The sequence below is a fragment of the Streptomyces hyaluromycini genome (assembly GCF_002217755.1).
Classification (GTDB): Bacteria; Actinomycetota; Actinomycetes; order Streptomycetales; family Streptomycetaceae; genus Streptomyces; species Streptomyces hyaluromycini.
Map to the genome: position 1 here is coordinate 199,928 of NZ_BCFL01000027.1, position 55,641 is coordinate 255,568.

Below are 55,641 nucleotides of genomic sequence, written 5' to 3' on the forward strand. Positions count from 1 at the left end.
CGCGGGCCCGCGGCAGCCCCCTGGGCTCATCACGGTGAGCCCGTCCCTGAATTCACGCGGCGAGCGCGGTCTTCGCCGACGCCGTCGCATAGGGGCGGTGGATTCGCGTACCTGACGGCCGTGCAACCATCCGACATACGTCGGGCGTCCGTACATCAGTACGGTCATGGCTGGTGCACAGCTGCGGTACGGGAGGGGACGACTGTGGACAGTGGTGCGATACGGCGGCGGCTGGCGCTCGGTGTGGCCGTGCTGGCCGCCTCCGGGGCGCTCGCCCTCGTGGCACCGGCCGAGGCCCAGGCCGTGACGGCCGCGAACTGCGCCGGACGCGAGGTGCGGACCCTGTCCTTCGACACCGGCACCGTGCACGTCTACCGGCAGGGCGGCTACGTCTGCGCGATCACCCTCCCCAAGGAGTCCGGCGGCAGACGGATGATGTCCGTCAGCGTCCAGGCCCGCGGCAACCGCCCGGTCGTCGACAAGGGCAAGTACAGCCACCGCGCGGGCCCGGTCACGGTCCACGCGGGTCACCGGTGCGTGTGGGTGAAGGGCGCGGTGGGGCGGAGCTCGGTGAGCTCGGGCTGGATCCTCTGCTGAGGGGGGATGAACCGCCTGTGCGCATACGACGAGAGGTCCGCTGGGTCCTGTGGGGGCTGTGGGGTGCGTGTCTGGTGTTCTGTGTCTGGTTCTTCGCCGAGGCGATCATGCTGTTCCGGCAGGCCGAGTCATGGTGACGCGGGCATGGTGCGGGTGATGTCCGCCGGATGACCGCGACGCCTGCGGATTTGTTGACGCGTGCCCTGGACGCGCCGGGCGAGCCCCCGCTGCGGCCGCTGCCGCCCGTGGTGGCGGAACTGCTGCGTTCGCTGAGCGCCCCGCCTCGGCTGGCGGCGCACCTGCGGGCGGTTCACGACGTCGCGGTCGACCTGGTCGACTGGGTGCGGGACCGGTACCCGGACCTGGCCGTGGACCGCGACGCCGTCCTCTTCGGCGCGGCCACCCACGACGTGGGCAAGGTCCGCCATCCCGAGGAACTCGCCGGGCCCGGCTCGGCCCACGAGGCCGCCGGTCGTGACCTGTTGCTGAGCCGCGGCTTCCGGCCCGCACTGGCCCGGTTCGCCGCCACCCACGCGGACTGGGACAACCCCGCGGTGACGATCGAGGACCTCCTGGTCAGCACGGCCGACAAGGTGTGGAAGGACAAGCGCGTCGCCGGCCTTGAGGACAGGGTCGTCAGGGCACTGGCGGACGCGACGCGACGGGAGCCCTGGGAGGAGTACCTCGCGCTCGACGACCTGCTCACCCGGATCGGGGCGGCCGCCGCCCCTCGCCTGGCCTTCCAGGCGGCCTTCCCCGTGCACATCTGATCCTGCATCAGAATTCGCCGGACGTCGGGGACTTGTGCACCCTCGTCCCACCCTGCGAGACCCCCGTCCGTCTACCTCGGCAACCCGCGCACGGCGGTCTTCTGGCCGGCGCTGACCCAGGTGTGGTTGCAGCCGGCCAGATGATGGTCGTCTTCATCGCCGGACTCCAGTCGATACCAAGGGAGTTGTACGAGGCGGCCGAACTGGACGGCGCGGGCCCGCTGCGGGCCTTCCGCTCGATCGCCGTCCCGCTGACCCGCCCGGCGCTGGCGACGACGGCCATCTTCCTCTTCGTCATGGACTGGAACGGCCTGCTGTATCCGCTGCTGTTCATCCGCTCCCAGGAGCACCGCACGCTGCCCCTGGCGCTGCTGAACTTCCAGGGGGAGTTCCTGACGCAGTACCCGCTGCTGTTCGCGGGCGTGGTGATCGCGTCGGCGCCGGTGGTGATCGTGTACGTGCTGCTGCAGAAGCATTTCGTCTCGGGCCTGACGGCGGGGGCGGTCCGGGGCTGAGGGGTCCGGACCGCGGCACCCGGGCCCTGGTCCCCGGCGCTGCGCTTGAGGTTCCCGCGGGGCAAGGATCTAGGTTCGGAGCATGGCGGACGGACCTGAGCTGATCACGGTCGGTCAGCTGGCACGCCGTGCCGGCCTGACCGCGAAGGCGCTGCGGCACTACGACCGGATCGGGCTGCTGGTGCCCGCCGCGGTCGATCCCGGCACCGGTTACCGGCGCTACGGCACCGAGCAGGTCGCGGCCGCACGGCTGGTGCGGGTGCTGCGCTCGGTCGACGTACCGCTGGAGCAGATCCGCGCCTGCCTCGCCGCGCCGGACGACACGGCCGCGATCCGGCAGGTCCTGATCCGGCACCGGGGACGGCTCCAGGCCCGCCTGGACCGGGTCCGCGGGGACCTGCACCGCACCGGACATCTCATCGAGGAAGGAGTCATCCCGGCGATGACCGACGAGGACGCGCAGCAGCGCACCGAAGGTGCCGTGGCCGACGAGCGGCGGCTGGCCGTCGACCTGTTCAACGGGGTCTGGCGGCTGCTGGAGAAGGAGGACCGCGGCGTCGAGGACGACGACCGGATGCTGCACATGGCGCACGCCTCGCGCCACCACTGGGGCCAGGTCGGCGCCCCGGTGAACCTCAGCCGCGGCGAGTGGCAGTGCTCGCGCGTCTACTCGGTGCTGGGACGCGCCGAACCCGCTCTCCACCACGCCCGGCGCGGCCTGGAGCTGTGCCGGGCGCACGGCATCGGGGACTGGGACCTCGCCTACGCCTACGAGTCCCTGGCCCGCGCCCACGCGGTGGCCGGCGACCGGGAGCAGGCCCGCGGCTGGACCGAGCAGGCGCTGGCCGCCGCGGAGGACATCGCCGAGGACGAGGACCGCGAACTGCTCCTCAGCGACCTGGAGACCATCCCCGCCCAGCCGCGCTTCTGGTGAACCGCGCGTGGGCCGTGCCCGGTCCCGCCGGTCCCCGGGCCGTCAGCCGCTGTCCCGTACGACCAGCCGGTGCCCCACCGTGAGCACCGTCGGCTCCCGGTCCGCCGCGCCCTCTATCCGCCGCAGCAACGCCCGCACCGCCACCCGCGCCAGCTCCCGTTTGTCCGGCGCCACCGTGGTCAGCGGGGGCGCGGTGTACCGGGTCGCCTCGACGTCGTCGAACCCGACGCGCGCAGCACCCGGGCGCGGGTGGCCTCCGAGAAGCGCCCGGTGTCCCGGACCACGTTGGACACGGTCCGCATGGACACCCCGGCCCGCTCGGCCACCTCCTTGAGCCCGATCTCCGCACGCATCGGCCCACCTTAGGGCCGGAAACCCGGCTCCGGCCGCCGCCGACATGGAGCGTTCACACGCGGCGGGCGCAGCCCACCGGGTGCTCCCCGCCGAGCTGGACGTACAGGGCGGTGGCCGCCGGGCACGCGTCCCGCGAGGTCACCGCCCGCACCACCCGGTACTGCGGCTGCTGCTTCCCCGAGCCGTCGCAGGCGGTCTCCCGGACCTGGCCGCGGCCCGAGCCGTAGACGCAGTCGCCGACGATCGTGCGCGGCCCGCCGCCCCCGCCGGGGTCACCGGGGTGCGGCGGCTCCAGGTTGCGCATGCAGGCGTAGCCCTGCGGGATCGTTCCGTCGCCGTCCTCGTCGCCGGTGGTGCGCTGGGCGCCTATGTGCAGCACGAAGTCGGTGGTGGCCGGGCACAGCGGACCGTCGGCCACGGCACCGTCGTACCGGGCGATCACCCGGGCCGCCGCCCGTTCGCCGGTGCAGGGCACCTCGGTGAAGCTGGCGGTCCCGAACGAGCTGCACTCACCGACCGCGAGGAACTGCGTGCCGTACCCGGACGGCGTCGGGCTCGCCGTCGACCGGGCGCTGCCCGCCGGCGCCCCGGACGAGGACGTCCGGCAGCCGGCCGGCAGCAGCACGACGGCCAGCGTCACCAGAACCCCCGCAAAACGCCTGCTGCGCATACCGACCCCCCTGCCAGCGTGGCCCGCGATCACGGTCCATGCCAGCTGTCCGGGAGGCTTTCCGCCTGATGTGGGTGTTACGCCCCGTTCCGTGACGTACGTCTAGTACGTCAGCCCGTGGCCGATCGGATACAGCACCTGTGCCGGATCGTCCGCCCGCTGCACCGGCACCGGGAGCCTGCCGTGCGGTGCCGCCGTGCCCGCGATCACCCGCGCCGCGGCCCGCAGTTCGACGTCGGTCCACGAGTAGGTCGCCAAGCAGGCTTTCACGGTGGGGAGTTGGGCGACATCGTACGGATTGCGCACCGCCACCGCCACCACCGGGCGGCCGGTCGCGACCAGCCGTTCCACCAGTTGCTGCTGTCCGCCGCCCGCCGTCACGTTGTACGTCCCGACCACCACCGCGTCCGCCCCCTGCGCCGCCGCGACCGCCTTGCCGACGTCGGCGGCGGAGGGGTCCGTACCCGTGGACAACGCGGTCGCGGTGAAGCCGAGTTCGGTGAGGGCGGTGGCGAGCACGCCGGTCGGCGGTCCCGTCGTACCGGACGGGGAGGCCGGGTCGGCGCCGACGACCAGCACCTTGCCGTGCGTACGGCGGGACAGCGGGAGCAGTCCGCCCTCGTTGACCAGCAGGGTGGTGGTGCGCTCGGCGATCCGGTCGGCGGCGGCGAGGTGCTGCGCCGTGCCGACCACCCGGCCGACGTCCTTCGTCTGCACGTACGGCCGGTCGAGCAGCCCCAGCCGGGACTTCAGCCGCAGGATCCGGAGGATCGACTCGTCCAGCCGGGACTCGGTCAGCTCGCCGCCCTGCACGGCCTTCAGAACGGCGTTCCAGGCGACGTCCGGGGCGGGCGGGTCGAGGAGCTGGTCGGCGCCGGCCTTCAGCGCGAGCACGGGGACCCGGTCGTCGCCGTACTTCGTGCGGACCCCCGCCATGCCCAGGGAGTCGGTCACCACGACCCCGTCGTAGCCGAGTTCGCCGCGCAGGATGCCGGTGAGGACGGGGTGCGAGAGGGTGGCCGGGTCGCCGGCGCCGTCCAGGGCCGGGAACTGGATGTGCGCGGTCATGACCGAGTCGACGCCGGCCGCGATCGCCGCCCGGAACGGGACCGCGTCCAGCTTCTCCCACAGCTCCCGGCTGTGCGTGATCACCGGGAAGCCGGTGTGGCTGTCGACCGCGGTGTCGCCGTGTCCCGGGAAGTGCTTGACGGTGGCCGCCACGCCCGCGTCCCGGTACCCCTGCACCTCGGCGGCGACCAGGGCCCCGACCGCGTCCGGACCGGCCCCGAAGGACCGTACGCCGATGATCGGGTTGGCCGGGTTCACGTTGACGTCGGCGTCGGGGGAGTAGTCCTGCCGGACGCCCATCGCGCGCAGCTCCGCGCCGGAGATCCGGCCGAGGGTGCGGGCGTCGGTCCGGGAGCCGCCCGCCCCCATGGCCATGGCGCCCGGGAAGAGGGCGGCGGGCCTGCCGATCCGGCAGACGGCGCCGTGCTCCTGGTCGGTGGCGATCAGGACGGGCAGACCGCGCGGCTGCGCCAGCGAGGCGCGCTGGATCCCGTTCGACAGCTCGGCGATCTGCCGCGGGTCCCGGGTGTTGTGCGTCCAGGTGAAGTAGATGATCCCGCCGACGCGGTACTTCGCGATCAGCTCGGCGGCGGTGCGGACGCCGATCTCCTTGAGGTTGGCGTCGATGTCGGCCTGGTCGGGGTCGGTGGCCGAGTGCCCGTAGACCCGCATCACGAACAGCTGACCGACCTTCTCCGCGAGCGTCATGCGCGCGATGAGCGCCCGGAGCTTCTTGTCGTCGGCGTTCTTGTCCTCGGAGTTCGTGTCGTCGGAGCCGAGGGCGTGCGCGCCGGTGCCGACAGCGAGTCCCGCGGTGACGCCCGCGGTCGCGGTGAGAACGGTGCGTCTGGAGGGCATGTGCACTCCTTTTGGTGGGGAATGCACAGTAACCAGAAAGGGGCCGCCATCGGCGCATTGGAGGGGGGCACGTCGATGGCGGCGGGCCGACGGCCGTGGTGCGGCGGAGAGGGTAGGTCAGCGATCGCAGCCAGCAGCGAGGGCCGACACCACACCACGGAGACTCTTCCGGCAGCCTGCGTGTTGGACGGGCGGGGGAGAGAGCGGGTTCCCGTACGGACGGGAATTCCCGGAAGTCGAGAGAAGACGGACTGACGGGACGAATGTGACGCGCCCCGTCAGGAGGAGCGCCCCGTCAGGAGCGCCCTGTAAGGGGCGCGGGGAACTGCGCGAGCAACCCCCACCGGCCCGCACACACCGATCCACCTGTTCCACCCATTGGAAACACGCCCCACCCGAAACCCCCGACCGGCGATCATGGCGGCATGCCCCTCGTCGACATCCCCGGTTCCAAGTCCGTCACCGCCCGCGCCCTCTTCCTCGCGGCCGCCGCCGACGGAGTCACCACCCTCGTCCGCCCCCTCCGCTCCGACGACACCGAGGGCTTCGCCGAGGGCCTGGCCCGGCTCGGCTACCGCGTCGGCCGTACCCCCGACACCTGGCAGGTGGACGGCCGCCCGCAGGGCCCCGCGCTGCCCGAGGCCGAGGTCTACTGCCGGGACGGCGCCACCACCGCCCGCTTCCTGCCCACCCTCGCCGCGGCCGGCCACGGCAGCTACCGCTTCGACGCCTCCGAGCAGATGCGCCGCCGCCCCCTCGCCCCGCTCACCCGCGCCCTGCGCGACCTCGGTGTCGACCTGCGCCACGAGGCGGCGGAGGGCCACCACCCGCTGCGCATCGAGGCGGCCGGGGTCGAGGGCGGCGAGGTGACGCTCGACGCCGGGCAGTCCTCGCAGTACCTCACCGCCCTGCTGCTGCTCGGCCCGCTCACCCGCAAGGGCCTGCGGATCCGGGTGACGGACCTGGTGTCCGCGCCGTACGTGGAGATCACGATCGCGATGATGCGGTCGTTCGGGGTGGAGGTGGCCAGGGAGGGCGAGGTCTTCGTGGTCCCCGCCGGCGGCTACCGGGCCACCACCTACGCCGTCGAGCCCGACGCCTCCACGGCCAGTTACTTCTTCGCCGCGGCGGCCGTGACGGGCCGTGAGGTCACCGTGCCGGGGCTCGGGCGGGGCGCGCTCCAGGGCGACCTGGGGTTCGTGGACGTGCTGCGGCGGATGGGCGCGGAGGTGGAGATCGCCGAAGCCGGTACGACCGTGCGCGGCACCGGCTCACTGCGCGGTCTGACCGTCGCCATGCGGGACATCTCCGACACCATGCCGACCCTCGCGGCCATCGCCCCCTTCGCGAACGGTCCCGTCCGCATCGAGGACGTGGCCAACACCCGCGTGAAGGAGTGCGACCGGCTCGACGCCTGCGCGGAGAACCTGCGCCGGCTGGGCATCGAGGTCGCCACGGGCGAGGACTGGATCGAGATCCGGCCCGGCACCCCCGCCCCGGCCGAGATCAAGACCTTCGGCGATCACCGCGTCGTGATGTCGTTCGCGGTGACCGGCCTGCGCACACCGGGGATCTCCTTCGACGACCCGGGATGCGTGAAGAAGACGTTCCCGGGCTTCCACGAGGCGTTCGGGGAGCTGGCCGCTGGGTGGGGAATCCCGCTCACGCCGAGTCGTTGAGCAGCCGGGCCAGGTGTTCCCGCCCCGCCGCCAGCAGTCCGGGCAGCGGGGCCGCCGCCTCGTACCAGCGTTTCTCGTACTCCCAGCACAGCCAGCCGTCCCAGCCGTGCCGGGAGAGCACCTCCACGCACTCGGACAGGGGCAGGATCCCGGCGCCCAGCGCCAGCGGGGTGGTGTCGTCGGCCGACGCGATGTCCTTGACCTGGACATAGCCGAGGTACGGGGCGAGCGCCGCGTAGCTCTCGGCGGGCTGCTCGCCGCCCAGCCAGGTGTGCATGACGTCCCAGAGCGAGCCGACCATGCGGTGACCGACCGGGCCGAGGACCCGGATCGCGGCGGCGCCGGTGCGGTGCGAGTCATGGGTCTCCAGCAGGACCCGCACGCCGAGCGCGGAGGCGTCCTCGGCGACCGTGCCGAGCCGCCGGGCGGCGATCGCGTCGGACTCGGCGGCCGGCAGGTCAGGGTCGGCGCCCGGGAAGACCCGCACGTAGGAGGCGCCCAAGTCATGGGCGAGCTGGAGGAGTCGGCGCGTCTCGTCGAGGACCGGGGCGTCCTCGCCGGGCGCCGCGACCCGCGCGTACCCGGCGACGCCCAGCACCTCCACCCCGGCCGCCTTGAACTCGGCGGCCACATCGGCCCGCGCGGCCGGGCCGAGGCCGGGGTGCACGGGCTCCTCGGGATGGGCGCGCAGCTCCACGCCGTGGTAGCCGTGGTCCGTGGCGAGCGCCAGCACGTCCGGCACCGGCAGACCGGGAACTCCGAGGGTGGAGAAGGCGAACCTCATACCCACCAACCTACTTCTCACTCACCGGTTCCGTGCAGGTCCAGTCGCCAGTCCTGGCCGACCAGGTCCTTGCCGAAGGAGCGGTGCGGTTTCTCGGCGGTGAGGACGAAGCCGTGCCGCTGGTAGATGCGGCGGGCGGCGGACAGGACGTCGTTGGTCCACAGCACCAGCTCCCGGTAGCCGACCCCGCGCGCGAAGTCGGTCACGGCGGTGACCAGCCGGTCGCCGACGCCGAGCCCGCGGGCCTCCGGTTCGACGAGCAGCAGCCGCAGCCGTGCGGTGCCCGGGGCGTCGTCCCGTACGCACATCACGCAGCCCACCGGCCGCCCGGCCCACTCGGCGATCCAGGTCCGCTCCAGGTGCGGGTCGTGGTCCCCGGCGTAGTCGGCGACGATCCGGGCGACGAGGCCCTCGTAGTCGGCGTTCCAGCCGTACTCGGCGGCGTACAGGGCGGCGTTGCGCTGCACGATCCAGCCCAGGTCGCCGGGGTGCGGCTCGCGCAGCACGACCTCGCCGGAGCCCTCGGGGGCGTGCCCGTCGCCGAGGATCGTGCGGATGGTGCGCATGGCCTCGGCGAGGCGCGGCCGCTCGCCGGGGTCCACGGCGCTCAGCAGCGAGCCGACCGATTCCCGGGCCCGCTCGTCCAGCAGCCCGGCGGCGGCCCGGCCGCCCGGGGTGAGCGAGACGCGCCGCCGCCGCGGGTCCTTCTCCGAGGGGGCGCGCTCGATCAGCCCGGCCTCCTCGAACTTGTTGAGGATCCGGCTCAAGTACCCGGCGTCCAGTGCGAGATCGGACCGCAGGTCGGCCGCGTCGGTGTCGGCGGAGTGCGCGAGCTCGTACAGCACGCGGGCCTCGGTGAGGGTGTACGGGGCGTAGAGGTGGCGGCCGTAGTCGAGGGCGCCGATGAGGTTGGTGTAGAAGCGGTTGAAGGCGCGGATGTCCTGGACGGTCATGGCTGGCCCCTGATGGTTGACTGAGTCAGAGATACCGCGCCTCCGAGGCTATCCCGCCACCCCGCCCGGTCGGAAGGCGTCGGCCTGAACGGCGGCTTCACAGGCTTTACTTGTTCTTTTTGCCTGGGCCAGGTCCTGCTTTTGACTTCGTCGCGCCAGCGCCGTAGGTTTATACACGAACGTCACTTATGTCCGTTTCAACGAGGACGTGACGTGGTCCGCCGGAGAGCCCGGACGGGTGCGGAGAAGCGGCATCGCGGGCGGCGGACGCGCTCAGGGCTGCGCGCAGGCTCTGGAGCGCACGCAGGGCGGCCCCCTTGAGGCGGCGGCCGTCGGTAAGACAACCACACCCTCGGAGAGGGGCGAAACCATGCGCGCGCACACCACACGTATGAAGAGGGTCGCCATCGCTGCGATTTCGGCACCCATTCTGGCGCTCGCCGCCGGAGCCGGAGTTGCCAGCGCGGCCACCCACGCGGCGCCTGGCCACGTCGTCTCCTACCAGGACAACGGCGGTGGCGGCGGCGGTCACGGCGGCGGTGGCGGTGGCCACGGCGGCGGCGGTGGCGGCCATGGCGGCGGAGGCTACGGCGGCGGCGGTCACGGTGGCGGCGGCTACGGCGGCGGTCACGGTGGCGGCGGCTACGGCGGCGGTCACGGGGGCGGCGGCTACGGCGGCTGGGGCGACGACGGCTACGGCCATGGCGGCTGGGGCGGCTGGGGCGGCTGGGGCGACAACGGCTACGGCGGCGGCTACGGCGGTCACGGTGGCGGCGGTGACGGTGGCGGCGGCTATGGCGGCGGCGGTCACGGTGGCGGCGGTGACGGTGGTCACGGTGGCGGCGGTGACGGTGGCGGCGGCTATGGCGGCGGCGGTCACGGCGGCGGCGGTGGCGGTGGCCACGGCGGCGGTGGCGGCGGCCGGTGAGTGACACTCCCTGACAGCAAAGGACGGATCCGGGTGCCCGACTCTCGGGCACCCGGATCCGTGCGTCGAAAACCCCCGTATCGAAACCTCTGCATCAACTGCGTCCAGACCCTGGCGGGGCCCGGCCGGACTGCACTTATGGCGGTCCGTCGGGGCGGCCACCAGCCCTCCTGGCGCTACCAGACACGCCTCGTGATCCAGCTGAGCCGCTGCTGGGGCGAAGAGGCACAGGGGCCTGACGGTGGTCGGTCGGCTGCGGGCCGGTGGGGGCTTGTCGCGCAGTTCCTCCCCCAGCCTTCGGCCGGGGGTACCCCCAGCGCCCCTAAGGGGCGCGGGGAACTGCGCGAGCACCCCCCGAACACCCGCAGCCGAAACACGACAGTCGGGACGAGGGCGAGGACTGGTCGGGGGCACCTGAGCCGCGCCCCCCGCTGTCGGGGTTCTCGTCGCCGGTGGGTGGTCAGGTGCGCGGCACTCCCGAGGACCCCCGCACCATCAGCTCCCCCCGAACCGTCGCGATCCCGCCCGGCGGCGGCTCCTCGCGGCCCATGGCGATGCGGCCGGCCCGTGCCCCCGCCTCCGCCAGCGGCAGCCGCACCGTCGTCAGCGACGGCACCGCGTCGATGCTGAACGGCAGGTCGTCGAAGCCGGCCACCGACACGTCCGCCGGGATCCGCAGCCCCGACTCCCGCAGCGCCGCGCACGCGCCCAGCGCGACCGAGTCGTTCGCCGCCACCACCGCGGTGAGCGTCGGGTCCCGGCGCAGCAGCTCCAGCGTCGCCTCGTACCCCGCCCTGCGGTCGTACCGCCCGTGCACGGTCCAGCGCGGGTCCTCCTCGATGCCGGCCTCGGCCAGCGCGGCCCGGTGGCCCTCCAGGCGGTGCCGGGTGGTCGTGCGCTCCTCGGGTCCCGCGATGTAGCCGAGCCGCCGGTGGCCGAGCCCGATGAGATGCTCGGTCAGCTGCTTGCCGCCCCCGCGGTTGTCGAAGGTCAGCGCCACCGCGTCGGTGTCCGGCGCCGGCGGCCGCCCGCACAGCACCACCCGGGTCCCGGCATCTGCCAGCTTGCGCAGCTTCGCCGCCACCGCCGCCGCGTGCGGCGCGTTCTCCATCGCGCCGCCGGTCAGGATCACCGCCGCCGCCCGCTGCCGCTGCAGCAGGGTCAGGTACGTCAGCTCCCGCTCCGGCGACCCCCCGGTGTTGCAGGTCACCGCCAGCCGCTCGCCGCCCGCGCGCCCGCCCGGACCGCCGATCTCGGCCTGGATCGCGCTCGCCATGATCCCGAAGAACGGGTCGGCGATGTCGTTGACGAGGATGCCGACCAGGTCGGAGGTGGCCGCCGCGAGCGCGCTCGCCGGCCCGTTGAGGACGTAGTCCAGCTCGTCCACCGCCCGCAGCACCCGTTCCCGGGTGGTCGCCGCCACGGGGTAGTTGCCGTTCAGTACGCGCGACACCGTCGCGGGCGAGACCTGGGCGCGGGCCGCCACGTCCGCCAGGGTCACCGTCATCTCGTCGTCCTCCGGTCGCGCATCTCGTCGTACGCCGTTGTACACAGGCCGATCAACAGCCAGCTCACAGGAAGCCCCCTTGCCGTGCAGACCATAAGGCCATTCACTCCTGTCGTTCGCCCCCTCGAACAACTCGACCCCATCACGGTCTTGTACAGACCTGGGTTCAAAGGCTAGCTTCTGACCGTATAGAAAGCGCTTGCTGCGTTGCTGAGACGCACGCGGACGAAGGGAAACACGTGAACCGCAAGACGGTGCGTATCGCCATGAACGGCGTCACCGGGCGCATGGGCTACCGCCAGCACCTCGTCCGCTCGATCCTCGCCCTGCGCGAGCAGGGCGGACTCGACCTCGGCGACGGCACGGTGCTGTGGCCGGAACCGGTCCTCGTCGGCCGCCGCGAGCACGCGCTCCGCGAGATCGCCGACCGCCACGGTCTGTCCGCCGAGCACATCTCGACGGACCTGTCGGCCGTGCTCGCCGACCCCACCATCGACATCTACTTCGACTCCCAGGTCACCTCGGCCCGCGAGGAGGCCCTCCAGCAGGCCATCGCGGCCGGGAAGCACATCTACACCGAGAAGCCGACGGCCACCTCCCTGGAGGGCGCCCTGGAGCTGGCCCGGCTCGCGCAGGCCAAGGGCGTCAAGTCCGGCGTCGTCCAGGACAAGATCTTCCTGCCCGGCCTGCTGAAGCTGAAGCGGCTCATCGACGGCGGCTTCTTCGGCCGGATCCTGTCGGTCCGCGGCGAGTTCGGCTACTGGGTCTTCGAGGGCGACTGGCAGGAGGCGCAGCGCCCGTCCTGGAACTACCGAGCGGAGGACGGCGGCGGCATCGTCGTCGACATGTTCCCGCACTGGGAGTACGTCCTGCACGAGCTGTTCGGCCGCGTGAAGTCCGTCCAGGCCCTCACCGCCACCCACATCCCGCAGCGCTGGGACGAGAACGGCAAGCCCTACGACGCGACGGCGGACGACGCCGCGTACGGCGTCTTCGAGCTCGACGGCGGCGCCGTCGCCCAGATCAACTCCTCCTGGGCGGTCCGCGTCAACCGTGACGAACTGGTCGAGTTCCAGGTGGACGGCACCGAAGGCTCAGCGGTCGCCGGCCTGCGGAACTGCCGTGTCCAGCACCGCAGCGCGACTCCCAAGCCGGTCTGGAACCCGGACATCCCGGCCACCTACGCCTTCCGCGAGCAGTGGCAGGAGATCCCCGACAACACCGAGTTCGACAACGGCTTCAAGGCCCAGTGGGAGCTGTTCCTCAAGCACGTCTACGCCGACGCCCCCTACCACTGGGACCTGCTGGCCGGCGCCCGCGGCGTCCAGCTCGCCGAGCTGGGCCTGAGGTCGTCGACGGAGGGCCGCCGCATCGACGTACCGGAGATCGAACTGTGACCATCCACCTTCCCGCCGCGGACGGGTCGGTGCGGGCGTACGAACCCCGCACCGAGCCGTCCGCCCTCACCCCGGGCACCCCCTTCACCTCCCGTACGGTCTTCTCGGCGGCGCACGTCGTCGCCGACCCCTTCGCGGACACGAACCCCGACGCGCCCGCCGCCGTCGACTGGGACGCCACCCTCGCCTTCCGCCGCCACCTGTGGTCGCACGGCCTGGGTGTCGCCGAGGCGATGGACACCGCCCAGCGCGGCATGGGCCTGGACTGGGCGGGCGCGGCCGAGCTGATCCGCCGCAGCGCCGCCGAGGCCCGCGCCGTCGGCGGCGCGATCGCCTGCGGTGTGGGGACGGACCAGATCACCGGCGGCTCCCTGGCCGAGATCCGGGCCGCGTACGAGGAGCAGCTCGCGCTCGTCGAGGAGTCGGGCGCCCAGGCCATCCTGATGGCCTCCCGGGCGCTCGCGGCGGCCGCCTCCGGCCCCGAGGACTACCTCGACGTCTACGGCCACCTGCTGCGCCAGTCCGCCGAGCCGGTGGTCCTGCACTGGCTGGGCCCGATGTTCGACCCGGCGCTGGCGGGCTACTGGGGCTCGGCCGACCTCGACACGGCCACCGACACCTTCCTGGAGGTCATCGCCGCCCACCCCGACAAGGTCGACGGCATCAAGGTCTCCCTGCTGGACGCGCAGCGCGAGGTCGACCTGCGCCGCCGCCTCCCGCAGGGCGTCCGCTGCTACACCGGCGACGACTTCAACTACCCCGAGCTGATCGCGGGCGACGAGCAGGGCTTCAGCCACGCCCTGCTCGGCATCTTCGACCCGCTGGGGCCGCTGGCGGCGGAGGCGGTCCGGGTCCTGGACACCGGTGACACGGCGGGCTTCCGCGGCCTCCTGGACCCCACCGTGGAGCTCTCCCGGCACCTCTTCCAGACCCCCACCCGCTTCTACAAGACGGGCGTGGTCTTCCTGGCCTGGCTGGCCGGCCACCAGTCCCACTTCACGATGGTCGGCGGCCTGCAGTCGGCGCGCTCCCTGCCGCACTTCGCGCGCGCCTACGAACTCGCCGACGGCCTGGGCCTGTTCCCCGACCCGAAGCTGGCCGAGGACCGTATGAAGACCCTCCTCGCCCTGTACGGAGTGAACCAGTGACCGGCGACCTGTCCCGTTTCTCCATCAACCAGATGACCGTCAAACAGCTGTCGCTGCCCGAACTGGCCGACGCCTGCCTGGAACTGGGCGTGCCGGGCGTCGGCCTGTGGCGCGAGCCGGTGCAGTCCTACGGCGTCGACGCGACCGCCAAGCTGGTCCGCGAGGCGGGCCTGACCGTCACCACCCTGTGCCGCGGCGGCTTCTTCACGGCCATCGACCCGGACGAGCGCGCCGCCGCGCTCGCCGACAACCGGCGGGCGGTCGAGGAGGCCGCGACCCTCGGCACGGACACCCTGGTCCTGGTCTCCGGCGGCCTGCCGGCCGGCTCCAAGGACCTGCACGGCGCCCGGGAGCGGATCGCCGACGCCCTCGCCGAACTCGGCCCCTACGCCGAACAGCACGGCGTCCGCCTGGCCATCGAGCCCCTGCACCCGATGTTCGCCTCCGACCGCTGCGTGGTCTCCACCCTCGCCCAGGCGCTGGACCTCGCGGAACGCTTCCCGGCCCACCAGGTCGGCGTCACGGTCGACACGTATCACATCTGGTGGGACGACCGGGCGCCCGAGCAGATCGCCCGGGCCGGTGCGGGCGGCCGTATCCACACCTTCCAACTCGCCGACTGGACCACCCCGTTGCCGGAGGGCGTCCTCAACGGCCGCGGCCAGATCGGCGACGGCGCGATCGACATGCGCGAGTGGAAGGGGTACGTGGAGGCGGCCGGCTACACCGGTCCCATCGAGGTCGAGCTGTTCAACGACGGGCTGTGGGCGAGGGACGGCCGCGAGGTGCTGGCGGAGACGGCGAACCGGTTCGTGGCGTACACGGCGTAGTCCGGCCCGGCGGCCGAAGAAGCGAACCTGCTCTCCGGCCGCCGGTCGTACCTCGGTCCCTCTCTGCCCTGCCCTGGGCCACGCACCCGTCCGGCCAGGCCACTCCTCACTCCTGGTCAGGCCGAGGCCTTCCGGCTGACATGGACGACGAGCTCACCCACGAGCGTCAGGACCACCAACGCCAGGCAGCACAGGACGCCGAGCAGGCCGGCCGCGATGACATAGACCGAGCGCAGGTCCGTGCACTCGAAGGCCGGTGAACAGCCGAGGGTCCGCGGGTCCGTCCGTGGCCCCATCGCGTTCCAGCCGATGACGAGGCAGAGCACGGAGACCACGGCCGCGCTGGACAACCCGACCCACCGGATGCGCCGGGTTGCCCACCAGGACGCGATCCATCCCACGAGGATCACCGCCGGCAGGATGAACACATAGTCGGGGACTACGCCCATGTGGAATCGCTCCGCGACATCGTGGTGCGGCCGGTCAGCCGCTGGGAAACGTGGTTGCCCATGTCAATCAAGTTTACCGTCGGGTGCTTGACGGTCGGCAGGTCGCCCGTCGGCCTGCGGGTCTTCACCTCCAGTTCCAGGTCGAGCCGGTCGCCGGCCTTGAGCTTCACTCTCGTGACCCACCGGGTCTCGAACAGCGACGCGGTCCGGGTGTCCGAGAGGAGCCGCACTCCCGCGTCGTGCCTCTTGTCGTTGAGCCGGGCGCCGACGATTTCGACGTCCGAGACGACCTGGGGGTCCAGCGCGACGGAGAAGGACGCGGCCACCGGGGTCGTGCCCGGTCCGACGCTGCTCAGCGTGATCCGCGTGGGGTAGTAGTACCAACGCTTGCCGTCGGCCCACTCGTAGCGGTTCCACACGCCGCTCACCTCCAGGCCCCACGGTGTGGCGGCTCCGCCGAAGGCGTGCGGACGACTGGGCCGGAGGCTCCGCCGACCGCCCGGCTTCGTGTCCTTGTGGCCCACGGCCGCAGTGGCGTCCGCAGGTCCGGCGACGAGGTCGCGGGGGTACAGCACGGGAGACGCGGTCCCCACGACGACCACCGGGTCGCTGCCCGCCGGGAGCGCCTCGGCCAGAGTGATCGTGCAGGTGGTGACCAGGGTCTTGGGGTCGGTGGCGATGGTGCTCGTCGTGCGCAGCCGCCGGGTGCCGACGGTGGCCACCGCGCTGGGCAGCGGGGCGTAGACCCGGGGGTCGTAGCTGATGGCGACCTGCGTCCCGGCAGGCAGATCCGTACCGGAGTGCTGCACCTGGACCGCGAGTTGTCTGGGGAACGCGGCCGGTTCGGTGCCGACTTTCGCGAGGACGGCGACCGGGCTCGCGGCGACCGGGACCAGTTCCACACCGGCGGCCGCGGTGCCGGCCCACGCCGGGCCCGGACCGGCGAACGTGACGGCGCCGACGCCCAGCGTCAGACCTCCCAGTACCAGCACGCGCCGACGGGTGACGTTCGAGTCGGTCATGTCGAATTCCCCATTCCTCATGAGCAGTACTGGACGACGGCGTCCTTGAAGGCGGTCGCCACACCGGACAGCGCGGCGTCGGACATGAACCCGGGAGTCGGGCAGGTCACGGACTGGGTCGTCTTGAGCCAGAAGGCATCCCGGATACCGGCCATTTGCGGGTCGGCGGTGTTGCTGGTCATGGCGCTGAGGGCGGCGGCCGCCACCGTGTCGGGGGAACTGCCGAAGCGGATCGAGTAGAACGAGGCCCGGCGTGCCGCAGCCGCGTCGGCCGACGCGTAGCCCGCCTTGAAACCCGTCGACAGCGGTTGGCCGGAACCCTGCCTGACGGCAAGCCCCAGGACGTAGGAGTCCATGTCGGCGAGGAGGTCGTCGAGCGAGAAGTACGTGCTGTCGCCCTTTCCGGCGATCTGGTCCGCGGCGTAGAGGTACGCCTGGTCGTCGGAGAGCCCGCTCAGGTAGAACTGCGCCAACACGCTGACGAGGTCGCCGCCCCAACTCCCGAAGTCCGTCAGGTTGGCCGATGTGAGGTCGCCCGGCACTCCACTGGTGATGACCGCGCCGCAGGACGCGCCGAAGTGGTCGATGTCGGCGTCCCACAGCAGGCCCGGGTCGCGGAGCGGGCCCGCGTACGGCTCGTCGGGATAGGTGTTCACGAAGTCGACGAAACCCTGGTCGAGTTCGCCGAAAACCGTGTCGGAACCGGTGAACACGTACTTCGACGTGCGGGCCCGAAGGTACTGCGCGACCAGTTCCTGCGCGGAGCGCGAGGTGTTTCCCTGATCGATCCACTGGCCCGCTCTGGCCTCCACCCAGATCATGTACGTGTAGAAGGCGTCGTTGGGGTCGCGCGGCCGGGTGACGCTGTTGATGCCCGGGTCCATCCCGGAGGCGATGTCGTTGTCGATCTCGACGGCCCCACTGGTGCCGGTGGCCAGGGTGAAGTCCTTGATCTGGTCGAAGGCCCAGTTGTCCGGGAGCGGGTATCCGAGATTTCCGCTGTAACCGGTGGACATGCCGCTGACGAAACTCCGGGTGGTGAGGCCCTCAGCCTCGAGGCGGAGGCAGGTGTTGCGACATCCGTACACACCGATCGCGTACTGGCTGCCCATCGCGCTGATGCCGTTGTTGATTCCCCGGAAGTGCGGAATGATCGCACTCGTGATGTCGTCGTCGGTCGCGTCGAAATCGACCGAGAAATAGATGACCGTGCCGTACGGTATACCGAAGGTGATCGCAGCTTCGGCCGCGTCGTTTCCGGCCTCGGTCCCCAGCGGTCCGCTGAAATCACTGATCGTGTTCCCCTCTTCCTGCCAGATCGGGAAGAGGGAAAGACCGCTGTCGAAGATCAGCGCGATCTCGGAATTCGTGAGGACCTTGTTCGTGCCGCCCGTGAGATAACGGCCCACTATGGAGTAGCCGTTGTCCTTCACCGTCTGGATGGTGGTCGCGTTCAGCGGGTACATGCAGTCGAACGCGGTGCCCTTGCGGTCCGGGTCACCGGTGGACACCAGCAGCGACATCCAGGTTGCGTAGTCGCCGGCGCCGGAAGCCGAGAGCGAGCTGAACCGCTGGAAGGCCTTCACCGTGGCCTCCAGATCGGAGCCGAACGTCCCGCCGCCGTCGCCCCAGTGGGCGTCGTAGCCGTTGAACGCGACGGCGCACTGGAACAGCCGCACCCAGCCGGCCGAGCCCGAGTCCTGCGAGCCGTCGGCGACGTACGCCGTCGTCTTGAGCGCCCCTTCGGTGGTCGGACCGATGGAGCCCGTCACCTGGCTGTCCGTCAGGCCCATCTGGTACTGGATACCCAGGACCAGGGCCTGCTGGACGTTGCGGGAGAAGTGCCCGTCGCACGGGCCGATGAAGAACTGGCCCTTTCCGTAGTACGCGTCGTTGAGCCATCGCTGACAGGTCTGGATCATGCTGGAGCCGCCGGCCGTGAGCACGTACGCGTCCATGGTCAGCAGCGCCTTGAAGGCCTTCGGCTCCACGTTGTAGAGCTGTGAGCCGGGAACTTCCGGGCCGGGCAGGCCCATGTCGGCCACCAGCGCGGTCAGGCCGGCGCCGGTGGACACGTTGAAGCCGCCGTCGATGTCGCCGCCGCTGTAGCCCTTGCAGTAGAGGGCGGCCTCCGCGATCGTCCGCATGTTGATGTTGCCGGAGTCCCGCCCAACCGGACCGTACGCGTTCAGGTCCGCCCATGTCGTCGGCCCGAAGTTGTCGGACAGCGTGGTGATGCCGAGTTCGTGCTGGAGTGCCCGGGTGAGGCAGTAGATCGTCTCCCAGCCGGTCATTCCGTTCTCGGTGCACGGGTTGTATCCCGATACGCCCGCATACGTTGCGTTGACCCATTGCTGCGCCTTGAGAACCATCTGATCCACAGAGCGGCCCTTCTGGTTGTCGGCACCCTGGTAATTGCGTTCGCGGTCGAAGAGAGCGTCCTCACGGCCCATTCCGACTGCCCGGACCAGGGAAGATCGATAGTCAGTCTTTAATCGTTCTTTGTTGCGCTCGATATGGCGTCCGTGTCCCCTGGATCGGTCACCGCTCTCTGAATCCACTTGCGTGGGGACGGTCGCCGGGGAAGTCGGCGAATTACATCCCGAGCGGCTCGAACGAAGATCACCATACGGCGTGACGGGGCCTTTTGTGGCGAGCGGAGGCATGAATATTCGGCGGGCCGAATCTCATATTCCGCATTCAGGCGACTTCATCCGTCCTGCGGTATCCGAGGGCGGTGACGAGTTGCTCGTGCCACTCCATCGCGGAAGCCGACTTCGGAGGTCAGCTGCTGAAACGCCCGTCTCGTACGGCCCCTACGAACGCGGCCCAGCCGCCCGCCGAGAAGACCAACGCCGGGCCGGCGGCTCCGGCCTTGCTGTCGCGGACGGTGCGGTGGCGTGGCCAGGGGTGATCTCCAGGCGGTCGTTCTCAACACCGCCGCTGCAACTGGACTTGTGCCATCCGAAGACGGTTTCCACCAGCTCCGGGCTCTTCATCAAGTTGCCTGCGAGAAAGCCTCCTGAGTTTCGAGAGCGGGGGCGTGCGGTTGCCGGGTTGACCCTCGACCTTGTGCAGGGCCCAGAGTGCCGGTGTGGAGAACGACATGCGCAGCATCGGGGAGACGGCCCGCGATAGCGGGCTGGGGGTGAGTGCCCTGCGGTTCTACGACCGGGCCGGTGTGCTGGTGCCTGCCTGGGTGGATCCGGTGAGCGGATACCGCTGGTACGACCCTGGGCAGGTGGAGGAGGCCCGGGTGCTGGCCCGCCTGCGCCGGGCAGGGATGCCGCTGGCGGACATCCGGCTGGTGCTGGCAGGCTGGTCCGGCCCGGACACCGATCTGGTCCGGAAGCTACTCAAGGCACACCTGCGCCGTCTCGAACAGGGGCTGTCCGAGGCCCGCGCCGAGTTCTCCGCACTCCGTGCGCTACTCGATCACCGGGAGAATGCCATGACCTCGTTCCGCAGCGCCCCCGTCCGCCTGTCCGTTGCCGCACCGGAGCTGGCAGCCGCGCTGGACGCGGTCCGTTTCGCGGCGAGCACCGACCCCGAGCTGCCGATGCTCGGCGGGATTCTGTTCGACATCGAGGGCGAGAGTCTTCGTGCCGTGGCCACCGACCGGTACCGGATGGCGTGCGCGCGGGCCGGTGCCGCCGGGCACGACGGGGGTCGGGTGCAGGTCATCGTGCCTACTCCGCTTGCCGACGCGATGCGTGCGCTGTTGGACGGTGAGGGACCTGTGCGGCTCTCTCTCGACGGTGACCGTGTGACCCTGGAGGCCGGGGACCGGCAGGCGGCCGGCCGGTGCCTCGACCACGACTTCCCCGACTACCGTCGTCTCCTGCCCCGGGCCGGCGGACGCCGCACCGTCGTCGAGGTGGCGGCCTTCCGGCATGCTCTGGAGACGGGTCCGGTCCGCTCCGGGGAGGCCGGGGAGCCCGACCTCAGCGTGCTCGGGGTGGAGGACGGCGGGGCGGTGACCCTCTGCGCCGATGTCGACGAAGACCCGAACCGTGTCGCCGTCAACCGTGAGTTCCTGCTGGCCGCGCTGGCCGCCGGGGCCCGTGACCGGCTGATTCTGGAGTTCGGCACGTCCACGGCGCCGATCGCGATCCGCCGGCCCGAGGACGAGGGCGCCTTCTCGCTCCTCATGCCGGTCCGGCTGGAGAACTGACGGTACGTTCACGCTGTGGGGCAGTCAGAACCTGTGTGAGGAGTTCTTCACACAGGTTTTCTTTATATCCGCTGCTCAGCGATTTCGATGTTTCACATTTGCTGTGGCTCACCTGTCAGTTCAGGTTTTTCCCGATCGCCTGGAACCGGGCCCGGCCAGGCCGTGTCTATAGGATTCGAGTCGGCCGCAAGGGGCGAGCAAATGGCCCAACATTGCGGTTAGAAAAGGTAATTAAAAACCAAGGAGTTCTCTGTGAACATGCGTATCGCCGCCGTTGTCGTGGCCTCCGCCGCGCTCGTCGCCGCCGGTGCCACCGCCGCCGTCGCCGCCCCGGCCCCGGCCTCCTCGATCACCCTCAAGGCGAGCAAGAGCACCGTCAAGCCGGGCGATGTCGTCACCTTCACCGGCAAGGTCGACAACCTCAAGGAGGGCAGCAAGGTGACCCTCCAGGTCAAGGACGGCTCGAAGTGGGTCTCGCTGCCCGCGACGGCGAAGGTCTCCAAGGCGGCCTACAAGCTCACCGACAAGTTCGACAAGAAGGGTGTCGAGGTCCTGCGGGTCAAGGACGGCAGCACCGTCTCCAAGAACGTGTCCGTCACGGTCCGCTGAACACGTCCGCGGCGCGCCACGGCTGAATACGTCGGTTTCCCCTGACCGACTGCCCTGAGATCCTGCCCCACCCCGTCCGATCCGGGGTGGGGCAGGTGTCGTCAGGGCGCATGCGCGCAGCCGAATCCTATGGATCCTATGGGTCACCTGTCTTTGCCGCTGCCTTAGATTGTCCTTAATTGGCGCGCTCACGGCAGCCGGGCCCGGCTCGGACCGGCGTGATGCGGACCGGCCCGGCCCGGCTCGAAAAAATCTTGTACCGGCGTACAACCCTCCCCCCACCTCGGCGGTCTCACTTGGCGTCAGGGCTTTCGGAGGGGGATCCGGGGGGATCACGGGGGTTCTGATACGGAGGGGGAAAAGCCGAGGGGGTTCGATCGACGGATCGGGCCCCCTCGAAGCATGCCTCGCCCAGCGTGGTGCGGCCGGACCCGGCGGCGGTCGCCGCACGAAGGTCAGTGGCCGCCGGGTCCGGTTCGCAGCAGGGCGGCTCCGAGTGGGGTCAGGGTGTGCAGCACGGTGTTGGCGTGGCGGTGGCTGGTGATCAGGCCCGCGTCCCGCAGTACGGCCGTGTGATGGCTTGCCGTCGTAGGGGTCACCCCGGCCCGACGGGCGGCCTCGGTGGTGGTGGAGCCGGTCGCGCTGGCCCTCAGGATGGCGGCGCGGGTGGGGCCGAGCAGCGCGTTCAGCGGTGGGGAGTCGGTCTGCGGGGTCATCGCCGGCAGGTGGTGGAGGGGGTAGAGCAGCACGGGCGGGAGGCCGGGGTCGGCCAGGGCGATGGGGGCGTGCCAGCAGAAGTGGGAGGGGATCAGGAGCAGCCCCTGCCCGTCGAGGTGGACGTCGCGGTGGGCCGGATACGGATCGATCTCCAGGACCGGTGGCCGCCAGCGGATCGTGGGGCCGAGTCCGGTGAGCAGGCCCTCGGTCCCGGCGTGGAACAGGGTGTGGGCGTGCCGGGCCCGCTCGGCGTGCAGCCGTTCCTGGATGACCTCCTCGTGCGGCGCGATCACGGCACGGTGGTAGGCGCGCAGGGCGCCCACGAGTTGTTCGCGCATGTCCCGCTCGGTGAGCCGTCCTGCCCAGGCCGGGGCACCGACGCCCCGGGTGAGTACGTCGACTTCGCTCGCGACCCGCTCGTACGGCGTCGTCAGAACGGCCTCCAGCCCGGCGTCCAGCCCGTGGGCGCCCTCCGGCGGCGTCAGGAAGTCGGGGAAGTAGCTGGCGCGCGGGAAGAGCGGCAGCAGGAAGGTCCGCACCGTCCGTTCGAGCCCGTCCTGGCGCAACGCGGCACGCGCGGTACGGAACCAGGGCGCGTAGGCCCAGCGGCCGTCGCGGGTCTGGAGCCGGTGCAGACTGACCGCGATCTCCCACAGCGCGTGCGGCTCGGTCGCCGCTCTGACCTTGGTGAGGTCCTCGGACGTGAAATGAAAGCGGAGCATCCGTATCCCCGTGAGCCCCCGTTGCCGACCTGCGACATGTCAGTGCGCTCGCATGAGGATGACAGTGACATGCCCGGTCGGAAACATGGATTTTCGCCAGCCATAGGCACGTTGGCGCTGTCCACGAGAAAGGGCACGGAACGTCCTCGTACGAGCAGGAGCACGACCGGAAGTCCAGCCGCACACCGCATCGGGGCCGCAGGGCCCTCGTCGCCGCGGCGCTCACCTTCGCCACGGCCGCGCTGGGCCTGATCGCACCGAGTGCCGCGAGTGCCTCGACGCAAGCGGCGTGGGACTGTCCGAGCGGCGATCTGTGCGTCTGGACCGGTATCGGCGGCACGGGCAGCCGGTGCACGTGGTCGAACGCCGACGCGGACTGGTACTACGCTCCCACCGTGTGTTCGTGGGCCGACGACCAAGTCGTCGGGTCTGCCAAGAACAGCGGCACGTCATCCTCGTACAACTGGGTCATTCTCTACATGCGTGCGAACTACACCGGTGTCTGCTACGCCATCGCGCAGCACGGCGGTACCTTGCCGAACCTCAACCACTGGTTCCGCTCGCACCGCTGGTCTGCTTCGGGTTCCTGCTGATCGGCGGATGACGGATTGACGGGCACCGGAACGCCGGGACCCGCCAATCCGTGCTGCTCCCCACGGGGGCGGACTCCTAGAAGAACACCCCGCACCGCAGCAGCACGTTCGCGTACGGCCGGGCCTCGCCCGTGCGTACGACCAGCCGCGCGTCCGCCGACAGGTCCTTCAGCCGCTCGTGCGGGACCAGGGCCAGGCCGGGAAAGTGCCCGTCCAGCAGCTCGGCGGCGGCCGGGTTGGCCTCGCGTACCTCCGTCGCCGCCGTCGCGCCCTCCACGACCAGCTCCGCCAGCAGCCCGTCCAGCACCTCCGCGAAGGACGGCACCCCGGCCCGGAAGGCCAGGTCCACGACCCGCGGCCCCTGCGGGATCGGCATCCCGGCATCGCACACCAGCACCCCGTGCCCGTGCCCCAACTCGGCGAGCGCGCCGGAGAGATGACGGTTGAGGATCCCCGCCCGCCTCACAGCATCCCGCCTTGCCCACCAGACCCGGGTGCGCTGCCCGACCCCCGGCCGGGGGTCCGGCCCGCGGCGGAGCCGCTGTCGGACACCACGTCCCCCGGGACAGCACAGCACAGTGCGTCGACCTCCGCCGCCGTCGGGTACGACCCCTGGGCACCCCGCCTCGTCACCGCCGCCGCCCCGACCCGGGCCGCGTACGCCGCCGCCTCGGCGAGGGCGGCGCCCCCGCCGAGCCGTACCGCGAGGGCCGCCGTGAACGCGTCCCCGGCGCCCGTGGTGTCCACCGCGTCCACCTTCACGGACGGCACCGACGCAACCCCGTGGCCGTCGGCCACCAGCGCACCCTCCGCACCCAGGGTCACGACCACCGACTTCGGGCCCTTGGCCAGCAGGAGCCGCGCCCAGTCGGCCGGTTCCTCGCTCACACACGCCTCGCCGAGGATCACCCGCGCCTCGTGCTCGTTCACGATCAGCGGATCGCAGGCCGCCAGGACCTCACCGGGGAGAGGCCGCGGCGGGGAGGGGTTGAGCACGAAACGGCTGCCGGGGGCCAGGTTCCGTACCACCTCCACGACCGTCTCCAGCGGGATCTCCAACTGCGTGGAGACCACCCGGGAGGCGTGGAAGAGGCAGGCCGCGGCCCGCACGTCCGCCGGTGCGAGACGGCCGTTCGCGCCCGGCGAGACCACGATGCTGTTGTCGCCGGAGGGGTCCACGGTGATGAGGGCGACCCCCGTCGGCGCCCCGCCCACCAGCACGCCCACCGTGTCCACACCGGCCGCCCGCTGCGAGTCGAGCAGCAGCCTGCCGTGCGCGTCGTCGCCGACCCGGGCCAGCAGGGCGGTACGGGCACCGAGCCGGGCGGCCGCGACCGCCTGGTTGGCGCCCTTGCCGCCGGGATGCGTGGCGAGGTCGCCGCCGAGCACGGTCTCACCCGCGCCCGGCCGCCGCTCGACGCCGATCACCAGGTCGGCGTTGGCGGAGCCCACGACCAGGAGGTCGTAGTCGTACATCACATGACTCCCTAGAGAAACGGGTCGAGGCGGCCGGGGCTCAATTCAACCGCCCGGCCGCCTCCTTGGTGGCTCAGCCCGTGAAGCCGGCCACGTTGTCCTTCGTGACCACCTTCACCGGCACCTTGATCGCCGACGGGATCTTCTGGTCCTTGACGGCCTTGAGGGCGTTGTCCACGGCGATCTTCCCGAGCTGGCTGGGCTGCTGGGCCACCGACGCGTACAGCGTGCCGTTCCTGACCGCGGTCAGGCCGTCCGGGGTGCCGTCGAAGCCGACCACCGAGACCGACGAACCGGCCTTGGAACCCAGCGCCTTGATCGCGCCGAGGGCCATCTCGTCGTTGGCGGCGATGACGCCCTGGACGTCCGGGTGCGCCTGGAGCAGGTTCGACATCACGTCGAGGCCCTTGGTGCGGTCGAAGTCGGCGGGCTGCTGGGCCACCACCTGGATGCCGGGGTAGGCCTTGAGGCCGTTGGCGAAGCCCTGCGCACGCTCGCGGGCGGCGGAGGTACCGGCCTGGCCCTGCAGGATCACGATCCTGCCCTGGCCGCCCAGCTTCTCGGCGATCGTCTTGGCGGCCAGCTCGCCGCCGGCGACGTTGTCGGAGGCGACCAGGGTCGCCGTCGTGGCGTTGTTGACGCCGCGGTCGACGGCGATCACCGGGATGCCGGCCTTGCCGGCGGTCTTCACGGAGTTGCTCGCCGCGTCCGAGTCGACCGGGTTGACGATGATCGCGCCGAGGCCGGAACTCGTGAAGTTCTGCAGCTGGTTGGCCTGCTGCGAGGCGTCGTTCTGGGCGTCCGTGACGGTCAGGTCCACGCCCAGCTTCTTCGCCTCGGCCTGGGCGCCGGAGCGGATCTGCACGAAGAAGGGGTTGTTGAGGGTGGACAGGGACAGGCCGATCTTCGGGTTGGCCGAGGAGGATCCCGTGTGCAGGAGGGAGGTCGCGGCGACGAGCGCCACGGTGACGACGGCCGCGAGCGCGTACGTCCCGGCCTGCCTGCCCTTGCCGCCGCCCGCGCCGGTGACCACCGGGGCGGCCCCGGCCTTGCGGCGCACGGTGTCCAGGAGCACGGCGAGCGCGATGACGACACCGATGACGACCTGCTGCCAGAACGCGGACACGTTGAGCAGGTTGAGGCCGTTGCGCAGCACCGCGAGGATCAGCGCGCCGATCAGCGTGCCGGACGCCTTGCCGGTGCCGCCGGCCAGCGAGGCGCCGCCGATCACGACGGCCGCGATGGCGTCCAGTTCGTAGCCGTTGGCGGCCTGCGGCTGCGCCGAGGAGAGCCGGGCGGCCAGCACAATGCCCCCGACCGCCGCGAACAGCCCGGACAGCGCGTAGATGGCGAGCTTCTGCTTCTGCACCCGCAGCCCGGAGAGCCGGGCGGCCTCCTCGTTGCCGCCGATCGCGTACATCGAGCGCCCGATGTAGGTCCGGCCGAGGACGAAGGCCGCGATCAGGCCCATCAGGACCATGACCAGCACCGGCACCGGCAGCCAGCCGCCGAGGGTGTCACCGAGGTGCGAGACCGAGTCGGGGAAGGCGATGGGGGAGCCGCCGGAGATGACCAGCGCCAGACCGCGCCCCACCGACAGCATCGCCAGCGTCGCGATGAACGGCGGCAGCTTGCCGTACGCGATGAGGAAGCCGTTGACGAGACCGGCCGCGATGCCCGTGGCGACGGCCAGCACGACGGCGAGGAACACCGGCACCCCGTGCGAAGTGGCGCTCCACGCCAGCACGGTGGCCGACAGGGCCGCCACCGAGCCGACCGACAGGTCGATGCCCGCCGCGACGATCACGAAGGTCGCGCCGAAGGCGAGGATGGCCGTCACGGCCGCCTGGACGCCGACGTTGAGCAGGTTGTCGGTGGTGAGGAAGTCCCCCGACAGCGCCGACATGGCGATGACCAGGACGATCAGCGCGGTGAGCGCGCCGTTGTCGAGGAGCAGCCGGCGCACGCCCGCGGCGCCCGTGCTGCTGTTCTTGAGCGTGTCAGTGGCCACGTCCGGCCTCCTTGTCGGTTGTGGTGGGGGTGGCGGGGGCGGGGGCGGCGGGGGTACCGGGGGTGCTGACGGCGAGTGCCATCACGGAGTCCTGGGTGGCCTCGTCCGCGGCCAGTTCGCCGGCGATCCGGCCCTGGGCCATCACCAGCACCCGGTCGCTCATCCCGAGGACCTCGGGCAGATCGCTGGAGATCATCAGCACCGCGGCTCCGGCGGCCGTCAGCTCATTGATCAGCTGGTAGATCTCGACCTTGGCGCCGACGTCGATGCCACGCGTCGGCTCGTCGAGGATCAGCACCTTGGTGTCGGCGAGCAGCCACTTGCCGATGACGACCTTCTGCTGGTTGCCGCCGGAGAGCGTGCGCACGTGCTGACCGAGCCCGGCCATCCGTACGCCCAGCTGCCCGGCGATCCGCCCGGCGGCGGCATGCTGCCCCTTGAGGTCGACGATCCCGGCCCGGGTCGCCTTCCGCAGCGTCACCAGGCCGAGGTTCTCCTCCACGGAGGCGTCGAGCACCAGCCCCTGCCCCTTGCGGTCCTCCGGGACCAGCCCGATCCCGGCGGCCATGGCGGCGTTGACGTCGGACCGCCGGAGCGCCGTACCGGAGACCTTCACGGCCCCCTTGTCGTACGGATCGGCCCCGAAGACGGCCCGTACGACCTCCGTACGACCCGCACCCACAAGGCCCGCGATCCCGACGACCTCCCCGGCACGCACCTCGAAGCTCACGTCGTGGAAGACCCCGTCCCGGGTCAGTCCGTGGACGGAGAGCAGCGCACCGCCGGTCTCTCCCCGCTCCCTCGGGTACTGCTGCTCGATGGAGCGCCCGACCATAAGACGGACGAGCTCGTCCTCGGGCGTGCCGGCGGGCACCTGGCCCACGCTCTTCCCGTCCCGGATGACCGTCACCCGGTCCCCGAGAGCGGCGATCTCCTCCAGGTGGTGCGTGATGAAGACGATCCCCACCCCGTCGGCCCGCAACTGCCGCACGATGGCGAAGAGCTTCTCCACCTCCTCCGAGGTGAGGACGGCGGTCGGCTCGTCCATGATGAGCACGCGCGCGTCCAGGCTGAGCGCCTTGGCGATCTCCACCATCTGGAGGCGGGCGATGCCGAGTTCACGGACCCGTGCGCGTGGCGACACGTGCACGCCGACCCGCTCCAGCAGGACCTCGGCGTCGGCCTCCGTCTTCTTCCGGTCGATCATCCCGAAACGGCGCGGCTGCCGCCCCAGGAAGATGTTCTCGGCGACCGTGAGATCGGGTACGAGGTTGAACTCCTGGTAGATGGTGGCGATCCCGAGCCGCTCGGAGTCCTGCGCACCATGGATGCGCACCTCCTCGCCGCCGGCCAGGATCCGCCCCGCGTCGGGGGTGTAGGCGCCGGAGAGCATCTTGATGAGGGTGCTCTTGCCCGCGCCGTTCTCACCGAGGAGTACGTGCACCTCGCCCCGGCGCAGATCGAAGTCGACGCCGTCGAGCGCGACCACGCCGGGGAAGGACTTGCGTATGCCCTCGATGCGCAGCAACTCGTCCGGGTTGCTCACGACGTGCTCCTTTGCACAGGGGAGAGGGGGTGTGGGGGGTCGGGGTGCTCGCCGCACGAGCGGCGGACGACGAGCCGGGCGGGGAGGGTGACGGACTGCGGAGGCCGGCCCTCGATGCGGTCGATCAGCGCGCGTACGGCGGCGCGGCCGAGCTCGCCGGTGGGCTGGGCGATGGCGGTGATGGGCGGGTCGGTGTGCACGAACCAGGGGATGTCGTCGAAGGCTGCGAGTGCTATGTCACATGGCACTCGGAGCCCCCGCGCCCGCACCGCGTCCAGCGCGCCCAGCGCCATCAGGTTGTCCGTGGCGAACACGACCTCGGGCGGCTCGGGCAGGTCGAGGAACCCCTCGGTGACCCGCCGCCCGCTCTCGGCCTGGAAGTCGCCCTGGCCGATGTAGGCGTCGGGGAGGGGGACGCCGTACTCGGCGAGGGCCTCGCGGAAGGCCTGGACACGCTCGCTGCCGGTGGTGGTGGCCGCCGGCCCGGCGATGATCGCGACCCGACGGTGCCCGAGCCCGCACAGATGGGCGACGAGATCACGGATCGCGGCCCGCCCGTCCGCCCGCACCACCGGCACGTCGACGCCCGGGATCCACCGGTCGACGAACACCATGGGCGTCCCGGCCCGCGCCGCCTCCAGCATCAGCGGCGAGCCGCCGTCGGTGGGGGAGACGAGCAGCCCGTCGATCCGCCGGTCGAGCAGCGTCCGTACGTGGTGGTCCTGCAGCTCCGGCCGCTCGTCGGCGTTGCCGATGATGACGCTGTAGCCGAGGGCGCGGGCCGCCTCCTCCACCGAGCGGGCCAGCTCGGTGAAGTAGGGGTTCATCACGTCGCTGATGACCAGGCCGAGGGTGCGGGTCTGGTCGGTGCGCAGGGAGCGGGCGACGGCGTTCGGGCGGTAGCCCAGCGTCGCGACCGCGGCCCGTACGCGGGTACGGGCGTCGTCGCTGACCGACGGATGGTCGTTCAGGACCCGGGACACCGTGGCGACGGAGACGCCTGCCTCGGCGGCGACGTCCTTGATGCTCGCCATCGCCGCTCCACCTCCTCGTGGAATCGATTACACGACTGCGTGTACCGAGGATTGGAATCGATTACACGAGTGCCGGGCAAGGGCCCGGAGGCGGCCGAAATCCAATCGTGACCGAGGGGGGGCCGGAAGGGGCCGACTCACGCACGGCCCGACCTGTGGAATTCCGGCATGACACGAACGGAGATACGAGACGGCACGCTGCTGCTGTTCGTCGCCGTACTGGAAGCGGCCGTGATCACGGGCGGCGGCCTCTCCACCGCCTGGGCCCTCACGGTCGCCGTCGTCCACCTGGTGTTCCTGCCGGCCTACGTCCGGGGCCTGGTGCGCCGCAGGCGGGCCGTCGGCTGACGCCCCGCCCTCACCACCGCACCGCCGTGAAGTCCACCGGCCGGGGCCGCAGTGCGCGGGTACGGGCGGCCAGTCGCCGGATCCGGGCGGCCATGTCGTCCGGGGACAGGCGGCGGCGGTCGCCGTGGCCCGGCAGCAGCCACTCGAAGCGCAGCCGGCCGGCGGCCCGGGTCAGCGAGGCGGCCAGTTCGTGGACGGAGTACCAGGTGATGCTCTCGACCACCTCGATGTCCGCCGTCGTACGCGACCAGTAGAAGCTGTCGCCGCTGAAGCAGTACCGCTCGTCGGCCAGGTAGAGCACGCTGCCCCGGGTGTGTCCGGGGAAGGGGAGGGCGACCACCCCCTCGGCGATCTCGGCCGGCCCGGTACCGCGCAGCACCCGGTCGGCGTCCGGGGCGGCGTCGAGATCGCCCTCGTGGATCCAGAGCCGGGCGCCGATGGGGGTCCCCCCGCTCAGGCGAAGTCGAGAGTGGGGGGGCGGCGTACCGGCGGCCGTGCGCGGCGTGGTCGCGGTGGGTGAGCAGTACGTCGGTGACGGGCCCCGGCGCCTCGTGGCGGGCGGCGAGCGCCGGGCTCCACCGCGGGGTGTCCACCATCATCGACGTGCCGTCGGGGCGGCGCAGGAGGTAGGAGTTGGCGCCCGCGGTGTGCGGGGAGTTGTGCCCGCACAGCTGCACGGTGCCGGTGTCGTCGAGGGCCATCGGGAACGGATCCCGTGCCGGGTCCAGCCGCCCGCCCGGGGGCCGGACGGACCGGGTGGGGCAGGCGTGCGCCGCCGCGTGCAACCGCTCCGCCTCCACTGCGTCGCGCGGCTGGCGCAGTACGGCCGAGTGTCCCGCCACCTCCCCGATGAGCCCCGGGGCGAGCTGCCGCGCGACATCGCAGTTCGTGCAGCGCCCGTCCACCCGCCAGCCGTGCTCGGCGTCTCCGCTTCCCATGACCATGCCCCCGTCCCCTTCCGTACCGCCGGTCGCTTCAGGGGTATCGCGGGCCGCGCGGAAAGCGGAAGGGGGTCAGGACCTGGTGGTTACGGCGAGGCGCTGCTCTGCCGTCGGCGGCTCACATCTCCTTGGGCTTGAACACCGCGAAGGTCGCGCCCTGCGGGTCGGCGACCACGGACATGCGGCCGGCCATCATCTCGAACGGCGGTGCGAAGACCGTGCCGTTGCGCTTGACCAGGGCGTCCACCGTGGAGTCGACGTCGTCGACCGCGAAGTAGGTGAGCCAGTGCGGCGGGACGCCGGGGCGGTCGTCGCCGAGCCGGGCGGCACCGCCGACGCCGCGGTTGCCGACGTTCAGCGACCAGTAGGTCCCGTCGGCGCCCTCCATCGGCTGGATCTCGATCCCGAAGCACTCGCCGTAGAAGCCGGTGGCGGCGGGTACGTCGGTGGTGTTCAGCTCGTTCCAGATCAGTGCGCCCGGCTCGTTGACGATCCCGGCGCCGTGGAACTCGCCCGGCTGCCACACCCCGAACACCGCGCCCTGCGGGTCGGCGGCGATCAGCATCCGGCCGATGTCGCCGACGTCCATCACCGGGGCGATCAGCGTGCCGCCGGCCGAGACGATGGTGTCCTGGGTGGCCTGCGCGTCGGTGCTGGCCAGGTAGGTGGTCCACACCGTCGGCGGCTCCGGCTGCCCCTCGGGCGCCATGGCCGAGCCGATGCCGGCCACCGGCTTGCCCTGCAGCGTACAGACCGCGTACCCGCCGAAGTCGGCCCCGCCGACCTCGCCCTGCCAGCCGAACAGGTCACGGTAGAAGTCCAGCGCCGCCTGCTGGTCCTGCGCCATAAGATCGACCCAGCACGGGGTGCCGGTCGGGTACGGAGTGGTGATCTCGGGCATGTGCATTTCTCCCTGCGCGCGAAGAAGTTCCCCGCCGCCCACCCTCACGGCCCCCGGCCGTTCCCGCCACCGGAACGGCCGGAGTTTTACGCTCGGCTCACCCAGGAGTGGCCGCGAGCCCCAGCCGCCCCCGGGTCACCGCCAGGACGACGGCCGCCGCCAGTACCGAGGCGAGCAGGAGGGCGCGGGTGGTGTCCTCGACCGTGCCGTGCGGGAACAGGTCCGTCCAGGCCACGGAGAAGTAGTTGTTGACGCTGGTGTGCAGCAGCATGACCAGTGGCATGCTCTCGCCGGAGCGGTTGAAGACCCAGGTCATCACGTAACTGAAGGCGAGCGTGGTGACCATGAACTCCAGCGGCCGCACCGGGCTCACGCCGGGCCCGCCGCCCCACTCGGTGAGGAACAGCGGCAGGTGCCAGGCACCCCACAGCAGCCCGACGACGAGGGCGGCGACCGGCGGACCGTACCGCCGCTGCATCCGCGGCATCGCGAACTCGCGCCAGCCCGGCTCCTCCGCGAGCCCGGTGGTCACCATCTGGACGACCAGGCCCGGGAGGTACGCGGCGAGTACGGCCGCCGGGGGCAGCGCGGGGGCCCGGCCGGTCAGTGCGGCCGAGGCGAGGGTCAGCGCGGCGGGCACGGAGACGGCGACCACGAGGAACCACCGCCACCGCACCCCGAGCCTGGTCATCCGCCCCCGCCACTCCCGCAGCCCGGCGCGCCCCTCCGTCATCCCGGTGACGAACAGCGCCGACCCGATGGGACCGAGGTAGGCGCCGGGCAGCACCCCGAGCAGCTGACTCCCGGCCGCGCCGCCGGGGAAGGCCCAGTGCCACACCCCCAGCCCGTTCCCGGACAGGATGTACGGCGTCCAGGCCAGCCAGCTCATGCTCAAGGCCAGGGCGAAGAACCAGGTCAGCGGACGGCGGCGGACCCGGGTCCGCAGGGGTGTGCCGGCCTGCGGCTGCGGGGGGCTGGTGGTGACGGTCACCGGGGGTCCCTTCGGGGCGTTCGGGAGGTGTGCCTGCGATGCCTCAAGCACACCAACACCGAGCCCCGCGATCACTGCCACGTGCGCCCCGATTCCCGGTACAGCAGGCTGTACCGGGGAGTCATCGCCGGTGGCCTGGTGCTCGGACGGAGAACCAGGGGAGTCCCCGCAGCACAACCGCCAGTCATTCACGGGCTTTTGGGCCGGGTGGACCGAGTACGGCTGGGGCAAGTACCTGATGAACTGCGGCATGGGCGGACCGCCGTGCGACAGACATCCCTGCAACTCCGTCGCCACCACCACAAGGAGCGGGCGCACCTGATGAGCGTACGGCGGTCGCTGCTGGCCCTGACCCTGCTCGCGGCCCTGGTGACGGGCTGCTCCGCGGTCCATCACCAGGATTCCGCCGACGGGCCATTGAACGGGCCCGACTATGCCGATGCCGGAACGGGCGAGGAGTGCATCCCGGAAAAGGAGGGTGGCAGCGTCACCTTTGGTATGGACGAGTTGCACAACTACGGCGGCAAGACTGTCGTCGTCGACAAGGTCACGCTGCGCGAGGCTAGCGGTCTGCGGCTGGTCGAGGCGGTCATCGTGTCCACTTCGACCGCTTTCATGGGTGTCAGCACCGGATACCCTCCCGTCCCGGAGGCCCGCAACCAGCCCGGCATCGACTGGGCCCACCGCCGCAAGGCTGTGGGGGCGACCATCTCTCCCCAACCGGACAACGCGAAGGTCGCGAACAACCTGGTCCTGCACATCCAGGTCACCGCCTCCAAGGCGCACGCGTCCGGAGTCCTGGTCCACTATCACGTAGGCGACTCCACGTATGTATGGCACAACGTGATGGGCCTGACCGTGGAGACGAAGAAGAAGTCATGCTGAACCGTCGCCCGCACCATCGACGACGTCGAGACACCGGCACTGCCGGCCCTGATCTGGAAGAACGCGCACACCCCGGCGGTGCGCGAACTGCTCCTGCACAGCCGGCAGGCGTTCACCGGCTCGCGCTCCGCCCCGGGGTAGGGGGTCGATCTCCTTCGCTCTGAGATCGGTTGAGCTGTGCGGAGGGGGCAGGGTCACGCCGTCTTCGGCTGCGGGTGCCAGGTGCCGTCCAGCGGGATGCCGGCGGCCGCTGCGACCCGGTCGCGGGACTCCAGCAGGCGGGTGCGCAGTGCCCGCAGGTCCACGTCGACCAGTACGCCGTCCCGCTTCACGACGCGGCCCGCGACGAGGACCGTGTCGACCAGGCCGGGGTGACCGGCGGCGACGATCGTGCCGGCGGGGTCGGTGACCGGGAAGACGGTGATGTCGTCGGTGCGCAGCAGGATCACGTCGGCGTCCTTGCCGGGCGTGAGGCTGCCCGTACGGTCGGCGAGCCCCAGGGCGTGGGCGCCGTCGACGGTGGCGAACGCCAGCAGGTCACGGGAGTTGAGGCCGCCGTCCAGGCCGCGCTGCACCACAAAGGCGGTGCGCATGGTGGAGAACATGTCGCCGCCGACCGACGGGACGTCGTCGATCGAGAGGGTCGGGCGCAGGCCGGCGGCCAGCATCCGGCCGGTCATCGGCCGGCCGAACCCCATCTTCAGCTCGACGTCCGGGCTGACGGACACCGAGGCGCCGGCGTCGGCGAGCATCCGCAGCTCGTCGTCGCCGATCCCGTTGGCGTGCACGAACGTCGTGGTGTCCCGCAGCAGGCCGTGCTCGTGCAGGTCGGCGACCGGGCGCCGGATCCCTTCGGACTCGACGTGCAGGCTGGTCCGCAGGCCGAGCTCGGCCGCGAGCTGCAGCTCCTCGGCGACGGTCTCGAAGGAGGTGTCCTCCGCGCCGCGCAGCCCGAACGACATGGTGAGCAGGCCGTCGTCGCCGGGCAGCGCGGACCGTACGCGGCGGATCTCGGCCTCGACCGGGTCGGCGGTGCCCCACCCGGCGCCGTGGCAGAAGACGGACCGCCCGGGCGCGTCCCGCAGCGCCGCGACACCGGCGTCCGCGTGCTCGGGGCTCTGCGCGCAGTGGAACCAGTCGAGCATCGTGGTCACCCCGGAGTGCAGGGCCTCAAGACGGCCGAGCAGGGTGCCCGCGTAGACGTCCTCGGGCCGGTATCGGGGCTTCAGCGTCCGGTGCATCGCCTGCGCCCACTCGGGGAACGTCCAGTCCGCGCCGATGCCGCGGAACGCGGTCTGCCAGGTGTGCCGGTGGGTGTCGACGAAGCCGGGCATGACGATCCGGTCGGTCGCGTCGATCACCTCGGCGTCCGGGGCGTCGATCGCCTCGGCGACCTCGACGATCACACCGTCCTCGATCAGCACGTCACCGCGTTCGAGATCGCCGACGGCCGGGTCCATGCTGACCACGGTGCCGCCGGTAAGCAGGATCCTCATCAGAAAACTCCTCTACGAAACTCTGCGAAAAGTGGTTGTTTGTGCGTGTTGGCGACGCGGGCAAGTCTTCCCGGGCCGCGTGTCGGTGTAAGCCGGTTCCGGCAACGTCGGCAGGAAATTGCGCCGCAGCGGGGCATCGGATGGTGGTAGGCGAGGCTTGGCGCGCAATAATCTGCCCCCATGGATGATGTGGATCGGGCCATCCTCGCCGTGCTCGAAAAGCACGGGCGGATCAGCAACGCCGAGCTCGCCGCGCGGGTCGGCCTGTCGCCCTCGCCCTGCCTGCGGCGCGTGCACCGGCTTGAGGAGACCGGGGTGATCCGCGGCTACCGGGCGGAGATCGACCCCGCGGCCGTCGGCCGCAGCCTGCGCGTGTTCGCGGGTGTCCGGCTGATGCGGCACAACCGCGGTGACGTGGCCGCGTTCGAACGCGCGGTCGTCCAGCTGTCCGAGGTGGTCCACGTCCACCACGTCACCGGCAATTACGACTACCTGCTCCAGGTCGAGGTCGCCGACCTGCCGGCCTACGAGGACTTCCACGCCAACCGGCTGGCCGACCTGCCCGGCGTCGCCACCGTCAGCAGCTACGTCACCATGAAGACGCTCTCCGCCCCCTGAGGTACGGGCAGTTCAGTCGCCCATGCTCGCGTCGGCCGCCGCGACCACGTCGGCCACCAGGTCCTCCGTGTCCTCCGTACCGGCCGCCAGCCGGACCAGGCCCGGTGGAACCGAGGCGGCGATCTGCTCGTCGTCGAGCATGCCCCGCCACATGGACGCCGGGTGCACGGCCAGCGACTCCACGCCGCCGAGGCTGGCCGACCGGCGGGCGTAGCGCAGCCGGCCGAGGAACGCGTCGGCCGCCTCGAAGCCGTCGGTGAACTCGACGCCGAGCACCCCGCCGAACCCGCTCATCTGGTCGGCGGCCAGCTTGTGCTGCGGATGGGAGGCCAGGCCGGGATAGTGCACCCGGCGCACGGCGGGGTGGGCGTGCAGCGCCTCCGCGAGCGCCTGGCCGTTGGCGTTGTGCCGGGGGACGCGCAGCGGCAGGGTGCGCATGCCCCGCAGCAGCAGCCACGCGTCGAACGGGCCGAGTACGGCACCGGTGAGCAGGCCGGTGTCCCAGACCTTGTCGAGGAGTTCGGCCGGGCCGGCCAGCACCCCGGCGGACACGTCGGTGTGGCCGTTGAGGTACTTGGTCGCGCTGTGCCAGACCAGGTCGATGCCGAAGTCCGCCGGGCGCTGGTTCAGCGGGGTGGCGAAGGTGTTGTCGGCCATGGTCAGGACGTCGTGCGCGCGGGCCAGGTCCGAGACGGCGCGCAGGTCGGTGATCTGGAGCAGCGGGTTGCTGGGGGTCTCCACCAGGATCAGGCGGGTCTGCGGGGTCAGCGCCCGCGCGAACGCCTCCGGGTCGGTCTGGTCGACCAGGGTGGTCGCCACGCCGAACCGGGGCAGCAGGTTCAGCAGGACCGACGCCGTACCGCCGTAGGTGGACCGCTGCCCGATGACATGGTCACCGGCGGACACCAGGGCCAGTACGGCGGTGGTGAGCGCGGCCATCCCGGACGCGGTGACCATGGCCGCCTCGGTGCCCTCCAGTTCCGCGACGACGGCCGCGACCTGGGCGTGGTTCGGGTTGCCGAAGCGGGTGTAGAAGGCCTTGCCCCGCGGTTCGACGGCGCCCCGCGCGAACGTCTCGCCGTCCGGGGCCGAGAAGGCCGCCGTCTGGTAGATGGGCGGCGCCACGGCACGGTCGGGGAGGACCTCGCGATCGGCGTGGACGGTGACTGTGCTGCTGCCCGGCATGGTTGCGTGCCCTTCCGTGGTCCGTCGGTGTGACGCCGTCAAGCGTGACCGACGGATACCCGGAAGTGACCGAATCTCGGCAATATTGGCAGCATATTGCGCAGGTAACGGGGCGCTGGATTGTGCTAGAGCACGCATTCGCGCAATTCTGTGCTCACGCGATGATGGTGCCGCGGATGCAGACGGTCGTGGCGCCGCTCACCCAGACCGTGCCGTCCGCGTCGGTGCCGACCTCGATGGTCGCGGCCCGTCCCACCCGTGCGCCCTGGGAGACCCGGTAGGCGGCGGGGGCCGCGCCGGTGGCGGTGAGCCACTGCCCGACGGCGGCGTTCATGCTGCCGCAGGCGGGGTCCTCGGGCACCCCGCAGCGCGGAGCGAAGGTCCGCATCTCGAAGTCGTACGGGGAACCGTCGGGGTAGGCCCCGATCGCGCCGACCATCGCGTCCGGGATGCGGGAGAGGTCGGGTTCGAGGGCGAGCACCTCCTCGGCCGTGGCCAGCCGGAGTACGGCCCAGCCCGGCCCGTTGTCGGCCCACTGGTGGGCGAGGACCCGGTCACGTCCGATGCCGAACGCGGCCACGATCTGCTCCAGGTACGCGTCGTCGAGCGCGCCGTCCCGGATCAGCGGCGGGGCGGCGAAGGACAGCACGCCGTCACCGCGGCGCACGGTGACCAGGCCGGCGCCGCACTCCTGCACGATCCGGTCGGCCTGCCGCGGCACACCGCCGCCGTCCAGCCAGGCGCGCGCGGAGCCGAGGGTGGGGTGCCCGGCGAACGGCAGCTCGCCGTCGGGCGTGAAGATCCGCAGCCGGTAGTCCGCCTCCGGGACGCTGGGGGCCACCACGAACGTGGTCTCGGACAGGTTCGTCCACTGCGCCACGAGCTGCATCGCCTCGTCGGTCAGGTCCGCCCCGTCGAGGACGACCGCGACCGGGTTGCCGCGATAGGGGCTCGTCGAGAACACGTCGACCTGGACGAAGGAACGGGTGCGCGACGGCATGGTCATCACAGCCTCTCGGTGACGGAATCAGCCCCATCACAACGGGCGCACGTACGGTCGGGACATGGCCAGTCACAACAAAGTGGACTGGGGCCTGACCTACGCCGCGGCCAACTCGCACCACACGTACTTCCCCCGGTTGCCGAACCTCGACAGCGGCTGCCAGCCCCACAGATCCGAACAGGCCCGCACCAGCGCCAGCCCCCGCCCCTCCTCCACCTCCCCGATCCGCTCCAACGGCACGGGCGGCTCGGGCGGTTCCGGGTCCGCGTCCCACGCCCCGATCCGCAGCGTCCCGGGCGGCGACCAGCGGATGCGCAGGGCGGCGGGGCCTTTCGTATGCCGTACGGCGTTGGAGACCAGCTCGGTCGCGAGCAGCTCGGCGACATCGAGGAAGGGGACGAGTCCGTGCGCGGTGAGGATGAGTCTGAGCGCGTGTCGGCTGACAGTGACGGCACGGAGGTCGTTGGGGATGGTGAGCGTGTACTCCCAGGCTTCGGACATGCGTCATCAACTCCGGTGATCGTGGGGGAGTTTCACGCACGGTGGCGTTGCCGCGGCCGCCGTGGCAGGGCGGAGCGGTGCACTTCCGCTGCGTGAGCGGTGTGTGACTGACGGTAGACCTAGATTTTTATGTTTCGCAAGTCGGTCGCGTAATCTGACCCCCGAACGAGTCGCGCCTACGGGTGCGTTGGGAGGAGCATGCGATGGCGCTGAGGCAGCAGCCGACGGCACGTCAGATGCGGTTGGCGGTCGAGTTGCGCAGGCTCCGCGACGCGGCCGGCCTGACGGCCCGTGAGGCGGCGGCTAGGCTCGGGGTGGGCTCTGCGCAGATCAGCCAGATCGAGTCGGGCCTCACGGGTGTGAGCGAGAAGCGGCTCCGCCTTCTCGTGGGTCACTACATGTGCGCGGACGAGGAGTTCATCGACGCCCTGGTCGCGATGGCCACCGACCGAACCCGAGGCTGGTGGGAGGAATACCGAGGCCTGCTTCCTGCGTCGTTCCTGGATCTCGCCGAGTTGGACCATCACGCTCGGTACCAGCACAACGTGGCCATCCTGTTCGTGCCGGGCCTGCTTCAGACGGAGGACTACGCTCGTGCCGTCTTCTCCAGCAGAGTCCCCAGACTCACGGAGGATGAACTTGAGTTGCGGGTACGTCACCGCATGGCGCGCAGCGCAGTCATCGAGGGCCCCTCGCCGCTCTCCTGTGATTCGGTGATCCATGAGTCGGCACTGCGAATCCGGGTCAGCGACCGGGCTGGGTCACGAGCCCAGCTCCTCCGCATCCTGGAGCTCTCCGAGGCAGACCACATCACCGTGCGTGTCATCCCCTTTGATCTGGACGGCTTCTCCATGGCCAGCAGCACGATGACCTACGTGGGCGGTAGCGTGCCCACGCTGGACACCGTGGTTCGCGATCACCCCCACGGCGCGATCTACTTTGATGAAGCGGCTCAACTGGCCATGTACCGACTGCGCTTCCAGGATGTGAAAGCCGCGGCACTCACACCGGAACGGTCTCGCGACTTCATCCACAGGCTGACGAAAGAGCTGTAGGCAACTCATGACCACTTCTGACCACTGGCGTAAGTCGTCCTACTCGGAGGGCGGCGACGGCAACGAATGCGTGGAGATAGCCACCACCCCCACCCGCACAGCCGTCCGCGACTCCAAAGCCCCCGCCGCCCGCACCCTCACCTTCCCGGCGGGAGCCTTCGCCGCCTTCGTCGAGGGGATCACGGCTGTCGGCCTGCCCGGGCGGCGCCCTACCGCGCCGTGACGCGCTCGATGACCAGCCCCACCAGCACGGCCGCCGCAATCATGAGTGCCTCCGTCAGCACGAGGAAGGCCATCGAGCCGGGAGCCGCCATGTTTGCCGCCGTGAGACCCAGCGCGTGTGCGACCCAGGCGGCCCACCACAGATTCACCAGCGTCGTGTCCCGCTTCTCCCACGACGCGGAGCCGGCGCGCCCGATGTCGAGGACGAGCCGGCGAGGGACGACGAGGTTGACCACCGGTATGAACCACGCGCCGATCGTCCAGCCCGGACTCGGGACCGTGGCTTCGGGGGACAACTCATGGGCGTTGCGCCGGGACCGGGCGAGCCACACGAGGAACAGCACGGTCGCGAGAGTCATCAGATACACGAAGATCATGGAGATGAACCCGGACCTGTTCAGTGACGCATCCGTGGGGTGCAGGTAGTGGTCCCGCAGCGCCACCGCGCGGAACACGTCCGCCACGGCCGCCGCCGCGATCACCGCCTGCGCGGAACGGGCAAGGAGCCTGGGAGCCGTGCGGGCGGCAGTCGTCATCGTTTTCGGCCTGTCTCGGAGGCGCGCGTCGCCGTAGCGGACGCCGGGGCGGAGCGATCATAGGGTCTGGTCGAGGCCGAAAGTCAGGACGTCGTCGGGCAAGGACGGAGCCGGCCGGTCGGGCTCGGGGCGCCAGGCCCGCCGGTTCGCCCCCGTTGCGAACGGTCCGCCCCGCTCCTCGACCATGGCCATCGCCTGCGCACGGGCCTGCTCGACCGCCCGGTGATCCGCCTCGCTCACGACGCCGAGCCGGCGGCCGTGGGCGTACTCGCCCTCGTCCTTCCAGTCCCACCGCGACAGGTCGGGCGCCACCACCAGGTCCAGGAGGAGGTCGAAGGTGTCGAAGCCCAGGTCCGTACGGCGCATCGGCCGCTGGAAGTTGACGTACCAGCTCGTCAGTCGGTGACCGTCCGAGACGTCGTAGAACGCGTTCACGCTGAACCAGGTGTCCGGCGGCACCCACTGCAGATGCGCCGTGTCGCGCCACGACCAGCGACCGAGCTGCCAGTCGCCGTCGGCCAGGGCCGGCAGGGCCCTGATCCTGACCTCCTCGTTTCCGGTCAGCAGCCACTCGATCCAGGTCGTCGGAGCCAGCACGTCCGCCCCGGGCGAGCACCCCACGACAAGCGCCTCGGCGCTGTCGTCGACGACATGGAGCGCGTGGGCGCTCCACACCTTCCGGCGGAACACGTCACGTCGAACAGCGGTCTCACCGGGCCGGAACCATCGCATGAAGCACCTCTCGGAATCGTGATGTACGGCGCCCTGAAATCCACAGCCTCCCCGCTGACTGTCGGTCCCCACCAGTACCGTCGGATCATGGCTCAGCAGACGGGGACCCCCACCGGCGAACACCGACTCGCCACCGTCGAAGGCGTGCTCGAACGCATCACGTACGCCAACGAGGAGAACGGCTACACGGTTGCGCGGGTCGACACCGGCAGAGGCGCCGGCGATCTGCTCACGGTCGTGGGCGCGCTGCTCGGTGCCCAGGTGGGGGAGTCGCTGCGGTTGGAGGGGCGCTGGGGCTCGCACCCCCAGTACGGCAAGCAGTTCACCGTCGAGAACTACACGACCGTGCTGCCGGCCACGGTGCAGGGGATACGGCGTTATCTCGGGTCGGGGCTGGTCAAGGGCATCGGACCGGTGTTCGCCGACCGGATCACCCAGCACTTCGGGGTGGACACCCTGCGGATCATCGAGGAGGAGCCGAAGCGGCTGATCGAGGTGCCGGGGCTGGGGCCGAAGCGGACGAAGAAGATCGCCGATGCCTGGGAGGAGCAGAAGGCGATCAAGGAGGTCATGCTCTTCCTCCAGACCGTCGAGGTGTCCACGTCGATCGCCGTGCGGATCTACAAGAAGTACGGGGACGCGTCGATCTCCGTCGTGAAGAACCAGCCGTACCGGCTCGCGGCCGATGTGTGGGGCATCGGGTTCCTGACCGCCGACAAGATCGCCCAGTCGGTGGGGATTCCGCACGACAGTCCGGAGCGGGTGAAGGCGGGGCTCCAGTACGCGCTGTCCCAGTCCGCCGACCAGGGGCACTGCTACCTTCCGGAGGAGCGGCTCATCGCGGACGCCGTGAAGCTCCTCCAGGTCGACACCGGGCTCGTCATCGACTGCCTCGCCGAGCTGGCGGCGCCGCCCGAGGACGGGGAGGACCCGGGGGTCGTACGGGAGAAACTGCCCGGTGCCACCCCGGACGCCGAACCGGTCACCGCCATCTACCTGGTCCCGTTCCACAGGGCCGAAGTCGCGCTCGCCTCGCAGCTGTTGCGGCTGCTGGGCACCGGTGACGACCGGATGCCGTCGTTCCGGGACGTCGCCTGGGACAAGGCGCTCGCCTGGCTGAAGGACCGCACCGGCGCCGACCTGGCGCCCGAGCAGGAGGCCGCCGTCAGGCTGGCGCTGACGGAGAAGGTCGCGGTGCTGACCGGCGGGCCCGGCTGCGGCAAGTCGTTCACCGTCCGGTCCATTGTCGAGCTGGCGCGGGCGAAGCGGGCGAAGGTGGTGCTCGCCGCCCCGACCGGCCGTGCGGCCAAGCGGCTCGCCGAGCTGACCGGCGCGGAGGCGTCGACCGTGCACCGCCTGCTGGAGCTGAAGCCGGGCGGGGACGCGGCCTACGACCGGGACCGCCCGCTCGACGCCGACCTGGTGGTGGTCGACGAGGCGTCGATGCTGGATCTCCTCCTCGCCAACAAGCTGGTGAAAGCCGTGCCGCCCGGTGCGCATCTGCTCTTCGTGGGGGATGTGGACCAACTGCCCAGCGTCGGGGCGGGGGAGGTGCTCCGGGACCTGCTCGCCGACGGCAGTCCCGTCCCCGCCGTCCGGCTCACCCAGGTCTTCCGGCAGGCCCAGCAGTCGGGGGTGGTGACCAACGCACACCGGATCAACGCCGGGCAGCAGCCCGTCACCGACGGCATGAAGGACTTCTTCCTCTTCGTGGAGGACGAGACGGAGGAGGCGGGCAGACTCGCCGTGGACGTCGCCGCCCGGCGCATTCCGGCCAAGTTCGGGCTGGACCCGCGGCGTGACGTGCAGGTGCTGGCGCCGATGCACCGCGGGCCGGCCGGCGCCGGTGCGCTCAACGGCCTGCTGCAGCAGGCCATCACCCCGGCCCGCCCCGACCTGCCCGAGAAGCGGTTCGGCGGACGGGTGTTCCGGGTCGGCGACAAGGTCACCCAGATCCGCAACAACTACGAGAAGGGCGAGAACGGCGTCTTCAACGGCACCGTGGGCGTGGTCACCGCGCTCGACCCGGTCGACCAGCGCCTCACCGTGCTGACGGACGAGGACGAGGAGGTGCCGTACGAATTCGACGAACTGGACGAACTGGCCCATGCCTACGCGGTGACCATCCACCGTTCACAGGGGAGTGAATATCCCGCCGTGGTGATCCCGGTCACCACCGGAGCGTGGATGATGCTCCAGCGGAACCTGCTCTACACGGCGGTCACCCGGGCCCGGAAGCTGGTCGTGCTCGTCGGTTCGCGCAAGGCGATCGGCCAGGCGGTGCGCACGGTCTCGGCAGGCCGGCGCTGTACGGCACTGGACTTCCGGCTCGGTCGGGGGCGATCTCCGGAAAAATGATCGATCAAATGAGTCGTGAAGGTCACAGAGCCCTTTCCGATTGGGAAACAAGGGGGCAGGATGAGCAGGTTGGCGGCACTGAGTGCCGCCGATGGGCCCAATGGTCGACCCCGAGTGCACTCTCCTGAGCCAAATGGGGGATGGTAGAGACAGTCAGGGCACCTCGAAGATGAGGCACTACGTCGGTGAGGGAAGACGTGAGCGACAACTCTGTAGTACTGCGGTACGGCGACGGCGAGTACACCTACCCGGTGGTCGACAGCACCGTCGGCGACAAGGGCTTCGACATCGGGAAGCTCCGCACCCAGACCGGTCTCGTGACTTTGGACAGCGGCTACGGCAACACCGCTGCGTACAAATCCGCCATCACCTACCTCGACGGCGAGGCGGGCATCCTCCGCTACCGCGGTTACCCGATCGAGCAGCTGGCGGAGCGCTCCACCTTCCTGGAGGTGGCCTACCTGCTGATCAACGGTGAGCTGCCGACCGTGGACGAGCTCACCACGTTCAAGAACGAGATCACGCGGCACACGCTGCTGCACGAGGACGTCAAGAACTTCTACCGGGGCTTCCCGCGTGACGCCCACCCGATGGCCATGCTGTCGTCGGTCGTCTCCGCGCTGTCCACCTTCTACCAGGACAGCCACAACCCGTTCGACGCGAAGCAGCGCGACCTTTCCACCATCCGGCTGCTCGCCAAGCTTCCGACGATCGCCGCGTACGCGTACAAGAAGTCGGTCGGCCACCCGTTCATCTACCCGCGCAACGACCTCTCCTACGTGGAGAACTTCCTGCGCATGACGTTCTCGGTGCCGGCGCAGGACTACGAGCTCGACCCGGTCGTCGTCGCGGCCCTGGACAAGCTGCTGATCCTGCACGCGGACCACGAGCAGAACTGTTCGACCTCGACGGTCCGCCTGGTCGGCTCGTCGCAGGCGAACATGTTCGCGTCGATCTCCGCCGGTATCTCCGCGCTGTGGGGCCCGCTGCACGGCGGCGCCAACCAGTCGGTCCTGGAGATGCTGGAGGGCATCCAGGCCAACGGCGGTGACGTCGACTCCTTCATCCGCAAGGTGAAGAACAAGGAGGACGGCGTCCGCCTGATGGGCTTCGGCCACCGGGTGTACAAGTCCTTCGACCCGCGCGCGAAGATCATCAAGTCTGCCGCGCACGACGTCCTCTCGGCCCTCGGCAAGTCCGACGAGCTGCTGGACATCGCGCTGAAGCTGGAGGAGCACGCGCTCTCCGACGACTACTTCGTCTCGCGCAACCTCTACCCGAACGTCGACTTCTACACCGGCCTGATCTACCGCGCCATGGGCTTCCCGACCGAGATGTTCACGGTCCTGTTCGCCCTCGGCCGGCTGCCCGGCTGGATCGCCCAGTGGCAGGAAATGATCAAGGAGCCGGGTTCCCGCATCGGCCGCCCGCGCCAGATCTACACGGGCGTCGTCGAGCGCGACTTCGTGCCGGTCGAGGAGCGCTGACTTTTCGACGCCGCCGACTTCCCACGGCCACTGCAGCAGGCCTGTGGCGAGTGAGCCGAAGGGGCGCGTCGGTGTCGAGAGCGCGAGCGCGCGGAGGCCCGAAGGGTCGAGCACGGTCGTGTTCTCGACACCGACTGTGGCGCCCCGGTGGGGGTCCCCCCGGCCGAAGGTTGGGGGAGAACCGAGCCCTAAAAAATGCAGCAGAAGGCGCCCTGGAGCGCCGGTCCCCCCACGGGCCGGCGACCAGGGCGCCTTCCCGTGTCCCGGTGCGGATTCCCCCCACGGGATCCGGCCGGGCGCTCGGTACGGCAGCGCCTGAATCGCTGCGTTGAGCACAACGAGCAGAACTCGCCGTACTTGATCCAGTGATGCGGTGCGATCTGCCGGGACCCGTACGGCACGGGAGGGCCGCTCAAAGCTTCCCGTCGTACGTGCCCCGGCAACGCATCTCTGAGGAAGTCCCCCAAGACATCCCCAGATGCCAGGTCAGCGCCCCCCAAGACGCCTCTCTGACATCGCCAACTTAGACCTTCGAAGCCCTTCGATGGTTACGTTCACACCACTGTGATCTGCGTCTCTTGCATCCGTCCGATAGATGCGCAAGAGCCCCGATACGGTGATCGGAGCTCAAGCGTAAGGATGATGCGCGAGCCTTGTGAAGAGCTTATGTGAGGTGCGCGTTGGACTCTAGGGGGACTCATACATCCACTGTGCCGAACCGCCGGTAACTTTCAGCGGAAGGTACGCAGTCGCAGACTGTTGGTCACCACGAACACCGAGGAGAAGGCCATCGCGGCGCCCGCGATCATCGGGTTCAGGAGTCCGGCGGCGGCCAGTGGGAGCGCGGCCACGTTGTAGCCGAAGGCCCACGCGAGGTTGCCCTTGATGGTCGCGAGGGTCCGGCGGGACAGCCGGATCGCGTCCGCCGCCACCCGCAGGTCCCCGCGCACCAGGGTCAGATCACCGGCCTCGATCGCCGCGTCCGTCCCCGTGCCCATCGCAAGGCCCAGGTCCGCGGTGGCCAGCGCGGCCGCGTCGTTGACGCCGTCGCCGACCATGGCGACCGTCCGCCCCTCGCGCTGCAGCCGTCGTACGACGTCCACCTTGTCCTCGGGCAGCACCTCGGCGACGACCTCGGTGATGCCGACCGCCCGGGCGACCGATTCGGCCACCGCCCGGTTGTCCCCGGTCAGCAGCACCGGCGTCAGCCCGAGCGCGCGCAGCTCGCGGACCGCCTCGGCGCTGGTGTCCTTGACCGCGTCGGCGACGGCGAGGACACCCCGGGCCTGCCCGTCCCACCCGGCCAGGACGGCCGTACGCCCCTCCTGCTCGGCCCGCGAGCGCGCCAGGGCCAACTCCTTCGGCACCACGTCGAAGAGGCGCCCCACGGCCACCTGGCGGCCGTCCACGCGCCCGCGTACGCCCCGCCCCGGGACGTTCTCGAAGTCCTCGACCGCGGGCAGCGTCCCGACCCGCTCCCGCGCCCCCGCGGCGATCGCCCTGGCGACCGGATGCTCGGAGGCGTGTTCGAGGGCGCCCGCGAGCCGCAGCACCTCGTCCTCTTCGTCCTGGTTGGCGCCCTGGACGGTGTACACCTCCTGGAGGCGCATCCGCCCGGTGGTCACCGTCCCGGTCTTGTCGAGGACGACGGTGTCGACCCGGCGCGTGGACTCCAGCACCTCGGGGCCCTTGATGAGGATGCCCAGCTGGGCACCGCGGCCGGTGCCCACCATCAGTGCGGTCGGCGTGGCCAGGCCCAGGGCGCACGGGCAGGCGATGATCAGGACGGCGACGGCGGCCGTGAACGCGGCGGCCGTGTCCCCGGTGACGCCGAGCCAGACCCCGAAGGTGCCGAGCGCGACGACGATGACGGCCGGGACGAAGACGGCGGAGATCCGGTCGGCGAGGCGCTGCACCTCGGCCTTGCCGTTCTGTGCGTCCTCCACCAGCCTCGCCATCCGCGCGAGCTGGGTGTCGGCGCCGACCCGGGTCGCCTCGACGACCAGCCGCCCGCCCGCGTTCACGGTCGCGCCCGTGACGGCGTCCCCGACGGTCACGTCCACCGGCACGGACTCGCCGGTCAGCATCGACGCGTCCACCGCGGACGCCCCTTCGACCACGGTCCCGTCGGTGGCGACCTTCTCCCCGGGCCGTACGACGAACCGGTCGCCGACCGCCAGCGACGCCACCGGAACCCACACCTCGCGCCCGCCCACCCGTCGCCCGCCACCGCCCTCAACCGAGAGCGCTTCGCGCTCGCCCTCCTCGTATCGCAGCACCGCCACGTCCCTGGCGCCCAGCTCCAGCAAGGCACGTAGAGCCGCCCCGGCGCGCCGCTTGGAACGCGCCTCCAGGTAGCGGCCGAGCAGGATCAGCGCGACGACCCCGGAGGCGACCTCCAGGTAGATCGTGGACGCGCTGTCCATGCGGGAGACGGTGAACCGGAACTCGTCGTGCATCCCCGGCATGCCCGCGTCGCCGAAGAACAGCGCCCACAGCGACCAGCCGAACGCGGCCAGCGTGCCGACCGAGACCAGGGTGTCCATGGTGGCGGCGCCGTGCCGGGCGTTGGTCCAGGCGGCCCGGTGGAACGGCGAGCCGCCCCAGACGACCACCGGAGCGGCGAGCGTCAGCGACAGCCACTGCCAGTTGTCGAACTGGAGCGCCGGGACCATCGCGAGCAGCACGACCGGTGCGGCCAGCAGGGCGGAGACCAGGAGGCGGTGGCGGAGGGCGGCGAGCTCGGGATCCCGCGCGGCCTCGGCCTCCTGTTCCGGCTCCGGCTGCGGGGGCGCGGGCTCCTCGGCCGTGTACCCGGTCTTCACGACCGTGGCGATCAGATCGGCCACCTGAACCCCCTGGGGGTATGTGACCTTCGCCTTCTCGGTCGCGTAGTTCACGGTGGCGGTGACGCCGTCCATCCGGTTGAGCTTCTTCTCGACCCGGGCGGCGCAGGAGGCGCAGGTCATGCCCCCGATGAGCAGCTCGACCTCGGAATCACCGGCCGGGCGCGGCGGGGCTATCGGTGTCTGTGCGGTGGTGGTGCTGGTCATGTCCGGACTCCAGACAACGGACCGGACCGTACGGAGCCAGTATCAGCTGGTCGGCACGGCCCGGCGGAGAGATACGTTTCCGTCGTACGTACGGCTCGTGGCGCCGGTTCTCGCTTGTTCCCGGGGCGTGTCGCCGGGGCGTGTTCCCCGGGTGCGTTCCCCGGGTGCGTTCCCGGGGTGTCAGGCGCGGCCGGCGAGCTCGAAGCCCGCCTCGTCGACGGCGGCGCGGACCGCCTCGTCGTCGAGCGGGGCCGCGGAGACGACCGTGACCTCGCCGCTGGCCGCGACGGCCTGCACCGAGCTGACGCCGGGGAGCCCGGAGAGCTCGGCGGAGACGGAACCCTCACAGTGTCCGCAGCTCATGCCGGTCACCTTGTAGACGGCGGTCACGGAGCCCGGGGTGTCGGTCTGCGCGGTCATGTCGTTCTCCTCGTCGAGGCGTGTGGGGCCGGTGGGGCCCACGAGGGAACCCCACTTTCGTCACACTATACCCCTAGGGGGTATTTCTCCAAGAGGGGTCCCGGCGCGCCAGCGAGTGCGTCCAGGCGACGCCGAGCAGCGCGACCAGTACCAGCAGGCCGACCGAGAACACCGTGAAGAGGTGCTCCTGTGCCGCGCTGGGGCGCGGGATGTACCCCTCGGCGAACAGCTGCCGGTCCAGCCCGGTACCCGCCAGACGTGCCACCAGCCAGATCGCGATGCCGTGCGTGGAGTCCCACAGGGCGTGCAGCAGGGTGACCCCGAGGCAGGCGGCGAGAACCTGGGCGGTGAGGCGGAAACGGCCGTTCGGGCGGCGGCAGGAGAGCAGGGCGCCACCGGCGATCGCCGTCCACAGGCCGTGCCCGAAGGGGGCCAGCGCGCCGCGCAGGATCTCCGTCTCGATCAGCGCGCGCAGGTCGATGCCCTCGGTGGAGACGGCCGCGTCGAACGCGTACCCGGCGCTCTCCAGGGCCGCGAAGCCGAAGCCGACCGCGGCGCCGAGCACCAGCCCGGCCCGCATGCCCCGGATCCCGGGCATCCGGCGCAGTGCGAACACCAGCGCACCGAGCTTCGCGCTCTCCTCGATCAGGCCGACGGCGACGAACATCCCCCAGGAGGGGCGGACGAGGTAGGACTCCATCACCGAGGTGCCCAGCACGCCGAGCGTGCCGCCGGTCAGGAAGCAGCCGAGGACCGCGCTGACCCCGAGGTCGCGGCCGTGCCGCTCGTAGGCCCACAGCACGAAGGCGACCGGCACGAGAAAGCTGCCGAGCAGGATCAGCGTCGGCAGCAGGGTGGTGTTCTTCGTCGCGTACGTGACCGCCGCGGTCAGCGCCCACAGGGCGAGCCCGCCGCCGAGGCAGCGCTTCCACAGGCCGGTGCGGATACGGGGGTACGGCGGTGGCGGCTGCAGCGGACCGGGGATACGGGCCTGCGGCCGGCCGGGCGGCGGAGAGTGGGTCACGGCGGGTCCCCTTGTGCTCCTGCGGGTGCGGGTGGCGCTCGTCTGCCAGAGCTCGTCTTCTGGAGATTGGGACGATTTATCCGCACCTTAGGCAGATGTGCCGTGTGCCGCAGTCCGGGGAGTTCGGGGGAGTGGCCGCCGGTCAGCCGGCGGGTTGGTCGAGGTGGTGGCCCACCAGGGGGTCCAGGTAGCGGGTGAGCGCGTTCTTGATCTCCTGGATGTACGCCTGTTGCTCGGTGCCCTCGTGGCTGAGCACCAGCTCCAGTCCCGCCTTGTAGATGCCGAGGCAGACGTGTGCCGTCCGTGTGACGTCGGCCTTGTCGGTGCCCGGCGCGAGGAGCGAGGCGAGCAGGGTCTCGATGCGGCCGAGCAGGCTGGTGTGCAGGGCGTCGTGGGCCTCGGTGATGCCGCCGGGCATGTCGGGGCCGTGCATCAGCGCGAAGAACACGGGGTGGTCGGTGTTGAAGGCGGTGAGGCGGTCCACGACGGCGGCGACCGCGTCCGCCAGCGGGGTGGCGGGGTCGACCGGCGCGAGCGCCTCGCCGTAGGTGTCCCGCAGATCGTGCATGAGCCGGTCGCCCAGCTCGATCGCGATCGCCTCCTTGTTCGGGAAGAACTGGTAGAGCGTGCCGGGGGAGACGCCGGCCTCGCGGGCGATGGCGTTGGTGCTGGCTGCGGTGTAGCCCGTGGCGCAGAAGACCGAGGCGGCGGCTTCGAGCAGCTGCTGGATGCGCCGCTCGCCGCGAGCCTGCCGCCGGCGCGGCTGCTCCCTGCCCGTGGCCGTGTCCTCGGGCTGCTCTGGCTTCTCGGGCTTGTCGGGCACGCGTTATCCCCAGCTCTTCGAACGCGATTGACAAACGCGAGCGGTCGCTCGCATTCTGATGGAACGCGAGCGATCTCTCGTGTTTGCCAGTCTAAGTGGCAATGGCCGACCCATGCTGCCCTGCGCACGAAGCGGATGCGTACCGGCAGGCAGTGGTCACGCTGAAGGGGACACCGCAGGATGACCGAAGTCAACAAGCCGTCGCAGGCCGCAGGCGGGGCCCGCCCAGGGGGCTGGACCCGGTTCGTGACCGCCCGGCCCCGGCTCTCCCTGCTGCTCGCCCTGGTGATCACCGCGCTCGCCGTGCTGGCCGGCAGCGGGGTCGCCGACCGGCTGGGCAGTGGCGGCTGGGAGGACCCGGCAGCCGAGTCGACGTACGCGACGAAGGCGCTGGAGCGCGAGTTCCCGGACTCCCAGCCGAACCTGCTCCTCCTGGTGGACGCGCGGGGCGGCTCGGTGGACACCCCGGCGGTGGCGGCGGAGGCGAAGGCCCTCGTCACCCGCCTGTCCGCCGAGAAGGGCGTCACAGGGGTCGGCTCGTACTGGCAGACCAAGTCGCCGTCCCTGCGCGCCGAGGACGGCCACGAAGCCCTGATCGCGGCCCGCATCACGGGTGACGAGAAGGCGGCGGCCGACACCCTGGACCGCATCGCCCCGCACTACCGGGGCACGCACGGCCCTGTGACCGTCAAGGTCGGCGGCATGGTGGCGGTCCGCAGCGACATGCAGACGATCATCAAGGAGGACCTGGCCCGCGCCGAGCTGATCGCCCTGCCCATCACGCTGGTCCTGCTGGTGATGGTGTTCGGCAGCGCGATCGCGGCCCTGCTCCCGCTCGGCATCGGCATCGTCGCCATCCTCGGCACGAACGCGGTGCTGCGCGGCATCACGTCCTTCACGGACGTCTCGGTCTTCGCGATGAACCTCACCACGGCCCTCGGCCTCGGCCTGGCCATCGACTACGCGCTCTTCATCGTCCGCCGCTTCCGCGAGGAGCTGGCCACCGGCGCCGACCCGCTGACCGCGGTGGCCACGACGCTGCGCACCGCCGGCCGCACGGTGCTGTTCTCGGCCCTGACGGTGGCCGTCTCCCTGGCGGCGATGCTCGTCTTCCCCCAGTACTTCCTCCGCTCGTTCGCCTACGCCGGCATAGCGGTGGTCCTGCTGGCCGCGGCGGCCGCCCTGATCCTGCTTCCGGCGGCGCTGGTCCTGCTGGGCCACCGGGTCAACTCGCTGGACCTGCGCCGGGTGTTCCGCAGGGGCCGGGAAGCCTGGCCCTCCGGCGCCGAGGGCACGGCCTGGGCCCGCGCCGCGACCCTGGTGATGCGCAGGGCCCCGCTCTTCGCCGTCGCCACCACGGCCTTCCTGATCGTCCTCGGACTGCCGTTCCTGGGCGTGAAGTTCGGCACCGCGGACGACCGCCAGCTCCCGGCCGGCGCCGAGTCCCACGTCGTCCAGCAGCACATCCGGGACGGCTTCCCGGGCAACCCCGGCGGCGACCTCGAAGTCCTGGCCGAGGGCGGGGCGACCCGGGCGCAGTACACCGCCTACAAGGAGCGGGTGGCGGCCCTGCCCGAGGTGGCCGGGGTGGCCGGCCCCCTGGTCAAGGGCGACGAGGCGTACTTCACGGTGCAGCCGCAGGGCGAGTCGGTGGACGACGGCGCCCAGCGTCTGGTGGGCGAGCTGCGCGCGCTGAAGACCCCCTTCGACACGAAGGTGACGGGCACGGCGGCGGTCCTGGTCGACTCCAAGCACGCCATCGCGGAGCGCCTGCCCTGGGCGGCGGCGATCATAGCGATCGTCACCCTGCTGCTGGTCTTCCTCCTCACGGGCAGCGTTCTCATCCCCGTGCAGGCGGTCCTGCTCAACGCGCTCAGCCTCACGGCGATGTTCGGCGCGGTGGTCTGGGTCTTCCAGGACGGCCACCTCTCGAACCTGCTGGGCTTCACCAGCTCCGGTTCGATCGAGACCACACTCCCGGTCCTGATGTTCTGCGTCGCCTTCGGCCTCTCGATGGACTACGGGGTGTTCCTGCTCTCGCGCATCAAGGAGGAGTACGACAGGACGGGCGACCACGAGCGGGCGGTCCGCCTCGGCCTGCAGCGCACCGGGGGCCTGATCACCGCGGCGGCGATCATCCTGGCGGTGGTGATGGTGGCGATCGGCACGTCCCGGGTCACCAACACCAAGATGCTCGGCCTCGGTATCGCCCTGGCGGTCCTGATGGACGCGATGGTCGTCCGCAGCCTCCTGGTCCCGGCCATCATGCGCCTGACGGGCAAGGCGACCTGGTGGGCACCGGCCCCGCTGCGCCGCTTCCACGACCGCTTCGGCCTGAGCGAGGGCGAGCAGGCGGCACCCGAGCCGGACGCGCCTCAGCCGGACGCGCCCGAAAGGGGCGCGGGGAACGGCGCGACCAGCCACGACGAGCCGGAACCGGCGCTGCAACCGGACCCCCACGGCGCTTAGCCTTCGCGCAGCCCCCGAAAGGAGCACCCGCGATGCGAGCCGTCGTCTTCGACCACTACGCCACCCCCGCCGAGGTCCGGGACGTCCCCGACCCCCGCCCGGCCCCGCACGGAGTGGTCGTCCGCGTGGAAGCCACCGGCCTCTGCCGAAGCGACTGGCACGGCTGGACGGGCCACGACCCGGACATCACGCTCCCGCACGTCCCCGGCCACGAGCTGGCCGGTGTCGTGGAGTCGGCCGGCGCCGGGGTGACCGCCTGGCACCCCGGCGACCGGGTCACCGTCCCCTTCGTCTGCGCCTGCGGCGGCTGCCCGTCCTGCGCGGCCGGCGACCAGCAGGTCTGCGAACGCCAGACCCAGCCCGGCTTCACCCACTGGGGCTCCTTCGCCCAGTACGTGGCGCTGGACCACGCCGACGTGAACCTGGTGGCGATCCCGGACGACATGTCGTACGCGACGGCGGCCTCCCTCGGCTGCCGCTTCGCCACCGCCTTCCGCGCGGTGGTGCAGCAGGGCAGGGCCAGGGCGGGGGAGTGGGTGTCGGTGTACGGCTGCGGGGGCGTGGGCCTGTCGGCGGTGATGATCGCGGCGGCGTCCGGAGCGCGGGTGGTGGCGGTCGACGTGTCGCCCCAAGCCCTGGACCTGGCCCGGAAGTTCGGCGCGGCCCACGGCGTGGACGCCACGGACACCGACGACCCGGCCGCGGCGGTCCGCGACCTGACCTCCGGCGGCGCCCACCTCTCCCTGGACGCCCTCGGCTCCCCCGCCACCTCGGCAGCCTCGGTCAACTCCCTGCGCCGCCGCGGCCGGCACGTCCAGGTGGGCCTGCTGCCGTCCCCGGACGGCAACACCCCCGTGCCACTGGCCCGCGCGATCGCCCTGGAGCTGGAACTCCTCGGCAGCCACGGCATGGCGGCCCACACCTACCCCGCCATGCTCGAACTGGTCCGCGCGGGCATCCTCCGCCCCGACCTCCTGGTCACCTCGACGATCACCCTGGACGCGGCCCCGGCAGCCCTGGCGGCGATGGGCGGGGCACCGGCGGCGGGGGTGACGGTCATCGAACCGTGGGCCTGACGCGTGCACGCCCCGCGCCCCCCCGGCGGGCGGGGCATCCTGCGACAGGGCTCAGAAGTCTCTGCGCCCTCGGTTGCCCGGCCGGGAGGCTACCCAGGCGCGGACCGTGTCGGCGTACCAGTAGGGCTTGCCGCCCTCGACGTGGTCCGGCGGGGGAAGCAGTCCGTGCTTGCGGTAGGAGCGGACGGTGTCCGGCTGCACCCGGATGTGCGCCGCGATCTCCTTGTAGGACCAGAGCCGTCGGTCGGTCATGGGATGCACCTCCCTGCGCGCACCGCGGGGGCGACCGGAGGCGGTCGTCGGGGGAGCCGGGCGCTGCGCTGGCGATCACAAAGCCTGTGCCCGGTGAACGACGGAGAGTGACTATGGGCAAGCGGCTGTCGACCTGGTGTGACCGAGAAGCCGCGTATGCGCGACATGTGTGACACAAGGGGGATGTTTGTGACAAAGCCGGGGCGCAGGTGCACGCCGCATCGTCGGCGGGGCGGGTTGACATCCGTGTGAACGGCGATGCGCGACCGGGGAGCAAGCAGGACGGGCCGGACCCGCTGCGCCAGGTCCGGCCCGTCGGCTTCCCCCCACTCAAAGGCTCTGGTGATCAGCGTGCCCAACCCGGCCCGCGCCGGTCTTGGAGAAATCCGCACTCCCCGCGCCGGGCCCCAGCACCAGGCTGGTCGCCTGCCCCGACATCCGGTCCACCGACGCCGAGGCGGCGGCCGCCCGCGCCGCCACGAACTCCCCGGGCGTGCAACCGGTCATCGCCTTGAACTCCCCGCTGAGATGCGCCTGGTCGTAGAACCCGCACACCGCCGCCGTCTCCGCCTGCCCCCGTCCCGCGGCCAGCATCCGCCGCGCCCGCTGCAACCGCAGCACCCGGGCCGCCGCCTTCGGCCCGAGCCCGATCCGCTCCCGGAAGCGGTTCTCCAAGTGCCGTACGCTCCAGCCCACTTCGTCGGCCAGCCGCGGCACGGGTGCGGCACCCCAGTCGCGCCGCAGCAGCGCCCACGCGCGCTCCACCTGGGGCGACCCCGGAACACCGGCCCGGCTCCACCGCAGCAACACGTCGTCCAGCAGCCGGAATCGATCCGCCCAGCGCGGCAGGGCACCGAGCGCGGCGGCGAGTTCGCCCACCCCGTGGCCCAGCGTGTGCGGCAACTCGTCGGGATCCACGGACCTGTTGGCCAACTCGTACTGCGGAGTGCCGAAGAGGGAGAAGGCGGCCCAGGGCGTCAGCAGCACCTCGATCCCCGAGATCCGGCCACCGTGCTCACCGATGGCGGGCGTGGTGGTGAGCCCGTTGCAGACGCAGACGAGGGTGGCGGGCGGCCGCCCGTCGCGCGAGATCCGTATCGGCTGCTCGAACCCGAGAAGCAGCGTGGCGGCCCCGATGGGCGTCTCCAGGCGCCGCCGGGGCCGATCGAGCGCGATCCGGATCCCCCGGTAGCTCAGTATTCCCGGCCGCAACGCCGGGTGCGGTCGTCCAGCCACGATCTCCCAGCTCGCCATCGGCTTATCGTCCTACGGCTGGGCAGTGCCCCGTAAGGGGCGCGGGGCTGTATCGATGTGCGGCTCTGCCGCGTGGGCGCGACCAGCCACGACCAGCCCGCACCCGCCGCACACACCGATCCCACCACCCCCATGGGCCCCCTAGGCCCCACTCTCTCGTCCGAATGTCCGGACAAACCATTGACACGACCTCCCGTCCCGGACTACAAACCACGGGAGAGACGTGACGAAGGGAAGTCGATGGCGTACGACCTGATCACCATGGGGCGGATCGGGGTGGACCTCTATCCGCTCCAGACCGGTGTCCCGCTCGCCCAGGTGTCGTCCTTCGGCAAGTTCCTCGGCGGGTCGGCGACGAACGTGGCCGTGGCGGCCGCCCGCCTCGGCCGGAACACCGCCGTCATCACCCGCACCGGCGAGGACGCCTTCGGCGCCTACCTGCACGAGGCACTCCAGGGCTTCGGCGTGGACGACCGCTGGGTCACCTCGGTCCCCGGCCTGAACACCCCCGTCACGTTCTGCGAGATCTTCCCGCCGGACGACTTCCCGCTGTACTTCTACCGGCAGCCCAAGGCCCCGGACCTGGAGATCGACGCCCACGAGCTGGACCTCGACGCCGTCCGTGCGGCCCGCATCTTCTGGATCACCGGCACCGGCCTGAGTGAG

52 protein-coding genes and 2 pseudogenes (1 of these 54 running past the window's edge) are annotated in these 55,641 nt (G+C 71.2%); 22 read left to right on the forward strand and 32 right to left on the reverse strand.

Annotated features, from left to right (window positions below):
• The first annotated feature begins 204 nt into the window (after positions 1 to 204).
• From SSP29_RS36680 to SSP29_RS36695, 4 genes are all read left to right on the forward strand, one after another.
• On the forward strand, positions 205 to 597 hold the full coding sequence (locus tag SSP29_RS36680) for a hypothetical protein (protein WP_089105232.1): 393 nt from the start codon (positions 205 to 207) through the stop codon (positions 595 to 597).
• Between the two features lie 167 nt (positions 598 to 764).
• Positions 765 to 1,367: an HD domain-containing protein gene (locus tag SSP29_RS36685; RefSeq protein WP_089105233.1), complete on the forward strand. Its 603-nt coding sequence runs from the start codon at positions 765 to 767 to the stop codon at positions 1,365 to 1,367.
• 140 nt (positions 1,368 to 1,507) lie between these two features.
• Positions 1,508 to 1,882, forward strand: a complete 375-nt coding sequence (locus SSP29_RS36690) for a carbohydrate ABC transporter permease (protein ID WP_150135599.1) — start codon at positions 1,508 to 1,510, stop codon at positions 1,880 to 1,882.
• Positions 1,883 to 1,964: 82 nt separating this feature from the next.
• A complete protein-coding gene (locus SSP29_RS36695) occupies positions 1,965 to 2,816 on the forward strand; it encodes a MerR family transcriptional regulator (RefSeq protein WP_089105234.1) in 852 nt (283 codons plus the stop codon).
• A gap of 42 nt (positions 2,817 to 2,858) precedes the next feature.
• Here SSP29_RS36695 and SSP29_RS60300 read toward each other — a convergent pair whose 3' ends face one another.
• The 4 genes from SSP29_RS60300 to SSP29_RS36710 form a co-directional block, all read right to left on the reverse strand.
• Positions 2,859 to 2,990, reverse strand: a complete 132-nt coding sequence (locus tag SSP29_RS60300; RefSeq protein WP_245883441.1) for a substrate-binding domain-containing protein — start codon at positions 2,988 to 2,990, stop codon at positions 2,859 to 2,861.
• A gap of 5 nt (positions 2,991 to 2,995) precedes the next feature.
• Positions 2,996 to 3,169, reverse strand: a complete 174-nt coding sequence (locus SSP29_RS60305; protein WP_150135600.1) for a LacI family DNA-binding transcriptional regulator — start codon at positions 3,167 to 3,169, stop codon at positions 2,996 to 2,998.
• Between the two features lie 53 nt (positions 3,170 to 3,222).
• The gene (locus SSP29_RS36705; RefSeq protein ID WP_089105236.1) at positions 3,223 to 3,840 is read right to left on the reverse strand and encodes a hypothetical protein; all 618 of its coding nucleotides are present in this window, start codon (positions 3,838 to 3,840) and stop codon (positions 3,223 to 3,225) included.
• Positions 3,841 to 3,942: 102 nt separating this feature from the next.
• The gene (locus SSP29_RS36710; RefSeq protein ID WP_089105237.1) at positions 3,943 to 5,766 is read right to left on the reverse strand and encodes a glycoside hydrolase family 3 protein; all 1,824 of its coding nucleotides are present in this window, start codon (positions 5,764 to 5,766) and stop codon (positions 3,943 to 3,945) included.
• Between the two features lie 425 nt (positions 5,767 to 6,191).
• Between SSP29_RS36710 and aroA the strand changes: the two genes are divergently transcribed.
• Entirely contained in the window at positions 6,192 to 7,445 is a 1,254-nt protein-coding gene (gene aroA, locus SSP29_RS36715) for a 3-phosphoshikimate 1-carboxyvinyltransferase (protein WP_089105238.1), read from the forward strand.
• On the opposite strand, the gene SSP29_RS36720 is transcribed toward aroA, so the two are convergent.
• Both SSP29_RS36720 and SSP29_RS36725 read right to left on the reverse strand, forming a co-directional pair.
• A complete protein-coding gene (locus SSP29_RS36720; RefSeq protein WP_089105239.1) occupies positions 7,429 to 8,229 on the reverse strand; it encodes a sugar phosphate isomerase/epimerase family protein in 801 nt (266 codons plus the stop codon). The two genes, aroA and SSP29_RS36720, sit on opposite strands and share 17 nt — an antisense overlap.
• 17 nt (positions 8,230 to 8,246) lie before the next feature.
• Positions 8,247 to 9,182, reverse strand: coding sequence for a bifunctional helix-turn-helix transcriptional regulator/GNAT family N-acetyltransferase (locus tag SSP29_RS36725; RefSeq protein WP_089105240.1), 936 nt, complete (start codon positions 9,180 to 9,182; stop codon positions 8,247 to 8,249).
• A 391-nt stretch (positions 9,183 to 9,573) separates the two neighbouring features.
• On the opposite strand from SSP29_RS36725, the gene SSP29_RS60310 reads away from it, so the two are divergent.
• Positions 9,574 to 10,110, forward strand: a complete 537-nt coding sequence (locus SSP29_RS60310) for a hypothetical protein (RefSeq protein WP_150135601.1) — start codon at positions 9,574 to 9,576, stop codon at positions 10,108 to 10,110.
• Positions 10,111 to 10,570: 460 nt separating this feature from the next.
• On the opposite strand, the gene SSP29_RS36730 is transcribed toward SSP29_RS60310, so the two are convergent.
• Positions 10,571 to 11,617: a LacI family DNA-binding transcriptional regulator gene (locus tag SSP29_RS36730; RefSeq protein ID WP_089105241.1), complete on the reverse strand. Its 1,047-nt coding sequence runs from the start codon at positions 11,615 to 11,617 to the stop codon at positions 10,571 to 10,573.
• A gap of 239 nt (positions 11,618 to 11,856) precedes the next feature.
• On the opposite strand from SSP29_RS36730, the gene SSP29_RS36735 reads away from it, so the two are divergent.
• The 3 genes from SSP29_RS36735 to SSP29_RS36745 are packed head-to-tail and all read left to right on the forward strand — an operon-like array spanning position 11,857 to position 14,992.
• Positions 11,857 to 13,014: a Gfo/Idh/MocA family protein gene (locus SSP29_RS36735; RefSeq protein WP_089105242.1), complete on the forward strand. Its 1,158-nt coding sequence runs from the start codon at positions 11,857 to 11,859 to the stop codon at positions 13,012 to 13,014.
• Positions 13,011 to 14,162 carry a dihydrodipicolinate synthase family protein gene (locus SSP29_RS36740; RefSeq protein WP_089105243.1) on the forward strand — a complete coding sequence of 384 codons (1,152 nt, stop codon included), beginning with the start codon at positions 13,011 to 13,013 and terminating at the stop codon, positions 14,160 to 14,162. The genes SSP29_RS36735 and SSP29_RS36740 overlap by 4 nt, the downstream gene beginning before the upstream one ends.
• A gap of 32 nt (positions 14,163 to 14,194) precedes the next feature.
• On the forward strand, positions 14,195 to 14,992 hold the full coding sequence (locus tag SSP29_RS36745) for a sugar phosphate isomerase/epimerase family protein (protein ID WP_089105364.1): 798 nt from the start codon (positions 14,195 to 14,197) through the stop codon (positions 14,990 to 14,992).
• A gap of 116 nt (positions 14,993 to 15,108) precedes the next feature.
• Here the strand turns inward: SSP29_RS36745 and SSP29_RS36750 are convergent, their stop codons facing one another.
• The 4 genes and pseudogenes from SSP29_RS36750 to SSP29_RS61370 form a co-directional block, all read right to left on the reverse strand.
• Positions 15,109 to 15,441 (reverse strand): hypothetical protein, encoded by a 333-nt coding sequence (locus SSP29_RS36750; protein WP_089105244.1) that lies wholly within the window; start codon positions 15,439 to 15,441, stop codon positions 15,109 to 15,111.
• Complete coding sequence (locus SSP29_RS36755) at positions 15,432 to 16,463, reverse strand: hypothetical protein (RefSeq protein ID WP_089105245.1); 1,032 nt, start codon at positions 16,461 to 16,463, stop codon at positions 15,432 to 15,434. Before SSP29_RS36755 ends, SSP29_RS36750 begins: the two co-directional genes overlap by 10 nt.
• A 17-nt stretch (positions 16,464 to 16,480) precedes the next feature.
• Positions 16,481 to 18,757 carry a glycoside hydrolase domain-containing protein gene (locus SSP29_RS36760; RefSeq protein WP_167450079.1) on the reverse strand — a complete coding sequence of 759 codons (2,277 nt, stop codon included), beginning with the start codon at positions 18,755 to 18,757 and terminating at the stop codon, positions 16,481 to 16,483.
• 490 nt (positions 18,758 to 19,247) lie between these two features.
• Positions 19,248 to 19,343, reverse strand: a pseudogene (locus SSP29_RS61370) (DUF397 domain-containing protein); the annotation flags it as partial.
• A gap of 226 nt (positions 19,344 to 19,569) precedes the next feature.
• On the opposite strand from SSP29_RS61370, the gene SSP29_RS36770 reads away from it, so the two are divergent.
• Both SSP29_RS36770 and SSP29_RS36775 read left to right on the forward strand, forming a co-directional pair.
• Complete coding sequence (locus SSP29_RS36770; protein WP_089105247.1) at positions 19,570 to 20,637, forward strand: DNA polymerase III subunit beta family protein; 1,068 nt, start codon at positions 19,570 to 19,572, stop codon at positions 20,635 to 20,637.
• Positions 20,638 to 20,895: 258 nt separating this feature from the next.
• Positions 20,896 to 21,246: a hypothetical protein gene (locus SSP29_RS36775; RefSeq protein WP_245883453.1), complete on the forward strand. Its 351-nt coding sequence runs from the start codon at positions 20,896 to 20,898 to the stop codon at positions 21,244 to 21,246.
• 455 nt (positions 21,247 to 21,701) lie between these two features.
• Here the strand turns inward: SSP29_RS36775 and SSP29_RS36780 are convergent, their stop codons facing one another.
• Positions 21,702 to 22,685 carry an ArsR/SmtB family transcription factor gene (locus tag SSP29_RS36780; RefSeq protein WP_089105249.1) on the reverse strand — a complete coding sequence of 328 codons (984 nt, stop codon included), beginning with the start codon at positions 22,683 to 22,685 and terminating at the stop codon, positions 21,702 to 21,704.
• Positions 22,686 to 22,936: 251 nt separating this feature from the next.
• On the opposite strand from SSP29_RS36780, the gene SSP29_RS60315 reads away from it, so the two are divergent.
• The gene (locus SSP29_RS60315; protein WP_275539781.1) at positions 22,937 to 23,278 is read left to right on the forward strand and encodes a peptidase inhibitor family I36 protein; all 342 of its coding nucleotides are present in this window, start codon (positions 22,937 to 22,939) and stop codon (positions 23,276 to 23,278) included.
• Between the two features lie 76 nt (positions 23,279 to 23,354).
• On the opposite strand, the gene rbsD is transcribed toward SSP29_RS60315, so the two are convergent.
• From rbsD to SSP29_RS36810, 5 genes are all read right to left on the reverse strand, one after another.
• Positions 23,355 to 23,744, reverse strand: coding sequence for a D-ribose pyranase (rbsD, locus tag SSP29_RS36790; protein WP_089105251.1), 390 nt, complete (start codon positions 23,742 to 23,744; stop codon positions 23,355 to 23,357).
• Positions 23,741 to 24,754, reverse strand: a complete 1,014-nt coding sequence (locus SSP29_RS36795) for a ribokinase (protein ID WP_089105252.1) — start codon at positions 24,752 to 24,754, stop codon at positions 23,741 to 23,743. The genes rbsD and SSP29_RS36795 overlap by 4 nt, the downstream gene beginning before the upstream one ends.
• Positions 24,755 to 24,827: 73 nt before the next feature.
• Entirely contained in the window at positions 24,828 to 26,765 is a 1,938-nt protein-coding gene (locus tag SSP29_RS36800) for an ABC transporter permease/substrate-binding protein (RefSeq protein ID WP_089105253.1), read from the reverse strand.
• Positions 26,755 to 28,311: a sugar ABC transporter ATP-binding protein gene (locus SSP29_RS36805; RefSeq protein WP_089105254.1), complete on the reverse strand. Its 1,557-nt coding sequence runs from the start codon at positions 28,309 to 28,311 to the stop codon at positions 26,755 to 26,757. Before SSP29_RS36805 ends, SSP29_RS36800 begins: the two co-directional genes overlap by 11 nt.
• Entirely contained in the window at positions 28,308 to 29,345 is a 1,038-nt protein-coding gene (locus SSP29_RS36810; RefSeq protein WP_089105255.1) for a LacI family DNA-binding transcriptional regulator, read from the reverse strand. Before SSP29_RS36810 ends, SSP29_RS36805 begins: the two co-directional genes overlap by 4 nt.
• Before the next feature lie 168 nt (positions 29,346 to 29,513).
• Here SSP29_RS36810 and SSP29_RS36815 point away from each other — a divergent pair, with 168 nt between their 5' ends.
• A complete protein-coding gene (locus tag SSP29_RS36815) occupies positions 29,514 to 29,693 on the forward strand; it encodes a hypothetical protein (protein WP_089105256.1) in 180 nt (59 codons plus the stop codon).
• A 10-nt stretch (positions 29,694 to 29,703) separates the two neighbouring features.
• On the opposite strand, the pseudogene SSP29_RS36820 reads toward SSP29_RS36815, so the two are convergent.
• The 3 genes and pseudogenes from SSP29_RS36820 to SSP29_RS36830 all read right to left on the reverse strand — a co-directional run bounded on the left by SSP29_RS36820 (position 29,704) and on the right by SSP29_RS36830 (position 32,526).
• Positions 29,704 to 30,637: pseudogene (locus SSP29_RS36820) on the reverse strand (MBL fold metallo-hydrolase).
• A 115-nt stretch (positions 30,638 to 30,752) separates the two neighbouring features.
• Entirely contained in the window at positions 30,753 to 31,535 is a 783-nt protein-coding gene (locus tag SSP29_RS36825) for a VOC family protein (RefSeq protein WP_089105257.1), read from the reverse strand.
• Between the two features lie 97 nt (positions 31,536 to 31,632).
• Complete coding sequence (locus tag SSP29_RS36830) at positions 31,633 to 32,526, reverse strand: CPBP family intramembrane glutamic endopeptidase (RefSeq protein WP_245883443.1); 894 nt, start codon at positions 32,524 to 32,526, stop codon at positions 31,633 to 31,635.
• A 321-nt stretch (positions 32,527 to 32,847) separates the two neighbouring features.
• Between SSP29_RS36830 and SSP29_RS36835 the strand changes: the two genes are divergently transcribed.
• Positions 32,848 to 33,411, forward strand: a complete 564-nt coding sequence (locus SSP29_RS36835; RefSeq protein WP_089105259.1) for a hypothetical protein — start codon at positions 32,848 to 32,850, stop codon at positions 33,409 to 33,411.
• A gap of 194 nt (positions 33,412 to 33,605) precedes the next feature.
• On the opposite strand, the gene SSP29_RS36840 is transcribed toward SSP29_RS36835, so the two are convergent.
• On the reverse strand, positions 33,606 to 34,907 hold the full coding sequence (locus SSP29_RS36840; protein WP_089105260.1) for an amidohydrolase family protein: 1,302 nt from the start codon (positions 34,905 to 34,907) through the stop codon (positions 33,606 to 33,608).
• A gap of 180 nt (positions 34,908 to 35,087) precedes the next feature.
• On the opposite strand from SSP29_RS36840, the gene SSP29_RS36845 reads away from it, so the two are divergent.
• A complete protein-coding gene (locus SSP29_RS36845) occupies positions 35,088 to 35,525 on the forward strand; it encodes an Lrp/AsnC family transcriptional regulator (protein ID WP_089105261.1) in 438 nt (145 codons plus the stop codon).
• A gap of 12 nt (positions 35,526 to 35,537) precedes the next feature.
• On the opposite strand, the gene SSP29_RS36850 is transcribed toward SSP29_RS36845, so the two are convergent.
• From SSP29_RS36850 to SSP29_RS36860, 3 genes are all read right to left on the reverse strand, one after another.
• Positions 35,538 to 36,710 carry a trans-sulfuration enzyme family protein gene (locus SSP29_RS36850; protein WP_089105262.1) on the reverse strand — a complete coding sequence of 391 codons (1,173 nt, stop codon included), beginning with the start codon at positions 36,708 to 36,710 and terminating at the stop codon, positions 35,538 to 35,540.
• 154 nt (positions 36,711 to 36,864) lie between these two features.
• Entirely contained in the window at positions 36,865 to 37,716 is an 852-nt protein-coding gene (locus SSP29_RS36855) for a PhzF family phenazine biosynthesis protein (RefSeq protein ID WP_089105263.1), read from the reverse strand.
• 93 nt (positions 37,717 to 37,809) lie between these two features.
• Entirely contained in the window at positions 37,810 to 38,214 is a 405-nt protein-coding gene (locus SSP29_RS36860) for an ATP-binding protein (RefSeq protein WP_089105264.1), read from the reverse strand.
• 203 nt (positions 38,215 to 38,417) lie between these two features.
• Here SSP29_RS36860 and SSP29_RS36865 point away from each other — a divergent pair, with 203 nt between their 5' ends.
• Both SSP29_RS36865 and SSP29_RS36870 read left to right on the forward strand, forming a co-directional pair.
• Complete coding sequence (locus tag SSP29_RS36865) at positions 38,418 to 39,269, forward strand: helix-turn-helix domain-containing protein (RefSeq protein ID WP_089105265.1); 852 nt, start codon at positions 38,418 to 38,420, stop codon at positions 39,267 to 39,269.
• A 7-nt stretch (positions 39,270 to 39,276) separates the two neighbouring features.
• Entirely contained in the window at positions 39,277 to 39,492 is a 216-nt protein-coding gene (locus SSP29_RS36870; protein ID WP_089105266.1) for a DUF397 domain-containing protein, read from the forward strand.
• Here the strand turns inward: SSP29_RS36870 and SSP29_RS36875 are convergent.
• Both SSP29_RS36875 and SSP29_RS36880 read right to left on the reverse strand, forming a co-directional pair.
• On the reverse strand, positions 39,479 to 40,027 hold the full coding sequence (locus SSP29_RS36875) for a DUF4328 domain-containing protein (protein WP_089105267.1): 549 nt from the start codon (positions 40,025 to 40,027) through the stop codon (positions 39,479 to 39,481). The genes SSP29_RS36870 and SSP29_RS36875 overlap by 14 nt on opposite strands.
• A 57-nt stretch (positions 40,028 to 40,084) precedes the next feature.
• The gene (locus SSP29_RS36880) at positions 40,085 to 40,759 is read right to left on the reverse strand and encodes a ribonuclease FAU-1 family protein (RefSeq protein ID WP_089105268.1); all 675 of its coding nucleotides are present in this window, start codon (positions 40,757 to 40,759) and stop codon (positions 40,085 to 40,087) included.
• Positions 40,760 to 40,846: 87 nt separating this feature from the next.
• Here SSP29_RS36880 and recD2 point away from each other — a divergent pair, with 87 nt between their 5' ends.
• Together recD2 and SSP29_RS36890 are read left to right on the forward strand one after the other, a co-directional pair.
• Positions 40,847 to 43,117, forward strand: a complete 2,271-nt coding sequence (gene recD2, locus SSP29_RS36885) for an SF1B family DNA helicase RecD2 (protein WP_089105365.1) — start codon at positions 40,847 to 40,849, stop codon at positions 43,115 to 43,117.
• Positions 43,118 to 43,314: 197 nt separating this feature from the next.
• A complete protein-coding gene (locus SSP29_RS36890) occupies positions 43,315 to 44,604 on the forward strand; it encodes a citrate synthase (protein WP_089105269.1) in 1,290 nt (429 codons plus the stop codon).
• A 731-nt stretch (positions 44,605 to 45,335) separates the two neighbouring features.
• Here the strand turns inward: SSP29_RS36890 and SSP29_RS36900 are convergent.
• From SSP29_RS36900 to SSP29_RS36915, 4 genes are all read right to left on the reverse strand, one after another.
• On the reverse strand, positions 45,336 to 47,657 hold the full coding sequence (locus SSP29_RS36900; RefSeq protein ID WP_089105271.1) for a heavy metal translocating P-type ATPase: 2,322 nt from the start codon (positions 47,655 to 47,657) through the stop codon (positions 45,336 to 45,338).
• 180 nt (positions 47,658 to 47,837) lie between these two features.
• On the reverse strand, positions 47,838 to 48,077 hold the full coding sequence (locus SSP29_RS36905; protein ID WP_089105366.1) for a heavy-metal-associated domain-containing protein: 240 nt from the start codon (positions 48,075 to 48,077) through the stop codon (positions 47,838 to 47,840).
• Between the two features lie 73 nt (positions 48,078 to 48,150).
• On the reverse strand, positions 48,151 to 49,101 hold the full coding sequence (locus tag SSP29_RS36910) for a PrsW family intramembrane metalloprotease (RefSeq protein WP_089105272.1): 951 nt from the start codon (positions 49,099 to 49,101) through the stop codon (positions 48,151 to 48,153).
• A 142-nt stretch (positions 49,102 to 49,243) separates the two neighbouring features.
• Entirely contained in the window at positions 49,244 to 49,924 is a 681-nt protein-coding gene (locus SSP29_RS36915) for a TetR/AcrR family transcriptional regulator (protein ID WP_089105273.1), read from the reverse strand.
• Between the two features lie 180 nt (positions 49,925 to 50,104).
• Here SSP29_RS36915 and SSP29_RS36920 point away from each other — a divergent pair, with 180 nt between their 5' ends.
• Together SSP29_RS36920 and SSP29_RS36925 are read left to right on the forward strand one after the other, a co-directional pair.
• Positions 50,105 to 52,393: an MMPL family transporter gene (locus SSP29_RS36920; protein WP_089105274.1), complete on the forward strand. Its 2,289-nt coding sequence runs from the start codon at positions 50,105 to 50,107 to the stop codon at positions 52,391 to 52,393.
• Positions 52,394 to 52,425: 32 nt separating this feature from the next.
• Positions 52,426 to 53,469: a zinc-dependent alcohol dehydrogenase family protein gene (locus tag SSP29_RS36925; protein WP_089105275.1), complete on the forward strand. Its 1,044-nt coding sequence runs from the start codon at positions 52,426 to 52,428 to the stop codon at positions 53,467 to 53,469.
• A gap of 51 nt (positions 53,470 to 53,520) precedes the next feature.
• Here SSP29_RS36925 and SSP29_RS36930 read toward each other — a convergent pair whose 3' ends face one another.
• Both SSP29_RS36930 and SSP29_RS36935 read right to left on the reverse strand, forming a co-directional pair.
• Entirely contained in the window at positions 53,521 to 53,721 is a 201-nt protein-coding gene (locus SSP29_RS36930; RefSeq protein ID WP_089105276.1) for a helix-turn-helix transcriptional regulator, read from the reverse strand.
• 330 nt (positions 53,722 to 54,051) lie between these two features.
• On the reverse strand, positions 54,052 to 54,975 hold the full coding sequence (locus SSP29_RS36935) for a helix-turn-helix domain-containing protein (protein ID WP_089105277.1): 924 nt from the start codon (positions 54,973 to 54,975) through the stop codon (positions 54,052 to 54,054).
• Between the two features lie 240 nt (positions 54,976 to 55,215).
• On the opposite strand from SSP29_RS36935, the gene iolC reads away from it, so the two are divergent.
• A protein-coding gene (gene iolC / locus SSP29_RS36940; RefSeq protein WP_089105278.1) for a 5-dehydro-2-deoxygluconokinase crosses the window boundary here: on the forward strand, positions 55,216 to 55,641 show its start. Its footprint extends 525 nt past the window's final position; the window shows 426 of its 951 coding nt (coding positions 1–426); it begins with the start codon at positions 55,216 to 55,218; its stop codon lies beyond the right edge, outside the window.

Bases quoted from the DNA above. Each gene is read 5' to 3' on its own strand.
- SSP29_RS36900 (WP_089105271.1), bottom strand. From the start codon at position 47,657: ATGACCAGCACCACCACCGCACAGACACCGATAGCCCCGCCGCGCCCG.
- SSP29_RS36865 (WP_089105265.1), top strand. From the start codon at position 38,418: ATGGCGCTGAGGCAGCAGCCGACGGCACGTCAGATGCGGTTGGCGGTC.
- SSP29_RS36920 (WP_089105274.1), top strand. From the start codon at position 50,105: ATGACCGAAGTCAACAAGCCGTCGCAGGCCGCAGGCGGGGCCCGCCCA.
- recD2 (WP_089105365.1), top strand. From the start codon at position 40,847: ATGGCTCAGCAGACGGGGACCCCCACCGGCGAACACCGACTCGCCACC.
- SSP29_RS36795 (WP_089105252.1), bottom strand. From the start codon at position 24,754: ATGTACGACTACGACCTCCTGGTCGTGGGCTCCGCCAACGCCGACCTG.
- SSP29_RS36775 (WP_245883453.1), top strand. From the start codon at position 20,896: ATGCGTATCGCCGCCGTTGTCGTGGCCTCCGCCGCGCTCGTCGCCGCC.
- SSP29_RS36855 (WP_089105263.1), bottom strand. From the start codon at position 37,716: ATGACCATGCCGTCGCGCACCCGTTCCTTCGTCCAGGTCGACGTGTTC.
- SSP29_RS36695 (WP_089105234.1), top strand. From the start codon at position 1,965: ATGGCGGACGGACCTGAGCTGATCACGGTCGGTCAGCTGGCACGCCGT.
- SSP29_RS36905 (WP_089105366.1), bottom strand. From the start codon at position 48,077: ATGACCGCGCAGACCGACACCCCGGGCTCCGTGACCGCCGTCTACAAG.
- SSP29_RS36850 (WP_089105262.1), bottom strand. From the start codon at position 36,710: ATGCCGGGCAGCAGCACAGTCACCGTCCACGCCGATCGCGAGGTCCTC.
- SSP29_RS36935 (WP_089105277.1), bottom strand. From the start codon at position 54,975: ATGGCGAGCTGGGAGATCGTGGCTGGACGACCGCACCCGGCGTTGCGG.
- SSP29_RS36835 (WP_089105259.1), top strand. From the start codon at position 32,848: ATGAGCGTACGGCGGTCGCTGCTGGCCCTGACCCTGCTCGCGGCCCTG.
- SSP29_RS36840 (WP_089105260.1), bottom strand. From the start codon at position 34,907: ATGAGGATCCTGCTTACCGGCGGCACCGTGGTCAGCATGGACCCGGCC.
- SSP29_RS36860 (WP_089105264.1), bottom strand. From the start codon at position 38,214: ATGTCCGAAGCCTGGGAGTACACGCTCACCATCCCCAACGACCTCCGT.
- SSP29_RS36780 (WP_089105249.1), bottom strand. From the start codon at position 22,685: ATGCTCCGCTTTCATTTCACGTCCGAGGACCTCACCAAGGTCAGAGCG.
- SSP29_RS36725 (WP_089105240.1), bottom strand. From the start codon at position 9,182: ATGACCGTCCAGGACATCCGCGCCTTCAACCGCTTCTACACCAACCTC.
- SSP29_RS36810 (WP_089105255.1), bottom strand. From the start codon at position 29,345: ATGGCGAGCATCAAGGACGTCGCCGCCGAGGCAGGCGTCTCCGTCGCC.
- SSP29_RS36720 (WP_089105239.1), bottom strand. From the start codon at position 8,229: ATGAGGTTCGCCTTCTCCACCCTCGGAGTTCCCGGTCTGCCGGTGCCG.
- SSP29_RS36745 (WP_089105364.1), top strand. From the start codon at position 14,195: ATGACCGTCAAACAGCTGTCGCTGCCCGAACTGGCCGACGCCTGCCTG.
- SSP29_RS36690 (WP_150135599.1), top strand. From the start codon at position 1,508: ATGATGGTCGTCTTCATCGCCGGACTCCAGTCGATACCAAGGGAGTTG.
- SSP29_RS36825 (WP_089105257.1), bottom strand. From the start codon at position 31,535: ATGCCCGAGATCACCACTCCGTACCCGACCGGCACCCCGTGCTGGGTC.
- SSP29_RS36685 (WP_089105233.1), top strand. From the start codon at position 765: ATGACCGCGACGCCTGCGGATTTGTTGACGCGTGCCCTGGACGCGCCG.
- aroA (WP_089105238.1), top strand. From the start codon at position 6,192: ATGCCCCTCGTCGACATCCCCGGTTCCAAGTCCGTCACCGCCCGCGCC.
- SSP29_RS36870 (WP_089105266.1), top strand. From the start codon at position 39,277: ATGACCACTTCTGACCACTGGCGTAAGTCGTCCTACTCGGAGGGCGGC.
- SSP29_RS36705 (WP_089105236.1), bottom strand. From the start codon at position 3,840: ATGCGCAGCAGGCGTTTTGCGGGGGTTCTGGTGACGCTGGCCGTCGTG.
- SSP29_RS36710 (WP_089105237.1), bottom strand. From the start codon at position 5,766: ATGCCCTCCAGACGCACCGTTCTCACCGCGACCGCGGGCGTCACCGCG.
- SSP29_RS36750 (WP_089105244.1), bottom strand. From the start codon at position 15,441: ATGGGCGTAGTCCCCGACTATGTGTTCATCCTGCCGGCGGTGATCCTC.
- SSP29_RS36770 (WP_089105247.1), top strand. From the start codon at position 19,570: ATGCGCAGCATCGGGGAGACGGCCCGCGATAGCGGGCTGGGGGTGAGT.
- SSP29_RS36755 (WP_089105245.1), bottom strand. From the start codon at position 16,463: ATGACCGACTCGAACGTCACCCGTCGGCGCGTGCTGGTACTGGGAGGT.
- SSP29_RS60305 (WP_150135600.1), bottom strand. From the start codon at position 3,169: ATGCGTGCGGAGATCGGGCTCAAGGAGGTGGCCGAGCGGGCCGGGGTG.
- SSP29_RS36845 (WP_089105261.1), top strand. From the start codon at position 35,088: ATGGATGATGTGGATCGGGCCATCCTCGCCGTGCTCGAAAAGCACGGG.
- SSP29_RS36730 (WP_089105241.1), bottom strand. From the start codon at position 11,617: ATGACGGTGACCCTGGCGGACGTGGCGGCCCGCGCCCAGGTCTCGCCC.
- SSP29_RS60310 (WP_150135601.1), top strand. From the start codon at position 9,574: ATGAAGAGGGTCGCCATCGCTGCGATTTCGGCACCCATTCTGGCGCTC.
- SSP29_RS36875 (WP_089105267.1), bottom strand. From the start codon at position 40,027: ATGACGACTGCCGCCCGCACGGCTCCCAGGCTCCTTGCCCGTTCCGCG.
- SSP29_RS36925 (WP_089105275.1), top strand. From the start codon at position 52,426: ATGCGAGCCGTCGTCTTCGACCACTACGCCACCCCCGCCGAGGTCCGG.
- SSP29_RS36815 (WP_089105256.1), top strand. From the start codon at position 29,514: ATGACACGAACGGAGATACGAGACGGCACGCTGCTGCTGTTCGTCGCC.
- SSP29_RS36880 (WP_089105268.1), bottom strand. From the start codon at position 40,759: ATGCGATGGTTCCGGCCCGGTGAGACCGCTGTTCGACGTGACGTGTTC.
- SSP29_RS36760 (WP_167450079.1), bottom strand. From the start codon at position 18,757: ATGACCGGCTGGGAGACGATCTACTGCCTCACCCGGGCACTCCAGCAC.
- SSP29_RS36930 (WP_089105276.1), bottom strand. From the start codon at position 53,721: ATGACCGACCGACGGCTCTGGTCCTACAAGGAGATCGCGGCGCACATC.